The organism is Candidatus Spechtbacterales bacterium (assembly GCA_040879145.1).
Taxonomy (GTDB): Bacteria; Patescibacteriota; Minisyncoccia; order Spechtbacterales; family 2-12-FULL-38-22; genus JAWVZY01.
In genome coordinates this window covers 1-57,671 of record JBBDKX010000038.1, presented here as the reverse complement: position 1 = coordinate 57,671, position 57,671 = coordinate 1, and the positions used below count along the sequence as shown (strand labels likewise).

Annotated in this window: 55 protein-coding genes and 2 tRNA genes (1 of these 57 running past the window's edge); 19 read left to right on the top strand and 38 right to left on the bottom strand. The window is 39.3% G+C overall.

Features of this window, described 5'->3' with window-relative positions; all coding sequences use genetic code 11:
* From WDZ40_04555 to tsaE, 7 genes are all read right to left on the bottom strand, one after another.
* Positions 1-773 carry the 5' portion of a DUF3048 domain-containing protein gene (locus tag WDZ40_04555; GenBank protein MEX0878090.1) on the bottom strand. The gene continues 271 nt to the left of window position 1, outside the view, so only the first 773 of its 1,044 coding nucleotides appear in the window; the start codon lies at positions 771-773; the stop codon falls past the left edge of the window.
* On the bottom strand, positions 770-1,741 hold the full coding sequence (locus tag WDZ40_04550; GenBank protein MEX0878089.1) for a hypothetical protein: 972 nt from the start codon (positions 1,739-1,741) through the stop codon (positions 770-772). The genes WDZ40_04555 and WDZ40_04550 overlap by 4 nt, the downstream gene beginning before the upstream one ends.
* A 32-nt stretch (positions 1,742-1,773) precedes the next feature.
* Positions 1,774-1,956: a hypothetical protein gene (locus tag WDZ40_04545; protein ID MEX0878088.1), complete on the bottom strand. Its 183-nt coding sequence runs from the start codon at positions 1,954-1,956 to the stop codon at positions 1,774-1,776.
* Between the two features lie 6 nt (positions 1,957-1,962).
* The gene (locus tag WDZ40_04540; GenBank protein ID MEX0878087.1) at positions 1,963-2,775 is read right to left on the bottom strand and encodes a response regulator; all 813 of its coding nucleotides are present in this window, start codon (positions 2,773-2,775) and stop codon (positions 1,963-1,965) included.
* 67 nt (positions 2,776-2,842) lie between these two features.
* Positions 2,843-3,985, bottom strand: a complete 1,143-nt coding sequence (locus tag WDZ40_04535) for a HAMP domain-containing sensor histidine kinase (GenBank protein MEX0878086.1) — start codon at positions 3,983-3,985, stop codon at positions 2,843-2,845.
* 7 nt (positions 3,986-3,992) lie between these two features.
* Complete coding sequence (locus WDZ40_04530) at positions 3,993-6,200, bottom strand: DNA polymerase (protein MEX0878085.1); 2,208 nt, start codon at positions 6,198-6,200, stop codon at positions 3,993-3,995.
* Between the two features lie 91 nt (positions 6,201-6,291).
* Positions 6,292-6,765: a tRNA (adenosine(37)-N6)-threonylcarbamoyltransferase complex ATPase subunit type 1 TsaE gene (gene tsaE, locus WDZ40_04525; protein ID MEX0878084.1), complete on the bottom strand. Its 474-nt coding sequence runs from the start codon at positions 6,763-6,765 to the stop codon at positions 6,292-6,294.
* Positions 6,766-6,847: 82 nt separating this feature from the next.
* Here tsaE and WDZ40_04520 point away from each other — a divergent pair, with 82 nt between their 5' ends.
* The 7 genes from WDZ40_04520 (at position 6,848) to WDZ40_04490 (ending at position 14,104) form a co-directional block, all read left to right on the top strand.
* Positions 6,848-7,786 (top strand): hypothetical protein, encoded by a 939-nt coding sequence (locus tag WDZ40_04520; GenBank protein ID MEX0878083.1) that lies wholly within the window; start codon positions 6,848-6,850, stop codon positions 7,784-7,786.
* A gap of 52 nt (positions 7,787-7,838) precedes the next feature.
* On the top strand, positions 7,839-9,503 hold the full coding sequence (locus tag WDZ40_04515) for a GspE/PulE family protein (protein ID MEX0878082.1): 1,665 nt from the start codon (positions 7,839-7,841) through the stop codon (positions 9,501-9,503).
* Between the two features lie 270 nt (positions 9,504-9,773).
* Positions 9,774-10,820, top strand: a complete 1,047-nt coding sequence (gene ruvB / locus WDZ40_04510) for a Holliday junction branch migration DNA helicase RuvB (GenBank protein ID MEX0878081.1) — start codon at positions 9,774-9,776, stop codon at positions 10,818-10,820.
* Positions 10,821-10,836: 16 nt separating this feature from the next.
* Positions 10,837-11,559 carry a YebC/PmpR family DNA-binding transcriptional regulator gene (locus WDZ40_04505; protein MEX0878080.1) on the top strand — a complete coding sequence of 241 codons (723 nt, stop codon included), beginning with the start codon at positions 10,837-10,839 and terminating at the stop codon, positions 11,557-11,559.
* Between the two features lie 2 nt (positions 11,560-11,561).
* Complete coding sequence (gene ruvC, locus WDZ40_04500) at positions 11,562-12,071, top strand: crossover junction endodeoxyribonuclease RuvC (GenBank protein ID MEX0878079.1); 510 nt, start codon at positions 11,562-11,564, stop codon at positions 12,069-12,071.
* A gap of 19 nt (positions 12,072-12,090) precedes the next feature.
* A complete protein-coding gene (locus WDZ40_04495; GenBank protein MEX0878078.1) occupies positions 12,091-12,753 on the top strand; it encodes a hypothetical protein in 663 nt (220 codons plus the stop codon).
* A complete protein-coding gene (locus WDZ40_04490; GenBank protein ID MEX0878077.1) occupies positions 12,689-14,104 on the top strand; it encodes a GNAT family N-acetyltransferase in 1,416 nt (471 codons plus the stop codon). The genes WDZ40_04495 and WDZ40_04490 overlap by 65 nt, the downstream gene beginning before the upstream one ends.
* Positions 14,105-14,124: 20 nt before the next feature.
* On the opposite strand, the gene tyrS is transcribed toward WDZ40_04490, so the two are convergent.
* Positions 14,125-15,315: a tyrosine--tRNA ligase gene (gene tyrS, locus WDZ40_04485; protein ID MEX0878076.1), complete on the bottom strand. Its 1,191-nt coding sequence runs from the start codon at positions 15,313-15,315 to the stop codon at positions 14,125-14,127.
* Between the two features lie 102 nt (positions 15,316-15,417).
* On the opposite strand from tyrS, the gene WDZ40_04480 reads away from it, so the two are divergent.
* Positions 15,418-17,910, top strand: a complete 2,493-nt coding sequence (locus WDZ40_04480) for a PBP1A family penicillin-binding protein (protein ID MEX0878075.1) — start codon at positions 15,418-15,420, stop codon at positions 17,908-17,910.
* A gap of 2 nt (positions 17,911-17,912) precedes the next feature.
* Here WDZ40_04480 and WDZ40_04475 read toward each other — a convergent pair whose 3' ends face one another.
* The 3 genes from WDZ40_04475 to dnaA all read right to left on the bottom strand — a co-directional run bounded on the left by WDZ40_04475 (position 17,913) and on the right by dnaA (position 20,887).
* Complete coding sequence (locus WDZ40_04475; GenBank protein MEX0878074.1) at positions 17,913-18,194, bottom strand: DciA family protein; 282 nt, start codon at positions 18,192-18,194, stop codon at positions 17,913-17,915.
* 1 nt (position 18,195) lies between these two features.
* On the bottom strand, positions 18,196-19,308 hold the full coding sequence (gene dnaN, locus WDZ40_04470; GenBank protein ID MEX0878073.1) for a DNA polymerase III subunit beta: 1,113 nt from the start codon (positions 19,306-19,308) through the stop codon (positions 18,196-18,198).
* 220 nt (positions 19,309-19,528) lie between these two features.
* Positions 19,529-20,887 (bottom strand): chromosomal replication initiator protein DnaA, encoded by a 1,359-nt coding sequence (gene dnaA, locus WDZ40_04465; protein ID MEX0878072.1) that lies wholly within the window; start codon positions 20,885-20,887, stop codon positions 19,529-19,531.
* Positions 20,888-21,166: 279 nt separating this feature from the next.
* Here dnaA and rpmH point away from each other — a divergent pair, with 279 nt between their 5' ends.
* The 5 genes from rpmH (at position 21,167) to WDZ40_04440 (ending at position 24,914) form a co-directional block, all read left to right on the top strand.
* Complete coding sequence (gene rpmH / locus WDZ40_04460) at positions 21,167-21,313, top strand: 50S ribosomal protein L34 (GenBank protein MEX0878071.1); 147 nt, start codon at positions 21,167-21,169, stop codon at positions 21,311-21,313.
* 26 nt (positions 21,314-21,339) lie between these two features.
* Positions 21,340-21,681: a ribonuclease P protein component gene (gene rnpA / locus WDZ40_04455; GenBank protein MEX0878070.1), complete on the top strand. Its 342-nt coding sequence runs from the start codon at positions 21,340-21,342 to the stop codon at positions 21,679-21,681.
* Positions 21,682-22,016: 335 nt separating this feature from the next.
* Positions 22,017-22,769 (top strand): YidC/Oxa1 family membrane protein insertase, encoded by a 753-nt coding sequence (locus WDZ40_04450; protein MEX0878069.1) that lies wholly within the window; start codon positions 22,017-22,019, stop codon positions 22,767-22,769.
* Positions 22,770-23,031: 262 nt separating this feature from the next.
* Positions 23,032-23,484 carry a R3H domain-containing nucleic acid-binding protein gene (locus tag WDZ40_04445; GenBank protein ID MEX0878068.1) on the top strand — a complete coding sequence of 151 codons (453 nt, stop codon included), beginning with the start codon at positions 23,032-23,034 and terminating at the stop codon, positions 23,482-23,484.
* An 8-nt stretch (positions 23,485-23,492) separates the two neighbouring features.
* A complete protein-coding gene (locus WDZ40_04440; GenBank protein ID MEX0878067.1) occupies positions 23,493-24,914 on the top strand; it encodes a flippase in 1,422 nt (473 codons plus the stop codon).
* On the opposite strand, the gene WDZ40_04435 is transcribed toward WDZ40_04440, so the two are convergent.
* The 16 genes from WDZ40_04435 to WDZ40_04360 all read right to left on the bottom strand — a co-directional run bounded on the left by WDZ40_04435 (position 24,911) and on the right by WDZ40_04360 (position 40,504).
* Positions 24,911-25,072, bottom strand: a complete 162-nt coding sequence (locus WDZ40_04435; protein MEX0878066.1) for a hypothetical protein — start codon at positions 25,070-25,072, stop codon at positions 24,911-24,913. The genes WDZ40_04440 and WDZ40_04435 overlap by 4 nt on opposite strands.
* A 1-nt stretch (position 25,073) precedes the next feature.
* On the bottom strand, positions 25,074-26,057 hold the full coding sequence (locus WDZ40_04430) for a hypothetical protein (protein MEX0878065.1): 984 nt from the start codon (positions 26,055-26,057) through the stop codon (positions 25,074-25,076).
* Positions 26,042-27,637: a pilin gene (locus WDZ40_04425; GenBank protein ID MEX0878064.1), complete on the bottom strand. Its 1,596-nt coding sequence runs from the start codon at positions 27,635-27,637 to the stop codon at positions 26,042-26,044. Before WDZ40_04425 ends, WDZ40_04430 begins: the two co-directional genes overlap by 16 nt.
* Before the next feature lie 3 nt (positions 27,638-27,640).
* A complete protein-coding gene (locus WDZ40_04420) occupies positions 27,641-28,150 on the bottom strand; it encodes a hypothetical protein (GenBank protein ID MEX0878063.1) in 510 nt (169 codons plus the stop codon).
* Positions 28,151-28,171: 21 nt separating this feature from the next.
* Entirely contained in the window at positions 28,172-29,146 is a 975-nt protein-coding gene (locus WDZ40_04415; GenBank protein MEX0878062.1) for a hypothetical protein, read from the bottom strand.
* 12 nt (positions 29,147-29,158) lie between these two features.
* Complete coding sequence (locus tag WDZ40_04410) at positions 29,159-29,908, bottom strand: hypothetical protein (protein ID MEX0878061.1); 750 nt, start codon at positions 29,906-29,908, stop codon at positions 29,159-29,161.
* A gap of 31 nt (positions 29,909-29,939) precedes the next feature.
* Positions 29,940-31,037, bottom strand: a complete 1,098-nt coding sequence (locus tag WDZ40_04405; GenBank protein ID MEX0878060.1) for a peptidoglycan DD-metalloendopeptidase family protein — start codon at positions 31,035-31,037, stop codon at positions 29,940-29,942.
* Positions 31,037-31,441 (bottom strand): hypothetical protein, encoded by a 405-nt coding sequence (locus WDZ40_04400; protein MEX0878059.1) that lies wholly within the window; start codon positions 31,439-31,441, stop codon positions 31,037-31,039. Before WDZ40_04400 ends, WDZ40_04405 begins: the two co-directional genes overlap by 1 nt.
* 1 nt (position 31,442) lies before the next feature.
* On the bottom strand, positions 31,443-33,272 hold the full coding sequence (locus WDZ40_04395) for an ATP-binding protein (protein MEX0878058.1): 1,830 nt from the start codon (positions 33,270-33,272) through the stop codon (positions 31,443-31,445).
* Positions 33,273-33,297: 25 nt separating this feature from the next.
* On the bottom strand, positions 33,298-33,660 hold the full coding sequence (locus WDZ40_04390; GenBank protein MEX0878057.1) for a four helix bundle protein: 363 nt from the start codon (positions 33,658-33,660) through the stop codon (positions 33,298-33,300).
* 37 nt (positions 33,661-33,697) lie between these two features.
* The gene (locus WDZ40_04385) at positions 33,698-34,348 is read right to left on the bottom strand and encodes a hypothetical protein (protein MEX0878056.1); all 651 of its coding nucleotides are present in this window, start codon (positions 34,346-34,348) and stop codon (positions 33,698-33,700) included.
* 138 nt (positions 34,349-34,486) lie between these two features.
* Positions 34,487-34,927 (bottom strand): PrgI family protein, encoded by a 441-nt coding sequence (locus WDZ40_04380; GenBank protein ID MEX0878055.1) that lies wholly within the window; start codon positions 34,925-34,927, stop codon positions 34,487-34,489.
* 174 nt (positions 34,928-35,101) lie between these two features.
* On the bottom strand, positions 35,102-35,626 hold the full coding sequence (locus tag WDZ40_04375) for a hypothetical protein (protein MEX0878054.1): 525 nt from the start codon (positions 35,624-35,626) through the stop codon (positions 35,102-35,104).
* Position 35,627: 1 nt separating this feature from the next.
* Positions 35,628-37,586, bottom strand: a complete 1,959-nt coding sequence (locus WDZ40_04370; GenBank protein MEX0878053.1) for a hypothetical protein — start codon at positions 37,584-37,586, stop codon at positions 35,628-35,630.
* 84 nt (positions 37,587-37,670) lie between these two features.
* Positions 37,671-38,591, bottom strand: a complete 921-nt coding sequence (gene rsmA, locus WDZ40_04365) for a 16S rRNA (adenine(1518)-N(6)/adenine(1519)-N(6))-dimethyltransferase RsmA (GenBank protein ID MEX0878052.1) — start codon at positions 38,589-38,591, stop codon at positions 37,671-37,673.
* A 26-nt stretch (positions 38,592-38,617) separates the two neighbouring features.
* Positions 38,618-40,504 carry a UvrD-helicase domain-containing protein gene (locus tag WDZ40_04360; protein MEX0878051.1) on the bottom strand — a complete coding sequence of 629 codons (1,887 nt, stop codon included), beginning with the start codon at positions 40,502-40,504 and terminating at the stop codon, positions 38,618-38,620.
* 157 nt (positions 40,505-40,661) lie between these two features.
* On the opposite strand from WDZ40_04360, the gene WDZ40_04355 reads away from it, so the two are divergent.
* A complete protein-coding gene (locus WDZ40_04355) occupies positions 40,662-41,867 on the top strand; it encodes a peptidoglycan DD-metalloendopeptidase family protein (protein ID MEX0878050.1) in 1,206 nt (401 codons plus the stop codon).
* A 105-nt stretch (positions 41,868-41,972) separates the two neighbouring features.
* Here WDZ40_04355 and WDZ40_04350 read toward each other — a convergent pair whose 3' ends face one another.
* From WDZ40_04350 to WDZ40_04300, 11 genes are all read right to left on the bottom strand, one after another.
* Entirely contained in the window at positions 41,973-43,517 is a 1,545-nt protein-coding gene (locus tag WDZ40_04350; GenBank protein MEX0878049.1) for a YifB family Mg chelatase-like AAA ATPase, read from the bottom strand.
* A gap of 146 nt (positions 43,518-43,663) precedes the next feature.
* Entirely contained in the window at positions 43,664-44,038 is a 375-nt protein-coding gene (locus WDZ40_04345) for a TraR/DksA C4-type zinc finger protein (GenBank protein ID MEX0878048.1), read from the bottom strand.
* 437 nt (positions 44,039-44,475) lie between these two features.
* Positions 44,476-45,402, bottom strand: a complete 927-nt coding sequence (locus tag WDZ40_04340; protein MEX0878047.1) for a nucleotidyltransferase domain-containing protein — start codon at positions 45,400-45,402, stop codon at positions 44,476-44,478.
* Between the two features lies 1 nt (position 45,403).
* Complete coding sequence (locus WDZ40_04335; protein MEX0878046.1) at positions 45,404-46,963, bottom strand: hypothetical protein; 1,560 nt, start codon at positions 46,961-46,963, stop codon at positions 45,404-45,406.
* Positions 46,964-47,044: 81 nt separating this feature from the next.
* The gene (locus tag WDZ40_04330; GenBank protein ID MEX0878045.1) at positions 47,045-49,177 is read right to left on the bottom strand and encodes a polyribonucleotide nucleotidyltransferase; all 2,133 of its coding nucleotides are present in this window, start codon (positions 49,175-49,177) and stop codon (positions 47,045-47,047) included.
* 124 nt (positions 49,178-49,301) lie between these two features.
* A complete protein-coding gene (locus WDZ40_04325; GenBank protein MEX0878044.1) occupies positions 49,302-49,823 on the bottom strand; it encodes an NYN domain-containing protein in 522 nt (173 codons plus the stop codon).
* Between the two features lie 4 nt (positions 49,824-49,827).
* The gene (gene rpsO, locus WDZ40_04320; GenBank protein ID MEX0878043.1) at positions 49,828-50,097 is read right to left on the bottom strand and encodes a 30S ribosomal protein S15; all 270 of its coding nucleotides are present in this window, start codon (positions 50,095-50,097) and stop codon (positions 49,828-49,830) included.
* Between the two features lie 96 nt (positions 50,098-50,193).
* A tRNA-Lys gene (locus WDZ40_04315) sits at positions 50,194-50,266 on the bottom strand.
* Positions 50,267-50,587: 321 nt separating this feature from the next.
* Positions 50,588-51,898 carry a pilin gene (locus WDZ40_04310; protein MEX0878042.1) on the bottom strand — a complete coding sequence of 437 codons (1,311 nt, stop codon included), beginning with the start codon at positions 51,896-51,898 and terminating at the stop codon, positions 50,588-50,590.
* Positions 51,899-52,089: 191 nt separating this feature from the next.
* Positions 52,090-52,163 (bottom strand) — tRNA-Arg (locus WDZ40_04305).
* Positions 52,154-52,417 carry a GIY-YIG nuclease family protein gene (locus WDZ40_04300; protein MEX0878041.1) on the bottom strand — a complete coding sequence of 88 codons (264 nt, stop codon included), beginning with the start codon at positions 52,415-52,417 and terminating at the stop codon, positions 52,154-52,156. Before WDZ40_04300 ends, WDZ40_04305 begins: the two co-directional genes overlap by 10 nt.
* A gap of 174 nt (positions 52,418-52,591) precedes the next feature.
* Here WDZ40_04300 and WDZ40_04295 point away from each other — a divergent pair, with 174 nt between their 5' ends.
* The 5 genes from WDZ40_04295 to WDZ40_04275 all read left to right on the top strand — a co-directional run.
* Entirely contained in the window at positions 52,592-54,046 is a 1,455-nt protein-coding gene (locus WDZ40_04295) for a CCA tRNA nucleotidyltransferase (GenBank protein ID MEX0878040.1), read from the top strand.
* Positions 54,047-54,173: 127 nt separating this feature from the next.
* On the top strand, positions 54,174-55,322 hold the full coding sequence (locus WDZ40_04290; GenBank protein ID MEX0878039.1) for a cysteine desulfurase family protein: 1,149 nt from the start codon (positions 54,174-54,176) through the stop codon (positions 55,320-55,322).
* A gap of 31 nt (positions 55,323-55,353) precedes the next feature.
* A complete protein-coding gene (locus WDZ40_04285; GenBank protein MEX0878038.1) occupies positions 55,354-55,863 on the top strand; it encodes a GNAT family N-acetyltransferase in 510 nt (169 codons plus the stop codon).
* A 4-nt stretch (positions 55,864-55,867) separates the two neighbouring features.
* A complete protein-coding gene (locus WDZ40_04280; protein ID MEX0878037.1) occupies positions 55,868-57,475 on the top strand; it encodes a glycosyltransferase family 39 protein in 1,608 nt (535 codons plus the stop codon).
* A gap of 9 nt (positions 57,476-57,484) precedes the next feature.
* Positions 57,485-57,671: hypothetical protein (locus WDZ40_04275; protein ID MEX0878036.1), on the top strand; the 187-nt coding region annotated here is incomplete at its 3' end.

Sequence of the window (57,671 nt, the reverse complement as noted above, 5' to 3'; positions counted from 1 at the left end):
ACCTGCGAGCCGTCCAGTGCATCAATCTCAGGCTTAGAACCACGCCATCTTAAGTATTCATTTTTATCTTTACTGTAAATATAACTAACATCAAAAGGTTTCGGATACGATATAAAAATTGTGGAAGGAGTATCTATCTCTGGGCTGGACTCTTCTAAATCCGGATATCCCTCAAAATCAGTTTTTAAGCGGTAGTCTAAAAAAATAGAGGTTTCTAAAAGGCGGGCGTAAGACGTAAAACCGTTATCCGGCGCTAAAATACCGCTCTTTCTATAAAAAACGTTGTTTGGATTTATTAAGGCATCCAAATTATCTAAAATATCCTTATTCAATTCTTTCAAGGCAAAAGAAGAACCTCCCCAGTGGGCATATATGGCGTCAAATCCCGCGGCGAGAGGAATAAAATCATCCCGAGCTGACCTGACAGAACCTATGGCTTCCGGCTCTTCACACGCGTAAAGCGCCATTATTCGCGTAATTGAGTCCTTTACGACCGGCATTTCCACCACAAGATCTGCCTTTGCTATGCCGGAAAGAGGACGTGTTGAGGTGTCTTCAGCCAACATAACAGCAAAAGGTCTTGTGGTACTGTTCTCGCACCTTTTACCGGAAAGTGGGTGTGGATCATTTTTTATCTCTTCCTTAACCACTGTTTGCGGCAAAACATCTACTGTGCGAGGTTTATTGAGGTCAAAATAAAAGACTCCCGAGACTACAACCAGGAGTAATGTGGACAATATTATTAATACTGTGTCTTTACGTGAAATAGTCATGCAAAAAGCTTTGATGCTGATTTTTCAGCTGCTGGTTTAAGTAGGTATGCCAAAGCAATCAGACCCATATATATCGCAAAAAGATAGTTTAAGTCAAGATACACTCTCGTAAAATCTAAAAATGTAATTGTAACCCAGGAAACTATGGAAACTGATCCTGATATTCTTACTATTTCTTCCAATGCCTCGCTCGGTTTGTTTACTTTTGTTTTTTTGATTAACGACGTAAAAGCATCATTAAGATACACAGAAAGCAAAGCTCCGTTCATTATAATTATAGCTATAACTATCTGGTTAAACACAAACTGTGTATTATGTATGGGGTCAAAGTTATTAAAAAGACCGGAGCTTATAAAGTCCATTCCAAGACCAATCCATATAAAAGCGCTCATCACAGGATAGGCGGGATATAAAACTCTCTTAAGTGAGTCCTTGTGGAGGGTGTATAAAAACAGAAAATCAACAACAACAACTGTTCCAAGAGTAATGATGGAATGCCAGTTGTGCAAAATATAAGACAACTGGAGCCTACCGACAGTTCCTGTATACGAAGAGAGCGCGAGAATTACACTCAAAAGTATAAATTGAACCGCAAAAAATTTATGAGCTATGCCTTTAAAGTATTCTGCCTTTTTGATAAAAGCAAGTATACCGGCGAACCCTGTTATTGTTGCCAAAACAACAATGGGTAAGCCAGCCTGAAATCCCGCGCGTATGAAATCCTGGGTTGTATGCACCACGCCTTCATGTCCATAAATAAGTGTCGGGTAAACAAACAACGCCATAAACCACCACCCAACAACAAAAAAGGAGAAACTCCCCGCAAAAAGAAAAAATAATCCTGCTGAAAGATCCCAATATTTTTTCTTATTTTTATCCCCAGTGGCAGCTTTTCTGGAAAAGACATACCCCCAAAGGCACGCTGCTCCGGCAACCGCCAGGCTGGCCTGGGTTAAAAATCTTAGCATGTTTGATATTTCGCCGGATATCTCCATTTTTACTATTTTTTAGATGTGAAAAGATTAAAAATAAAAGCCGCAAGACCCGCAAAATAAAATACCTTAGCAATCCTCCATACAAATAGTCCGGTTTTTGTATCCAAAAACCAAACAGCGCTCAGTACACTTAGTCCTGTTATAAAGAAAAACACCATACTCAACTGAGTTTTTGAAACCTTTGACATCTTAAATTATGCAAGTGGTCCCGCACTTCCACCCTGTATTTTTTTTAGTACTTCGTTTATTTTAGCGATAATATCTTCGGGAACGCAATGAGCTTTAATAAGAAACTCTGCAGCGCCAAGTTTTTTTGATCTTTGAATATCTTCTTCTTGTCCAAAGTTTGAAAGTATTACAACCGGAATATCTTTCCATTCCGGCGTGCTTTTAATTTTAACCAGAAGGTCAAAACCGCTCATCCCAGGCAATAAGAGATCCAATAAAATAAGATTCGGGGTTACTCCTTGTAGCTTTTGTAGTGCCGTTTCAGCATCCATACAACTTATAACCTCGAGGTTAGGATTTTCCTGAAGCTGTTCCGTCATTATCTTATGTAAAAATGGGTCATCATCAACAAACATTATTATATCCTTGTCGGAAGCGGTACTCGCCACACCTTGAGTTGGCACGACAGATTCGCCTGTTTGTGCCTGAATTTTCTGAAGCACAGCCCCTTGCTCTACATCTGCACGAGTTATAACCTCGTTAGCGCCGGACTGCTTAACCGCATCGGCTTGACCTTCTTGTCCAGCCCCCAAAACAGCTATAACGGGTATTGCCGATAGTGATGAAGCTTGTTTCATTTGTTGTATAAAGCTTACACCATCAATGTTTGGAACCGATATATCCACAACAACAAAACCTGGTTTATTTAGTTTCATTTTCATTAAACCTTCTTCAATACTGGCGGCGCTATCTACACTATATCCAGCCACACCAAATTGCTGAGTTAAAGCTTGAACTAAATTATTTTCGCTTGTAATTATCAGTACTTTTGTTTCCATGTTTTTTAGTATACCACAATTACTATTTTCCACTCCCTAAGCACTATTTATATATCTTGTACACATTTTATAAGTCTTCCAGAAACTCTGTGAACTCTTTCTCGTCCACCACCTCCCCCTTTTTTTCTTTATGAATAGGCAGACTAAAATAAAATATAGAACCCTTATTTTGTTCTGATTCAGCCCAAAGCTTTCCTCCGTGCTGTTCAACTATGTTTTTTGTTATATAAAGCCCTAAGCCACTACCCGATGTCTGAAGACGCAAGGCGTTTTCCGCACGAAAAAACTTAGAAAAAAGACGGGGTATATCTTTTTCGGGAATACCGATACCGTGGTCTCTTATGGCTACTATTATCTGACTATTACGCACACCCACGCCTATGTCCACGCTCTTTCCGGGAAGGCTGTACTTAATAGCATTGTCTATAATATTACTTAGTGCTATTCTCATTTTTTCAGTATCAAGCAGTATATCCGGGAGTTTCTGTTTTGGCTTACGAAACACAAGTTTTACATCATTTTCCTCGGCTTTTATGTTCTCCTCTTTTATGAGTTCCTCTACAACCTCTACAATAGAGGCCTGTTTAAAATCATATCCAAAACGCCCCTCTTCAATGCGCGAAACATTCAAAAGATCATTAACAAGACGTATCATGTGCTCGGAAACCTCTGTGCCCTGACGCAAAGCATCTTTCTGTTTCTCCGTAAGCGGACCCATACTCCCGTTTCCAATAATACTTAGTGTCCAGCGAATAGCGGACAACGGAGTTCTCATTTGGTGTGCTGCTATAGAAATAAACTCAGATTTCATATCAGAGATATACTTTTCACGCGCATACATCTGTGTAACCTTCTCCGCCATCTCGTTAAAGGTTTCCGCCAATTTTCCAAGCTCATCATGCGTTTCCGCGCTTATACGAAAATCAAAATTACCCTTTTCATACTGCTCTGCGGCTTTGCGTAGGTCCTCAATTGGTTTAACAATGCTCCTTGATGCAATACTGCTAAAAAATACCGCGAACAAAATAGATACAACAAAAAGTGCTCCGACAAAAAACAGTGCATTGTCATCCGCAAGAATATAGGGCCACCACTCCATAATGCTAATAATAACAACCAAAGGCAAAAGTGAGCTCCCCGCGAACAAAAACGTAAACCGCGTACGCAATTTGCTTTGTTTTTTAACTCGTCTCTTTTCTTTTTTTACCATAAATACCTTACTTCATCTCTCCCCAAGACTCGCCTATTTTATATTCCACTTTTAAGGGAACGGATAACTCCACCGCGTTTTCAAGTATATCTTTTGCGTGTTCTGCTGTCTTTTTTATTGTATCACTGTCCCCTTCCCACAACAATTCATCATGTATCTGCAAAAGTATGTCTATGTTTTTAAGGTCTTTGTAGGCCTTTATCATGGCAATTTTTACAATATCGGCCGCTGTGCCTTGCACGGGCATATTTATTGCGGCGCGCTCCGCCATTGAGCGGTGCATGGGGTTTGGAGATTTAAGATCAGGAAGAAACCTTTTCCTGCCAAACATTGTCTCCACGTACCCTAATTTATAGGCCTTTTCTTTTGTCTCTTCCATGTATGCAGCAACACCATCAAAAACTTTCAAATATTTATCAATAAACTCCTGGGCCTCGTCAAAAGTTATGCCAGCGCTTTGAGCAAACGCGCGAGGACCAATTCCATAAATTATGCCAAAATTTAAAGCTTTAGCATCGTAGCGCATTTTTTTTGTTACCTCTTTTTTGGGTACGCCAAAAACAAGGGCGGCCGTATTTATATGAATATCTTCATCGTTTTTAAAGACATTTATCATATTTTTATCTTTTGCAAGATGTGCCGCAACCCTTAACTCCATTTGAGAATAATCGCATGCCAACAAAAGATTGCCCTTATCCGCAACAAAGGTGTTTCTAATTTTTTTCGCAAACTCACCCCTTATTGGAATATTTTGCATATTAGGATTCTTGCTTGAAAGCCTCCCTGTTGTAGTGCCCATTGGTTGAAAAGTTGTATGTATGCGGCTATTCTCATCAGCAAGCTCCGGAAGAGGGTGTATATAAGTGGAAAGCATTTTTTGCAACTCCCTCTGCTCTAAAACCATATCCACCACCGGATGTGTATTTTTTATTTTTTCTAACTCGCTTGCTGCAGTTGAAATCTTTTTTCCTGGAGTTTTTTTAATGCCTTTGGTGCTTATTTCAAGTTTTTCAAAAAGAATATCCGACAACTGCTGAGGTGAATTTATATTAAATTCTTGCCCCGCTTCTCTGTATATTTTTTTCTCAAGAGCGCCAAGTTGATTTTCCAGCTCTACCCGCAGCTTATTAAGTGATTTTTTATCTATTTTTATTCCATTTTCTTCCATTTTTAAAATAACCGACACTAACTCTTTCTCAATCTTATACAAATAGTCAGATAAAAGCCCCGCTTCGTTGGCATCTTCAATTTCACGCACAAGCTGCGCTTCTCTTCCACCCTCTTTTTTATCCCCCGAATCTGCATCTTTTGCCTCAAAGCCCTCTAACTCACCCAACCTGCTTATCAACCTGTTAAATCCCAGCTCTTTAAGCAACTCTTCAACTTTTACAGGGTTAAAACCACCCCACTTTGCGTGTTCAACACTCAAATTTATAGGAACATCCAGACGGATTTGAGCCAACATTCGTGAGAAAAAGGCCTGTTCTTTATGCTCTACGAGAAGTTTTTTTATCCTATCGCTAACACCTATCTCTTTATTTTTTTCAACAGCATCATATAATTTTTCCAGATTCTCATGTTTTTGAAGAAGAATTGAAGCGGTTTTTTCACCTATCCCCGGTACTCCGGGTATGTTGTCTGAAGTATCTCCGCGAAGCCCCTTATAATCTGCAAGCTGTTTTGGGTCTAACCCAAACCTTTCCTTCACGGCCCTTACATTATAAACAACCGTTTCGGTAACACTTTTTTTCATTGTATAAACACTGGTACTTTTGGAAACCAGCTGAAGTGTGTCCAAATCACCGCTTACTATAATTGTGTGTATGTCCGAATGTTCTTTTTCTAATTTTGCGGCAATTGTCCCAATAACATCGTCTGCCTCAAAACCCTCCTTTTCATAGACAGGAACATTAAAGGCCTCTAACATCTCTTTAATCCGGGGTATTTGCGCATAAAGTTCGTCAGGCGCTTTATCTCGCGTGGCTTTATACGCATCGAATTCATTGTCACGAAATGTGGGTCCGGAAACATCAAAAGCTGCCGCCAAATAGTCCGGTTTAAAATCTTTTAGAGCTTTTATTAAAATTGTACTAAACCCATAAACAGCGTTTACTAACTCACCTTTTTGGGTCATTAACCTGGGTAGTGCATGATAAGCGCGGTGAAAAAGGGAGTTAGAGTCTACAACTAAAAATATTTTTTTGTTGTTCGGCATATATTTACTTTATTTTACCACACTTACTTAGAACTTTTCGGACAAATAAAAGACATGTCCAATATTGAACGTGTCTTTTGAGAATACTGCCTTAAAAACTTACAGTAAGCACCCTACTGTCCTCGCTTGTGTTTTCTATAGATATATATATGGAATTATCCGGCATAATAGTTTTAATTCTTTCAGCCCACTCAACCAAAACTATATTGTCGAGATTAGATACTATCTCATCCCAACCGATATCCTGTACTTCTTTTGACAAACCAACACGATAACAGTCAAAATGATACAAGTAGTTAACATCAGAGAATTTTTTGGTGTTAAAATTCTCTTTCTTAACACCATACTTCTTCATTATAACAAATGTTGGGCTTGTTATATTTCGCTTAAGGCCTAAATGTTCTGCAACCCCTTGCGCAAAATGTGTCTTCCCTGCCCCAAGCTCGCCTGTTAAGCCGACAACTAAAGCATTGCTTCTTTTTTTATCCCAAAAAACATCTAAAACATGTGCTGCTATTTTTTTAGTTTCTTCTACGGATACTGATTTAAATATTTTTTGTTTCATAAATTTTATTTAAGTAAAAAGCTTTGACACGCCCGACAATATCCTGTATTTTAGATTATTAACCAAAAACAACAACATTACAATGAATAATTTTTCACTATCATTAAAAAACTTTATAGATGCCTGCAAAAATATACTCATTGTTGCGGGCAATGATAAAAAAATAGACAACCTTGTATCTTCTTATGCCTTGGCGCTGGTCGCAAAAAAAGAGGGGAAAAATGTTTCTATATATTTTACAGGTCAAAACCTGCCTGAACAGCTTCGTTTTTTAAATATCCAAAAATTTACCGAAGGGCAGTACAAAGAGTTCCCCAAACACGACGGCACTGTCTTTGTGGGTGTAACAAACGAAGAGCGTTATCGCATGTTTATGCCTGAACACACAACTGCTAACAATGTTTTAAATATACATTCAGGAAACCCCCCGGACACGGCTTCAGAAAAACTAACTCGCGCCTTAAAAGAACTAGATGCAAATTATATAACAGATGTTGTTGCAACAGCGCTTCTGTCTGGGATTGTTTCTTCAACACAAAATTTTCAAAACCCGAATGTTCAACCACAAACCCTTTTTATTTCAGCCTATCTTACATCAAAAAAAGCAAAAAACGAGTTAATAGTACAGCACTTATACAAAACAAAGCCCATGGAAACTATAAAATTGTGGGGTTCTGTAATAGCTAATTTTTCCTACGTTGAAGACAAAAAAATAGGCTGGAGTTTTATTGAATACAGCGATATTAAAAAAAATAGCTTTAATAAAAGTCTTGGAGCCTCCTTAATAAACGAACTAAAAAATAATTTTAATCAGGCAAATATTATTATACTGGGAATAGAACATGCGCCCGGGAAAAACATTGCTCTTATACACGCGCTAAGTCCTGATTTTTTAAAAAACTTTTCTAAAACAAGAGGTGTGGCGCTAAAAAACTCCTCATGTATTATGCAGCTCCGCTCCGGACACGCCATAAAAACCGCGACACATAAAGCTGCAAAAGAGATTTCTGCAACACTTTAATGTGGGGGTCAATATTGTATTAAGCTCAAAATCAATATAGTATGTAAATAATATGTCTGATGAGCTCTACCCTAAAAACAATTTAAACAACATTCAGAGAGAAGATGAGGAGAGAGTCGCCCAACAAAGGGCGGAGGCTTACAGAATGACTTATGCTAATCTTTCTATGACACCGATACAAGAGGAGGCCATGATGCTGTTTAAAGAAGAAAAAGCTCGTGAAGCAAATATTGCTATAATTTATAAAAAGGGAGAGTCTATAAAAGTTGCTCTTCAGGATCCCAAAGACCCCAAAACAAAAGAGGCGCTCGATGAACTTAAAAAAACTTATCGCAATATAAGTCTTGTTGTTGTGTCACACAGTAGCCTTGAAGAGGTTTGGGAGAAATACCCAAAAAACACATCCGGGAAAGCGGCAGACATAACCGGATCTGTAAGTATAGACCCAAGCACACTTGAAAGATTTAAAAGCAAACTAAAAGAGATAAACGACATTAATATCCTTCTAAGCGACATAGAAGATATAAACGCGTCTCATGCGTTTGAGGTCTTAATAAGCGCGGCTCTTGCTTTTGATGCAACAGATATACACATAGAACCCCAGCGTGGAAAAACAGACATCCGGCTTAAAATAGATGGAATGCTGTACGAGGTAGCGACAATAAACGAGCACTTATACAAATTAATCCTTTCGCGCATTAAGCTTCTTTCCAGCTTAAAACTAAATGTTCATGACGAACCCCAGGAAGGAAGGTTCTCAATACTATTTGAAGAAAGAGAAATAGAAGCCAGAATATCAATAATTCCAAGTGAATACAATGAAGATATTGCCTTAAGAGTTTTAGACCCTAAATTTTTATTATCCCTCTCAGAACTTGGATTACGCCCTGATTTAGAAAAAGAATTAAAAAATCAGTTACAACAACCCCAGGGTTTTCTGCTCATCACAGGAGCAACAGGTTCCGGTAAGACAACCACCCTGTATGCAGGTTTGCGTTTTTTACAAGAGAGAGAGTTAAAAGTAATTACAATAGAAGACCCTATAGAGTATCATCTTCCCGGAATAACTCAGACACAGGTAAACCCACATAAGGAGTACACTTTTGAAACCGGTCTGCGTGCTATTTTACGGCAAGACCCTGACATTGTGCTCTTAAGCGAGCTAAGGACCCTTGAATCAGCCGATGCTGCGATGCAGGCGGCTCTGGCAGGAAGACTTGTCATGAGTACTTTACACACAATAGACGCAGCGGGAACTGCTCCGCGTTTAACAGACCTTGGTGGCGACCCGTCTACCATTGCCTCTGCACTTTCTGCTTCTGTTGCACAACGACTTGTAAGAAGGCTATGTGGTGAATGTAAGCAAGGGAAAACCATAACAGATGAAGAATATGAGCTATTTCAAAAAATATTAAAAGATTTACCGGAAAAAATTCCTCACTCTCCCTTAACACCCGACGCGACCATACACACCCCGTCACCAGGCGGATGCGTAGAGTGCAGACACACAGGATATAAAGGCAGAATAGCTATTGTTGAAATAGTAGTTGCAACAAAAAAGATAAAGGAAAAAATAATGGAAAACCCTTCCGAAGAAGAAATACGGCAATTGGCCAAAGAGGAGGGAATGACAAATTTAAAACAAGATGCAGTTATAAGAATATTAGAGGGCACAACTTCTTACAAAGAGGTTGAAAGGGTTCTGGGTACATTGTAAAAATCGCAAAAACAAAAACACCCTGAAAATGTAGGCATTCACCACAAATCTTGGCTTGGGAACCTATAATATGGAATACATCTGAGGAATGGACCAGCCATGCAGCCGGGCCATCCATTAACTGAGAAATATCCCTTATCCCGATCAAACAATCGGGACGAGTGAATGCCTACATTTTTAGGGTGTTTTCTGGTACAATTACTAAAGGTAGGTTTTTTATTTTATTAGTAAACTACTACAGATACACTATATTATCAGATTATCTAAAATATGTCAAGTAATTTTTCTAAAAATACGGTGTCCGAATCGTCAAAAACACAGCCGGAAGAGCAAAAAGGTGACAAATATCTGGACATGGCACTGAGGCCCGCAGCATGGGACGAGTACATAGGACAGGAAAAGACCAAAGAAAGGTTGCAGATATTCATAGCGGCCGCAAAACAAAGAAAGGAAACATTAGATCATACCTTATTATACGGCCCTCCCGGTCTTGGAAAAACAACCCTTTCACATCTTATAGCCAAAGAGTTGGGTGTTAATATGAGAGTAACCTCCGGTCCGGCCATAGAAAAGGTTGGCGATTTAGCTTCCATATTAACCAATCTTGCACCGCATGATGTTTTGTTTATAGATGAGGCACATCGTCTAAATAAAATGGTTGAAGAAGTGTTATATCCGGCAATGGAACAAAGAACGCTGGATATAATTTTAGGAAAAGGCCCTTCAGCCCGCACAATACAGTTAGACCTTCCCCCATTCACACTAATAGCGGCTACAACGCGCGCGGGACTTATGTCAGCTCCTCTGCGTTCCAGGTTTGGTATAACCAGTCGTTTAGATTTCTATGAACACGAAGACTTGGAAAAAATACTCACGCGTTCCGCAAAAATATTAAATATACAAGCCGATTCTGAAGCTTTATTGTATATTGCAAGATGCTCAAGAAGTACCCCGAGGGTGGCAAACAGATTGTTAAAACGAATTAGAGATTACGCGGAGGTAAAAAATAAGGGTGGCATATCTCTTGACGCGGCAAAAAGCGCTTTAAAGATGCTTGAAATAGACGAATTAGGGCTTGAACCAACAGACAGAAGAATGCTTGAAATGATGATTACAAAATTTAACGGCGGTCCCGTTGGTCTTCAAACTCTTGCCGCCGGAACATTTGAAGAAACTGACACCATAGAAGAGGTCTATGAACCCTACCTTATGCAAATAGGATTTATAGAAAGAACTCAGAGAGGAAGGATGGCAACAAGGTCAGCTTATGAACACCTTGGATTTTCTATGGATAACCTACAAGACCCTTTATTGTAGGCAATCAACCCAAAACATGAGCGGACACTCTAAATGGTCAACAATTAAACATAAAAAGGCTGCTACCGACAAAAAAAGGTCGGCTGTTTTTGCAAAGCTGGCAAAAGCAATAACAATTGCCGCGAACCAGGGTGGCGGAGACCCTGAAACCAACTATGCGCTTCGCAGTGAAATTGATAGGGCAAAATCTTTCAATTTGCCCAAGGACAAAATAGAGCAGGCCGTAAAACGCGGAACAGGAGAGTCAAAAGAAGGTGTTCAACTTGTAGAACTTTTAATAGAGGGTCTCGGTCCCGGAGGTTCAGCAATATTAATTGAAGCTATAACCGACAATCGCAACCGCACGACAGCAGAGGTACGCCACATATTAAACCAAAACCACGGAAAAATGGCCGGTGAAGGTAGCGTACAGTGGCAATTTGCAAGATATGGTGTGTTGCGCATACAAGAGGTCTTAACAAAAAACAAGGAGGAATTTGAACTTTTAGCCATAGAAGAGGGGGCAGAAGATATCAAAAATATGGGTGGTAGTTTTTATATCTATACAAACGTTGACAATACACAAAAAATGTTGGAATATATGCAAAAACAGGGTTATGATGAGTTGGAGGCAAGTTTAGAGTGGATACCGAAAAACACTGTAGAGATTAGTGAAAAAGAAAACTCCCAATTAGAAAAGCTTTTTGAAGCGCTGGATGAACAAGATGATGTTCAGGATATTTATACAAACACAGAATAAACATGCACAACACTGAAGAAAAAGTTGTCTTGGGAATAGATCCTGGAACAGCAAGAATGGGTTATGGGGTCATAAATTATAAAAATCCTGATATTTCATGTGTAGAGTACGGTGTTTTAGAAACAGAAACAAAAACAGAAGAAGCTCTTAGGTTAAAGGATCTTTACAAGGGGTTAAACAATCTTATACACAAGCACAATCCGGATGTTGTAGCGATAGAAGATATTTTTTATTTTAAAAACCAAAAAACATTGGTGCAGGTAAGCCAGGCGAGGGGTATAGCCCTTCTTGCCGCAACAAACAACGGGAAAAAATGTTACTCTTTTACACCCCTACAGGTAAAACAGGCTGTTGTGGGCTACGGGCAAGCCGAAAAACACCAGGTCCAGGAAATGGTTAAAGCGATTTTACATTTAGAGGATACCCCAAAGCCCGATGATGCCGCAGATGCCCTGGCTGTAGCTATAAGTTGCGCCCACTCTTTAAAGATGTTGCAATTTTCTGAAAAATAAGCTATACCATAACCTGTCCATGATAAAGCACGAAAATATTAAACTAATAAAAGGAAGCGGACCGGTCTTGCTTTCGGCACCCCATGCTGCACCAATCAGGAAAACAGTACAAGAGAGATCGTATGTGCGAATGGCTGAAAAACGGGCTGATGAGCTCGTTAAAACGCTCTGTGAAAAAAATGGCGCATGGGGAATATTCACTGCCTCAGAAGAAGGCCCTTTAGATGGCTGGCAAGAAAGCATTTACGGAAAATACAAAAAAACAGTAAAAAACCTCATACAAAATGAGGGTATTAATTTAGTTATAGACATACATGGAGCGAAAAAAACAAGACCTTTTTATATTGATTATGATTTTATGATTCCAAACAAACACCCCCACGACCAGTATGTAGAAAAGTTGCTTTGTAACACTTTTGCTTCACACTTCCCTGCTGAAGAGCTGAGTAACGGTTTTTATAGAAAAATTAAAGGGTCTGGTAAAAAAACCCTAACCTACTATGTGCGCAAATATTTCGGGATACCAGCAATACAGCTTGAAATTAACAAAACAATAAAAGAAAGTGAACAAAAATTTGATAAACTTATACATGTGTTGTACTCTTTTATAACAGAATATGAAAATACTTTTACTGGGGTTCAACCAAAAGAAGAGGTCCTACACAGTAAAGAGGCTCGTTAGCGAACTTAAAAAGCGCGGGCATACTGTTACATACATGTCTTGGAGGGGGCTTGTTTTTTCTTTTGGAAAAAAGGGGGTATCAATACAGCGTGTTAACGGCACAGACTTGAAATACTATGATTATATAATACCGAAATCACCCATAACCAAAGCGGCGAAGGAAAGTGAAGTGAGGTTAAGCCATTTGTACAGGCACTATTTTTTAGTTGTAAAGTATATAAACCACTTCCACAAACACGCGCTTAATGAACATACAACAAAAAAACTGGCTTTTTATGATAAATTATTCCAGCATTTTCTTTTAAGCACCCACGATGTCCCCGTTGTGCCGTCTCTTTTGTATACAGGAAAACAAACACCTAAATCCGTATATGACAAATTTAAAAAACCCTACATAATAAAAAGCATAGAGGGTCTTGGGGGAAAACAGGTCTTTTTAATAACGCAGCGCAAAGCTGCAAGAAAACTACTGGAAAAATTCGGGCTTGGACAGCTTTTGGTGCAAAAATATGTGCCTATAACCCAGGACTACAGGGTTTTGGTTTTAGGCAACAAAGCAATCGGCGCTATGAAGCGAGTGGCACCCGGAAGCGACTTCAGAACAAATATATCTATCGGCGGAAAGGCTGAAAAAAGCAGTATGTCTAAAGAAATGCAGGAGGTTGCTGTAAAAGCGACAAAGGTTTTTAACGCTGAATTCGCGGGCGTAGATATTATAAAACACAAAGGAATATACTATGTTCTTGAGGTAAATATTTTCCCAGGATTTGAGGGTTTTGAACAAGCAACGGGCATAAACGTGGCGCGGGAACTGGTAATGTACATAGAAAAGAAATATCTTTGGAGCGTGGAGTCTGAATTTGCCAAAGAAGATAAAAAAAGTATTTTTGAAAACCTTTATAAAATTGAAAAAGAAAATCTTGAAAAACCGCTGTTAACACCTAAAAAATTCTTAAAAACAGTGCTTGAAAGAGAGTTGGTTGTAATTAACAAAGAAAGAAAACCTATTGCCTATCTTACACACTATAAAAAAGATGATGTGAGGCGTATAACAAGGTATGGAATACTTCCCAAGTATCGAGGGCAACGCATGGGCAGGAGAATGCTTAGAGCTCTAATTAAAATATCAAAAACAGAGCGGGATTTAAAAATAAACGCTGTGATTCCTTTGTCTAACAAAAAAAGACAAACAACATTTAAACGTGCCGGATTCAAAAAAACGGACACCATATTAAAAGACCACTTTGGAGAAAGTGGTGACGGGGTGGTTTATGAATATATAATTAATCCCGAAAAAAGGGTCAAGGGACCGGGTCTTACAAAACAAAAAGGGCGCAACCGTAAAAAATAGGATAATCTTCACCCTATTTTTTACTTAACAACGACTTTTATTATTTTTCTTCTCCCAACCCTTAAAATAGATCTTTTTAAAGGAATTTTTTTTGCATAATCCCCTATTTTTATATCGTCCAGATAAACTCCGCCCTGGTCAACAAGGCGACGAGCTTCTGTTTTTGATGATGCAAAACCCGCTTTAACAAGAACATCTACAACACTGCTATTTTTACCTGCCTCTATCTCAGAAATATCTTTGGGGTTTTTTTGTTCTCTAAAAACTTTTAGAAAATTATCTCTTGCTTTTTTGGCCTCATTTTTACCCCAATAAACAGAGACTACAAGCTCTGCAAGCTGAAGTTTTAAATCGCGGGCCCTTTTGCCCGTGATTTTTTCTTTTTTTATCTTTTCAAGCTCATCAAGTGGTAGGGGTGTAACACACTCAAAGTATTCTACTATCTCACCGTCTGTTATTGTCATGGTTTTTCCAAACATCTCACCCGGTTCGTCTAAAAGAGCTATGTAGTTATCCATGGACTTACTCATCTTTTTAACACCATCTGTGCCCTTAAGTAGCAGCAACATAAAAATATCTTGTTCTTTTTGCCCATATCTTTTCTGTACCTGCCTACCCATTAATAAATTAAATTTTTGGTCTATGCCGCCAACTTCTACATCTGCGCGCACCCTAACAGAGTCATAAGCTTGCAGTAATGGGTACAAGAGCTCAATAGCGCTAATACCGCTCTTTTTTGCAATTCTCTCAGTAAAATCAGCACGCTCAGTAAGCTGTTGAACAGTTGCGGTTCTTGCAAGCTGAAGCATAGCCTCCAACCCCTCTTTTTTGTGCCACTCGCTGTTGTGTAGAATTTCTATTTTTTTTATGTCTAATATTTTACCCACCTGTTCCACGTATCTTTTTTTATTCTCTTTAACCTCTTTAACCGATAAAACTTTTCTTTCTTCACTGCGTCCGCTTGGGTCACCTATGGTTGCTGTAAAATCACCTATTACCAAAACAATTTTATGTCCTAAATCTTGAAACTGTCTAAGCTTCCAGAGGGGCACTGTGTGTCCTAGATGAATATTGGGTCCAGTTGGGTCAATGCCAAACTTAATGCGGAGTTTTTTTCCGGATTTTAAGCGCTTGTTAAAGCTTTCTTCTTCTATTATTTCTGCAACACCTCTGGTCAACAGGTCTCTTTTTGTGAATTTGACATTTGCCATAAGTTTCTATATAAATCTATGGTATCATTTATTAAGAGAATAGCATATTAAGTATTTATGCGCCACATATCAAGTTTCTTTGATTTTTTTTGGAGAAATAAAATGAAAATATTAGAATGGTTTGGATTAGCTCTTTTTTTGGGGTGTGTTTTTGTCGCGTTTCTCTTTATTTACTACTCTAAAGACCTACCCTCTCCCGAGGCTTTGAGTGATCTTTTTGTACCTGAGTCCACAAAAATACTGGACAGAACAGAAACTGTTGTCTTGTATGATATCCACGGTGAACAAAAAAGAACTGTTGTTTCCTACGAAGACATGGCAGATTATGTGCGTTGGGCAACGATTGTAGCCGAGGATGATCAGTTCTATCATCATATGGGCTTGGACATACGTGGAATAGCAAGAGCTGTTGTAACAAACCTAAAAGGTGGTGGCATAAGCCAGGGCGGAAGCACTCTTACACAACAATTTATAAAAAATGCGTTTTTAACTTCCGAAAGAACTTTTCCAAGAAAAATAAAGGAGGCAATATTGGCTATAGAGTTAGAACTAAAATACTCAAAAGATGAAATATTAATGCTCTATTTAAACCAGGTACCTTACGGCAACAGCGCATATGGCACAGAGGCTGCAGCCCAGACATATTTTGACAAAAGCGCGAAAGACATAACTATTGCCGAATCAGCAATACTTGCCGCCCTACCCAACGCTCCCTCTTACTACAACGCTAACAGAGAAGACCTGTTGGTGCGTCAAAAAAATATTTTAAACAAAATGCTTTCTTTGGGGTACATAACGGAAGAGGAGCACACAGAAGCTATAAACGAGGAGATAGAGTTCCAACCTATCGCAAGCTTCATACAAGCTCCTCATTTTGTTATTGAGGTAAAACAATATCTTGAAAACAAGTACGGACCGTCTTACGTGCAGCAAGCCGGTCTTAGGGTTGTTACAACCTTAGACAAAACTGTTCAAGAAGCCGCTGAAGAAGCTGTTGATGAGCGTGCAAATTATAATATTAGAAACTTCAATGCTCATAACGCATCTCTGGTGGCAATAGATCCTTATACAGGACATATCTTGGCGATGGTGGGTTCTAGGGATTATTTTGGTAAATCAGAGCCCGAAGGATGCACATCAGGACGAGCGTGTTTATTTGATCCGCAGGTTAATATATCTACATCTCCTCAACAACCCGGGTCATCTTTTAAGCCTTTTGCTTATGCTCAGGCTTTTAAGAAGGGCTATACTCCGGACACTTTAGTTTTTGATGTTCTTACGGAATTTAATCCAAACTGTTCTTCTTCTGCAAATCAGGAAAAAGAAGATTCCGGTTTAAATTGTTACCATCCAAGAAATTATGACCTTCAATACTTCGGGAAAATCACTCTCAAGGAGGCTTTGGCACAATCAAGAAATGTCCCCGCTGTAAAAGTATTATATTTAGCTGGTATAAATGACACCATAAAGTTAGCTAATGAAATGGGAATAGAGAGTCTTCAAGAAAGCTCTCGTTACGGTCTTTCTTTGGTACTGGGAGGAGGTGATGTTACCCTTCTTGAGGAAACATCTGCTTTTGGTGTTTTTGCCGCACGCGGAGAACGCAACCCCGCAACAATGATTTTGCGTGTCCAGGACAAAAACGGGAAAATATTAGAAGAGCATACTAAAAACAGTCAGCAGGTTTTAGAAAAAAATATCGCAGACCAAATCAATCATATTCTAAGCATAAATGATTATCGTTCCAGGGTTTTTGGCGAACAAAACAGTTTAGTTATTCCGGGCTTAAGTGTTGCAGTGAAAACCGGCACAACACAGGACTACAGAGATGCTTGGACTGTTGGATATACCCCAAGCATTGCTGCCGGTGTTTGGGTTGGAAATAACAACAACGCAACAATGTATCAAGCTCCCGGGTCACAAGCGGCAGCTCCTATATGGAATAGTTTTATGCGCAAAGTTTATCAAAAAAAATCTGTGGAGTCATCCGAATTTAAAGGAAGAGGTTCTTACTTTTCTCTCCCCTCTATAAACAACGAGAGGTCTTTTATACGTCCAATGGTAGAGAAAACAAACAAACCGGTATTGGATGGTGTTATGACAGGATACCACAACATATTGCACTATATATCTTTGAATAATCCTTTAGGTGATAATCCAAACAATCCAAACTCAAACCCCCAATATAAAAACTGGGAGGACGCTGTAAGAAATTGGGCAATATTAAATAATTTAGATTCAGACACCGAAACAGATGAGAGAGATTTTACAGACGAAGAAATACCAACAGAAATTGTAGGGCCTTTTATTGTTTCATACTTAAGCCCATCCAAACGTTCTTTTTCTGAAGAAGAAACGATGTTTCTTGATATACAGATAAACTCTAATAATCCTCTTGAAAAATCTTTTGTGTACTTAAACGGAGAAGAGATATTAAGAAATACGTATTCCAATACAGGAATATATTCGGTAAAGATAACAAAAAACATATCCTTACAGGACCTTCAAAAAAATAACTCCCACCAAATTTTAGTGGAAGTTTTTGACACTCTTACCAATACAGGTAAAAGTAGTTTTATATTTAAAATAGAGTAATTTTATATTGTAAATCTTATAAGACTAATAGGTTTTTCTATTTTTTTATTTATTTCATACCTTATATCCTCTTTGCGCGCCTCTAATTCACTTAATAAAAAACTGTCTTTTACTTGAATATAAAGTGTGTCTTTTTTTATTTCTTTATACTGAGTAAAAGAAGCGAGTTCCGGATGAACGTTTTTTATTGTCTCGCTCCAAACTACAGGCAACTGGGCATCATTTTTATTGTCCTCATAATGACTTTCTCTTTTTTTTATTAAATAAGAAAGGTCTATCCACATTTTAGTTTCCTCTTATAGGCATTAACACGTAAAAGTAATCTTTGTGTTTAGAAGATTCTAAAAGAGTCGGTCCTTCATTATTGTTTACTTTAAATAATATTTCATCTCCCTCTATATTATTTAAACCATCCAGAAGATACTGGCAATTAAAAGAAACCTCTTTGTTTTCTCCTTCTATTGCCGCATTCACAGAAGAATGAAATTTTCCTATATCATTGTTCTCAGACTCTATTTCTATTTTTTTTCCGGAAATATTTAGTTTTACATCGTTTATCCTACTTGTGAAAATATTCGCCGCTTTTACTTGTTGTATAAAATCTTTTTTAGCTACTATGCTTCTGGTTTTAAACTCCTTGGGTATTATTTGTGTATATTCCGGGTAATCTCCCTCAATAAGTTTGGATATCAGTTGAATATTTATTTTTTGATCACTCTTGTTTTGAATAACTACTTGGTTTTTATCCACAAAAAGTAAAAGCTGTCCTTCATTGTCTTGAAAACTTCTAATAATTTCCTGTACTGTTTTAGCGGGTAAGATAAATTTAAAATCTCCCTGCATACTTGTTTCATGATTAATTGTTTTTTCAGCCAATCGGAAGGAGTCTGTTGCAGCAAGTTTAATTCCATTTTTTGTAATACTAAAAAATACACCTGTGAGTTCCGGTTTAAGTTCGGAGGAAGCTACTGAGTTTATTACCTGACCAAGAGATTTTATGAAGTCTTGCGTATTTATTTCTATAGTATTTATTTTATTTACTTTGGGTAATATAGGAAACTCTTTATCGTCTTCTCCATTTAGTTTTATTTTATAATCTCCTTGCTCTATAAAAAGAGTGTTTTTTTCTGTTTTAATATGTAAATTTTCATCAGATAGGTTGTTTAAAAATCCGCTTAAAACTCTCGGTTGAACAGTAATAGAACCTTCTTTTTCTATTTTTGCCGGCATATTAACAGAGACTGCCATTTCAAGATCAGTAGAAATAATTTTTAAACTATTTTTTTCTGTTTTTATTAAAACATTATTTAATACCGGTAGAGATAAGTTTCTCCCAATATTTTTTTCTGTAAGATTAATTCCTTTTAAAAATAAATCTTTTTTAATTAATAACTCCATATTTATTGTATTTAGAAGTTTAGTTTTTTGTGGAAACAGTTGTTTTACTCTTTAAACTAAACAAATTAGGAGAGTAAAAAGGGTGGGAAACAGGAACGTTGTCTTGTGGATTTGTGGGGGATAAAAAGTATTTTTAAAAATAGATGTTTTAAAAATACTTTTTATCCACAGTTTTCCACACTACTGTATACATAGTATTCAACAACTTATTCTTTTTGGTTTACTCAACGTATAGCTGTTGTTTTAGAAAATTAAATTCCTCCTCAAAAGTAGTATTATCTTTTAGTTGGTACTCTATTTTATCACATGCATGTATGACTGTTGTATGGTCCTTACCTCCAAACCTGTCCCCTATTGTTGGGTAAGAAGTTTTAAGTTCTGTACGCATTAAATACATCGCCACCTGTCTTGGTAACACTATGTCTCTTTTTCTGTTTTTTCCTAAAAGCTCTTCTTCTTCTACTTCATAAAAATTACAAACTGCTTTTAATATTTTTTTATAGCTTATGGGTTTACTTGGTTTATGAGTGATGTGAGACAGTATTTTTTTGGCGCGTTCTAAATCCACTTCGTTGTTGTATAAACGCGAAGAAGCAACAACTAAGTTTAAAGCTCCTTCCAGCTCCCGTATGTTTCTTTGTATATTACTTGCTATATAGTGAATAACCTCATCTGTTAAAGATATGTTTCTATCTTTTATTTTTGTTTTTAGTATAGCTACCCTTGTTTCATAATCGGGATAACCTATATCAACAAGCATGCCCCCTTCAAAACGGCTTCTTAAACGCTCCTCCAGTGTGGGTATTGCTTTTGGAGGCCTATCAGAGCTAAGTATTATCTGCTTGTTTTGTTCATGGAGCGCGTTGAATGTGTGGAAAAATTCTTCCTGAGTCTGTTCTTTGCCTGCTAGGAACTGTATGTCATCTATAATAAGTACATCCTTCTTTCTATACTTATTTTTAAAACCATCTATGTCTTGGTTTTGTATGGAAGATATAAACTCACTCGTAAATCTCTCCGATGTTAAGTACACAACAGATATACCCTTAGAGGAAAACTTATTACCCAATGCCTGTAAAAGATGTGTTTTGCCCAAACCAACACCGCCATAAACAAAAAGCGGATTGTAGGTTAGCCCGGGTTTTTTGAAAATAGAAAAAGCGGCGGCATGCGCTAATTCATTAGATGGACCTACAACAAAAGATTCAAAGGTGTATTTGGGGTTAAGGTTTGTGTTTTTATCTATTTTAAATTCTTCAAATTGTAACTGAGACTCTTCTATGTCAGGAATACCATCTTTCCTTTTTGTATCCGTGAGGATGTTTTGAGGTTTTTTGTTTTCTATAATATACCTTATCTCTTTTATTTCGTTTTCTTGCGCGCGCAAAAATTTAAGTATTTGTTTTCCGTATTTATTTTCCAACCACTCCTTGCTAAACCCGTTAGGCGCAGCCACAGTAACAACGCCATTTTTTTTGTTTGCAATATAAGTATTCTTAAACCACGTAATAAAGTTGGCCTTTGATGTTTGTAGTTCTATTTCGTTTAGCACAGATTGCCAGAGTTCTTGTTCATCCATAAGGTTCCCAAGCCCCGTGTGAAATAAGCTATAAAATTCCACAGGAGATGAAAGTTGTTATAATATTTTTTAAGTTATACTAATGATACCTAAACAAGGTTGATAAAGTAAAGTCTTGATTTGTGGGGAAAATTGTGTGGAAGCTGTGGAATAGGTGTGGATAAGAATAACGTATAAAAAAGAAGAATAAAGCTTGAAATGTAACAAAAATACTGGTAAAGTATCATAGGTATAAGTTGGAACGGGTTTATAAATCATTTTAAATAATAATTTTAATTTATGGGAAAAGCAAAAGCACAAACCTACAACCCCAAAAAGAAAAAAAGGAAAAGAAAGTACGGTTTTTTGAAGAGAATGTCTTCAAAAACAGGACAACAAACTATTAAGAGAAGAAGGGCTAAGGGGCGTAAAAAACTCACTGTTTAATAAAAAACCAAAAAACTGGTTAATTTATGATTCCTCAAAAACACAGGCTGGACTCTAAGTCTTTTGAAGACACATTTCGTAAAGGAAAGAGTTTTAAAAGCACATCATTTTTTGTTAAAGTTGTAAAAAACAGCACAAAGAACACAAGAGTGGGTGTTGGGATTACGAAAAAACTAACAAAAAAGGCCGTTAAAAGAAATTACTATAAAAGAGTTTTAAGGCACCTTATAAAAAGTGTTTTAGAAAGTACAACACCGGGATATGATGTAGTAATTATCGCAAACGAGAACATGCGAGGACAAAAATTTGATAAGTTACAAAAAGAAATGTATGAACTATTTCGCAAAACAGGCATTATTAACAACTAAAGACCAACCTATTTTTTTAAGCAAACTGGGCAAAATACCCGGTTTTTTGGTTGTTGTGTTGATTACAGTATATCAGTGGACACTCTCTCCGGACCACGGAATTTTTAGCATGTATAACACGGGCGTCTGTAAGCACAGGCCCACCTGTTCTGAGTATACAAAGAACGCTGTAAAAAGACTGGGCGCCGCAAAAGGCTTGGTTGTTGGTTTTAGGCAAATTAAAAAATGCTATTAGCTCGCTTCACTCGCAGGTATTAGGTTTTAGCTTTTAGGTATTAGACTAACACCTAACTCCTAGTACCTAGAACCTTTTTGTGAACGAAGTGAACAAAACTATGAACTTTATTATTACAATTTTTAACGAAACAATATTTAAACCAATATTAAATTTTTTGTTGGTTATTGTTGATTTTATTCCGGGTAACGATCTGTGGATAGGAATAATATTAGTAACAATTATTATTCGTCTTTTCTTGTACCCGTTATCGTATAAAGCTTTAAAATCTCAAAGAGAGCTTACAAAACTTCAGCCTGAAATAAAAAAAATACAAAAAGAAAATAAAGACGATAAACAAAAACAGTCTATGGCTGTAATGGCTTTGTATAAAGAGAAGGGTATAAACCCCTTTGCCGGATGTTTGCCGTTTATTATTCAAATACCAGTTATAATAGGTATGTATAGAGTATTTCTGGTAGAGCTTAGAGGAGGAGATGCACTGCAGGGCTTAATTTACCCTTTTGTAACTGTTTCAGATAACATAAATGCGAGTTTTTTTAACATAGGTGTTATTACAGAGATAGGCCCCCTTTCCTTGGTATTCGGAATTTTAGCAGGTTTTGCGCAGTTTGTGTTAAGCAAACTTACGCTTGCTCAAAAAGATAAAACAGGACTTCCTGTTAGAACTAAGAGCAAAAAAAGCGGTGCGCCTGACTTTCAAAACATGATGGGTAAACAAATGACTTATGTTTTACCGTTCGTTACTATATTTATAGCACAAAGTTTTCCGGCAGGATTGGCGCTGTATTGGTTTGTTACGACCCTCTTTTCAATCGGACAGCAGTATGTTATTAACAAGAGTGTAGGATAAACTCGCCCCGTTAGAGTCGTAGGCACGCTACGTGCCCTCGCAGTCTCTAACGGGGCTCGCTTGGAACTCGCGCTTCCTACCTGCGCCGCCTGTCTGCGAGCGTCCTCGCTCAGGCAGGCTGCGCTATCGCGGCAGGCAGGCACGCTCGTTCAAGTATATAGTATATAGTATAGAGTATTCAGCAAAGCTAATTACAAAGCACCCCTGTATACTGAATACTCTATACTTTATACTTTTTATAAGGCGGAGCCGAAATAAAACTATGAGTACAGAGGCACAATTGAAAAAAGACATAAAAGAGTTCGTGGACAAAATGACATTCAATTTGTTGCACGATCCGGAAGTTAAAAGAACAGACGAAAGGTTTCTGGTGCATGTTTTTGTAGATGAACCCCGTGCGTTTATAGGAGAACGGGGCGCCAATCTGCGCGATGTACAATCTCTGTTTAGAATGGTGGTGAATAAAAAATACGGACCTGAAGTACAAGTAGACTTAGATGTAAATGGATACAAACAAAGAAGGGCAGAGTTTTTAAAAGAGTTTGCTCTAACCGCACGAAGAAGGGTTTTGGATGGTGAAAACCTTTTAGAAATGGAGCCTATGAACGGGTTTGACAGGAGAATTATTCACACAACACTTGCTGATTTTGACGATGTTGAAACAGAGAGTGTTGGGGAGCATCCTTACAGAAAAGTTGTTGTGCGTTCGGTATAAAACTACGAATGGGAGTTCTTGGAAAAATAACATTTAACACAATAGCGTCATCGTTGGGACGCGTTATTGGAGGCATTTTAGCCCTTGCGTCTGTCGGGTTTATTACCCGCGGGCTTGGCAAAGGAGGGTTTGGTGAGTATTCAACAGTGGTTGCGTATCTTTCAACATTTCAAATACTTGCAGATTTAGGTCTCTATTCTTTATTAACAAAAGAAATATCTCAAAAACCGGACAAAGAAAAAGAGCTTGTCGGTCACTATTTTACATTGCGCCTGTTTACTGCAGCGCTTTTTTTGTTTTTAGCGTCCATCCTTGTTTTTGCGTTCCCCTACTCTTTAGAGGTTAAAATGGGTGTAGTTATTACCTCCTCAGCTTTTTTGTTTCTTTCTTTGAGCCAGATATTTCTTGGAGTTTTTCAAAAACACACACAAGTATATAAGGCGGCGATAGCAGAGGTTCTCGGAAGAACCGCGCAGCTGGGGTTTGTGTGGTATTTTTTTACAAAAGAGGGTGTACTTGTATCGTATTTAAGTGCTCTGATAGTGGGCGCGTTTGTTATTTTTGCGCTCAACCTGTTTTTTACCAGAAAATTGGTGCGTTTTCGGTTGTTGGTATCTTTTAAAGAGTGGAGGCGCATAACCAAAGAGACTTTACCCATAGCTGCCTCTTTGCTTTTTACGCTTCTTTATTTTAAGGCGGATACAATTCTTCTTTCAATAATGAAGACACAAGAAGATGTCGGTATTTACAGCGCAGCTTATAAGGTCTTGGAAACATTGATATTTTTCCCCGCGGCCTTTATGGGCTTAATGTTGCCTGTATTAAGCAGATATGCCAAAAACAACAAAGAAAAACTGTCTCTTGTAATGTCGCAACTTTTAAAACTTATAACAGTTGGGGCGTTTCCTGTTGTTGTTGGCGGAGCACTTACAGCAACGACGGTGGTTTACTTTATTGGTGGCGCTGATTTTTTGGCTTCTGCTCTTCCGCTTCAAATATTATTTTTAGCTACGGGAGTAATATTTTTTGGAACTCTTTTTGGGAACACAGTCATAGCTTTAGGGCTTCAACGCAAGGCCATGTGGGCATACTTTGCGGGTTTTGTGTTTAATTTTGCGGCAAACATTGTTGTTATTCCCCAGTACTCATATATAGGCACAGCTTGGACCACTGTGTTTACAGAAATCTTAGTCACCACGTATCTCGTGTTTATAGTAAGAAAAGAGGTTGGGTTTAATGTGCCACTGGGTGCTCTAACAAAAATAGCCGCTGTAACGGCTGTTATGGGCTTGGGCGTATTTTATCTGACAACTCCCCTACAAACACCCCTCTCTGTGTTTAAATTTATTTTTGTTACCCTAAGCGCTGTTTCTATATATACGCTCTTTTCCTGGAAAGCGGGACTGTTTTCCCGCATAAGTATTGATTAGAAAAAACGTACTTGTGTTTCTTCATAAAGCCCGCTTTCGTTCTGCGGGTTGTTTTTATTCTCTATTTTTGATGCAAGTTTAAGGTTTAAATAAAAAAGCGCGATTAGTAAAATAAAACCTAAAATAAGCCCTAACCCTATTTTTATATGTGTGTTCATATTAGTTTACTAAGTAACCGCAATACAGCCTGGCCTCATTATTTGAATCTAAAACACCGCTTTCATGTCCTGAGAAATCATTCAAGCATTTGTTGCGCCAGCTGGTCGCAAACGTGTCTGTTAAAATCCCTGTATCGCAGTAGAAATAGCTGTTTCCAGCTACATCTTCTGTGTCATATCTTGCTCCTATAGAATAATTAGTACAATCTTGTCTTAAGACGCCCTCTTCAGTAGAGTCTATACCATCAGCACCGGGGGGTGGTTCGGGCTCACCAGATCCTTCGGAGGAAGAAATATCTGAGGCTTCTTTTACGCAAACGAACGCTTGTCCATTGTCTTGTGCTTCTGTGCAAAAATCAGAATAACTGGCGCTGTCGTGGTTGGTGCCAAAATGGCAGTCTGGACTGAAGCCCTCGTTGCAGTTATTAATATTCGCGACACAGTCAGCGCCTGTCCATTGGCAAGTAAAGGTCCCGGCCTCCTCTGCCGTTAAGGCCTGGCTTTTAGGCAGAGCAAAAGCAATATCTGTATCAAAATTGTAGTCTGTGCCGCCACCTGTGGTAGATAGAAAAACGTAAAGGTCCAAATTTGTTATGCCGGGATTTAAAATATTTAAAAAGAAAAAGGAGAATAAAAGCACCGCAACTCCTATCCAGACGTTTTTAAACTTTTGAAATGCCTCTTTTCTTTTCGCCGGCTTACCTCCGGATATTATGTAAACAAGTCCAGTGTAGATAAGTAGTACAAAAGCTAAAATCCCTGAAGACCAAAGAGTAAGTACATAAAAGAGAATTATTACTTGTCTTAATCCGACTTTTCCCGACTCATAAGCGTCGTTTAAATCAAAAATCCCTCCCGGCACCCTAAGCGGCGGGTAGTCAAGATTTAGTGTTTGGGCGTTTGATATGTTTAAAACAAAAAATAACCCAATGAAAATAAGGATGTTTAAAAAAAACAGTTTTTTAATCTTTAACTTGTTGGGCATGATCCATTAAACCTGTCACAGCAACCGCCCGACGTGTTGCCTATATAATTGTTACAGGAAGTAATATCTCCACCGTTATCAGAGCAAGAACTACACCAGGTATTGTTGTCCCACGAAGCTGTGCTTGGTGCGTCACATAAAACTTGGTTACGCTCTGAGTTTATACTGAAAGGCACAAGGCTTGAGTTTGTAATTCCTAGTATGGTAGCGCATGAGACAAACATATTATCTTCTTCTGTGGTGCTGAATGTCCCTCCTTCCCCAGTGCCTCCACTTGACCCCGTGCCTGCGCAAATGGATTCCGCATCTGTTCTTGTTGCATCGTTATACCACCCCGTGCTTATTAGTTCGTTTGTACACTGATCCACACAAGTACTAGTAGCTGTTCCGGAGGATTCACATTTGCTCATTATCCAATTCGCAGCTCCTATTGAACAGCTTAGGATGGAATCATCCCCACTCCCTTCTATGCAGGTATCAAGACAATAATCTGTTGTGTTGCCCGCATTTAAGCACGCCGCCATGTCGAAATCTCCCTCCTGGCTAAATAAGGGCAATTGAAACTCTTTGTCACTACCATCTACACCCAAAAGATTGGGGTCGCGCAAAAGAGCGCTTGTGGGGTTTATGTAGTTCATTATCACAGGCACCAAAAGAACCACCAACAGTCCCCACAAAACATCGGTAAATTGTTTTTTGGCTTTAACTCTTTTGCCTGGATTTCCGCCCGATAGTATAAATATAAAGCCAGCGTAAATGAGAGCCACAAAAGCAAGAATTCCCGCGACCCATATGGAGGCCGCGTATGCAAACAAGACAATGGTCGCCATTGTAACATTACCCCCTGTGTATAGGCTGTTTATGTCTAAGGGACCGTTCGGTGTTTGTACAATTGGATAATTTACATTCAATCTGTCAAAGTTGCAACGTCGGTCAAAGTCATTTCCGGACTGACACCCCGCTGGAGTATATATAACAGTTATATTCTCATTTAAAGAGTTCGGAGCCGTGCATCCATTTTCATCAATATCTATCCACACTGCCCAACATCCCGGATAGTTAAGGCTACAGCGACCGCATGCAGGCCCTTCCGCACACCTTCTGTCTATAGGCTCTCCGGTTGTGCATCCTGTGGGGGTGTATTCTACAGAGCTTATTTCATCTGTTGTTGTGGGAGCTACACAGTCGCTATCATCAATATTGTCCCACGTAGACCAGCATCCCGGATAGTTAAGGCTACACCGTTGGCACGTGTCGCTGGGTGTTGATGTGGATGAAGAACAGTCAGAAGGGCAGTTGGTTGAGGTTTCAAAGTTGAATCCATCGTTTTCACAAGCCCCATTACCACAGTTATGTCCCGTACAAGAATTATCCTGAGTGTAGGTAACAGGTTCGCCTCCGTAGGGGTCGCACGCAGTAACTGCCGTCCATTCTGCGTAAGAAAAACTATAATTATTACTACAACGTGTACAGGAAGTTTGGGCTGAAGCGGGGCTGGTATTTAAAATTACAAAGAATCCTGTTAAGAACAGAGAGAGCAGCAGTATAAAAGTTGTTTTTTTAGAAATACTCATTCTCATGGTTTAAAAATCTGCATCACAGTGCTCAAAAACGGGGTTAAAAATTATTGTTTGCTCATTTTGTTGATAGTAATTTTTCACCGCACCACTTAAGTAGAATAGTATTTTCATACTACACACGTCGCTTCTTGAAAACCCTTGAGCTAAAAACCATCCAAAAACTGAGTCCTGGGCATTTTTAAAGTCTGCAGCAAGTATTTCTACCATAAATGTGTCCGGATGAGGTATGTAGTCTATACGATATTCAGTTGTTTGGTGTATGGTTCCCGAATTTCCCTGCAGGGGGGATATAAGATTTTGCTTTAAAATTTTAGCATCTTGTGACTCGTTTCCTTTTTCATTAAACTTTTGCACAGTCTCCCCAGGTATTTGTATTGGTGAGCCAGTTGTATTTGTTATACTCGCAGGCTCATTATCAATAATATCCCTTGTTTTGTAGGCCCCCCAAAACACAAGAGCAAGCGATGTTGTCACAAATAGTAAGAACAGTATTATTTTGGTTTTTTGTGGCATGTTGTGTGATTGTTTTAAGGTCTAACAGGTCCACCTTGTTTTTGCGCATTCCCAGTACTCCCAACCCGAGCACCCTGGTCTGTTGTTTCTTATTTCAAAAAACCTATCTACAGCATGTGATGTTTCGCATTGCCAGTGGTGCCACCTGTGATACTCTGCCCTACAAGCCTGTTTTCCATACCTGTTATCCTCTAACTGGTACAACCCGACTGCCATACAATTTGTTCCCCCTTCGTTTTCTGCGTGAGGAACCCAGGTGCTTTCACAAGGTATAACTGTGGTGAAGAAGTAGTTTGCGTAATCTTCTACTTGTGCTGTTGATAATCCACCAGCTGAAAGCTCTGCCCGTAGTTGTTGGGATACTGTGTTTTGTATCTCTGCGGTTGAGGACCCTTCATGGTTGTAGGTTTCATTTGTGCCATTTTCCACAACTTCTGCACTACTACAGGATGAGGGTGTACCGCCTCCTCCACCCCCACCTCCACTTGTTCCTCCTGTACCGCTTGAGCCCCCTCTTATTAACAACCCTTCGCTTGTAAAGTATATCTCTTCATACTCTGTAGACCCTGAAGATGCTGTCGGAAACAAAGGGTCTTCAAACCCGGTTATTAGTTGTGGGTTTACTGTATATATTATAGCATTTGCAAGGAGTAAAATGGAAAGTCCCCACAGAACATTTATAAATCTTTCATTAGCGCGTGCGCGCGCGCCGGGGCTGGCCCCGCTTATAATATAGGACATTCCTGCAAAAATTAAAGCCAAAAAAGCCAGTATACCTGCTATCCACACACTTGCTCCATAAAAGACAACAAGCAACAGCGCGATACTAAGGTCGCAAAGCCCTATTTCCAGACAGTTTAAGTCTATAGACCCTGTGGGCGTTGGAATCTCCGGATAGTTTAATTCCAAGGTTAACGCATCTGCGTGAGGCGTGATAATGCTAAAAAGTATAACAAAAAAAAGTATACCAACTGTGTTTGAACGAAATTTGTTCAAAATATTCATAGCCTATTTTAGTATGTTAAACCCTTGCATAGCTTCTTCGCAAAGAGGAACTAGTGTGTTTACATTGTTATATATAGTGCAAATTAAAACATAAACCGAGTCTATTTTAGGATCTTTTATTATGTACTTAGAGGATAGCGTGTCTTCTATTTGAGCATCTACTATCTTGCCATCTATGAACCGGTCTTCTGTTAGGGGCCTTTCGGTTTTATAAATTTTGTATAAATCACTTGGCACTTCCCTAAGTTCGGCTCCAAACAGAAAACTTCCATGATTGTCTGATCGGGCCAGCCAGTCTATTAGGTTAAACCCTTCTTCATTTTCAAAAACAACAACACTAAGAACGAGACCGTCGTGTATGTGTTGTTCTGTTTCGTATTCGTTTATATCTTCTTCATGCTGTCCGTAAAGTAAATTTAAACCACCCAGCCCCCCCCTTACTTCTTCTACAATTTCCCAATCACTTGATACATCAATGCGGTATCCGTCATAAAAATTTGTTACGGTTTGCATACCATCTTCTTTTTGTATCTCTACCTTCCTTTGCCAACTTGTTTTTGGTAGTTCCGGATTCTCTATTAAATACTCCTCATTACCAATTGTTCCAGGAGGCACAGTTCTTTCTTCGTCACGCGGATCTGTTGTGCCCTGGTTTGTTAATAGTTGTATGAAAAACAACAACATAACAAGCACTAAAGATACTATAAGTAAAAACACTATCTTTTTCTTTGTTGTGGAGTTTGTTGGCTGCATAAGTAAGTATGGGTCTTAAATTATAAACCTATTATGTAAACGGACACCCAGCTTGTTTAAAAAGAGGAGCTCCGTCCATTGTTGGTCCGCCATAATTTCCACTGAGGGGTGGTGGACTACATTCTTCACTTCCGCTGGGCTTAACAATTGTTAAGTGTAAGTGTGCAACAGTACCATCTGCACGTCCATTGTATGTTGTGCCCACATATCCCAGTGTTTGCCCTGCAACAACAGTTGCCCCCTCCCTTATTCCAGAACCGAATGCATCAGAACAATCTAATGTAGTACCCATGTGTAAATGTGCATAAGCTCTTCCAGATTGAGTGCCAATTATCCACAAACGACACCCTCCGGAATCTATCCACCCCACCCTGTCCAGTGTTCCCGCCTCCATTGCGTATATAGGAGTTCCTTCGTTGGCCATAACATCGTGCCCGTTGTGGCGCGCGCTTCCCCTGTCGTAACAGTACGCAGTAAAAGAGCTTGTAACCCGCAGAACTGGACATGCTAACTCAGGACAAGGGGGAAGTTTAAAACACTCTGTTTCGCAAGCCGGCATGCCACCACATTTAGCCAAACACTGTTCTTGGCAAGATATGACAGGCTCCTCACCATCTCCAGTGCCACCGCCTCCACTACCATTGTCAACAAAAAATCCTTCAAACTTAAACCCTTCAAACTCTACCTCCTGATATGTTTTATCGTTAGGCGCAACAGCTACAACAAGAGAGTCTTCTAAGTTTAAAATTTCAGGATTTACCACATTTAAAAGTGCTGTAACGAATAATAATATAACCAGTCCCCACAGCACATTTTTTAATCTGCGGAGGGCCTTTCCGCGCCCCACCATGCCTGAGCCGGAAAGTATGTAAACAAACCCCACGTACACAAGAGAAATAAAAGCAAGTATTCCGGCAATCCAAATAGCGGCTCCATAAATAAACACAATAAGACCAGCTACGGTAAACCCCCCCTCGTCTGTTATGGTGTCTAAGTCTAGAGGCCCTATTGGTGTTGGAATTGTCGGGTAGTCAAGCTCAAGGGCTAATGCGAAAGAAGGAGCACTAAATAGTAAAAATATCAGTAAAAACAAGAACCCTATAACTGATTTTTTGATGTAGAGTTTCATTATGCTTTTCCTTTGCTAAATTCCATAAAAAGATAAATGGTCCATGAAAACGCTATGTCACCAAGTACGGGTACAGCTTCAATTGCGGACACCAAACCCGTTCTTTTTGCCGCACGCGCCACTCTTTTCCCTGTAGGCATGTGTTTTGTTTTAAAGTACATATATACGCCTATTGTGCCCATTGCTAAAATATCAACAGCAATAGAGATTGCGAGACCCACACCAAACACAAGTATTAATATGGCGCTTAATACCCCCATCATATCAAGTATAAAGGCCCACATAAGCCACAAAAATGCCTCAGGACTGCCCAAGCCTGGTACATTTTCGTAAGGGTCTTTTTCCTCCTGCTCAGCTTTTTTTGCTGCCGCCTCTTTTATTCTTTTGTTTATTTTCTCAGTCATATTATAACCGATCCTTAGACTCTTCTATTTGTAAGAGTTGTTCGGGATCCGAAGTTATTATCTGGTCTTCTATGTAAGAGGCTATAACTTTTATTGCGACATGTTTTGTTCCCGCAAAGAAAAGTCCTTCCCCTACATTATCTTCTAATAGAAGATATTTTTCTTCATCTGTAAGGTTAAATATTCTTTGGAGTTGGTCTATTGTTGCCGGAGACTGTTTCATTAATATCTGCAGGGATGAGTTTGTGATAATCGCTCTTCCATAGTCGCTCGTAGAAAAGTCTTCTATGTCCTGGGTTATTGTTGTAACCCCGAGGTAGTATTTTCTTGCTCTTTTGGCGATACCAAAAAGAAATGCCGCGCTTTCATGATGTTGAAGCATCCACCACGCCTCGTCAATTACGAGCATTCTTTTCTTTAGTGTGCGCCTTATAGCATTCCATACATAGTTAATTATAAGGTACATAGCTACGGGACGAAGTTCATCTTCCATATCCCGAATATTAAACACAACAAGCTGTCCTTCAAGGCTTACATTTGTTTGCTTATTTAAAAATCCTGAGTATACGCCATCCGTGTATTTAAGAAGGCGTTGCGCTAAACTTGCGCCTCCCTCCATATTTTGCAGTACGGTTTGCAGGTCCTGCATTAACGGTGGTGTTTTTTCCCAATATCTGGGTGTTTCCGGAGATATATCACGCGAGTCATATGTTTGGATTATAGCCTCGTTTAAAACACTCTCTTCTTCCGGCGTCATGTCTCCCAACATTATCTTTAAAAGCCCGATAAGGGTTATTATGTTTGCGCGAAAAAGCTCTTCAGGTTTTTCATCCTCCTGGGGCTCCCGCAGATCAAAGGGGTTTATCTCGTCTCCGCTGGTTAAAGATACACGGAAAAAACTTCCGCCCGTGGTTTCTGCCAAGTATTGGTACTCGTTTTCGGGGTCTATTACTATAACGTCCACTCCAAACATCATAGAGCGGAGCACCTCCAGTTTTACGGTGTAACTCTTACCTCCGCCTGATTTTCCGAGTATTACAGTGTTGGCGTTCTCAAGAGAGAACCTGTCAAACAGAATAAGACTTGAATTGTGCCGGTTTATTCCATAAAGAATTCCCTCATCCATTGTTAGGTCAAACGAAACAAAAGGAAAGGTGGAAGATAGGGGCGAAGTGTTCATGCTGTTTGTCAGGTTAAGATAATTAAGCCCCAGCGGTAGGCCGGAGTTAAAACCCTCTCTTTGCTGATACACGGCCGGTTTTACATATACAAGACGGCTTTCTAAAATAGAGCGAAGCTCATTTTCTATCTCGTTTACCTCCTTCTCGCTTTTTGCGTAGATTATAATATAGAGCCCAAACTTGAACATTTTTTCTTCGGATGTCTGCATTTTGTCCCGCAAATCTTCAATGTTCTCATAAGCCGCTTCAAGCAGCGGGTCGCGCACAAGGCCTTTTTCTTCTCTTTCCATCATTTCCGCCTCAACACTGGTTAACTGGTTTTGAAGCTGTTTCATAATGGTAGCTGTATCAGCCGGCTCTATAAATATAGAAACATCTACTGTTCTATCTATGTTTATAATAGGACTTAACCAGTTTTCTGCCAGATATCTGGGGTAAGAGAAAGCAAAAAGAGTACGGACGAATGTATTCCCCAACTTTACATTGTTTGCTGTAACCTCAAGTGCGGGCGGAGCTATTATATCAAGAAGTCGCTTGCGCTTGTCCACTTGTTCAGACTGCTGCACCACCTGGTACGCCTGCTGGAAGGGTTGAGGACCCTTTTGAGGTTGGTTATTCGGTTGTTGGTCACTTAGTGGGTTTTCAGGCATGTGTTTAGCTTATAGCTTATAGCTATTAGCTACTAGCTTTTAACTTTTTTATCATTATGTTTAACATTTTCATAACTTCTTCCAAAAGATTATCAACTTTTACATAGTTTAATTGTTTGGTTTTTGGTAATCGTTTTGCTATTTCTATTTGTGTTTCTAATTCTGCGCCAGATGCATAAGCTATTATCAAAAAGTTTATAAAATCTTTTCTTGTGGACCTGTGCCTACCTTCAGCTATATTTGAAGGTATAGAAATTACCGATCTTCTTGTTTGTGCCGTTAATCCATAAGTTTCTTCTTTTGCGTATTTTTCGGTTAGTTCATATACAGCAACAACTAATTCCATTGCGCGTTGCCAAACCTTTAGTTCTTTATAAGAATTTATCATAAGCTAATAAGCTGAAAGCCAGAAGCTAAAAGCTGTTTTAAAACATTGGTTTTATCGCACCGCGTTTTCTGAGGTCTCCCCCGTTATATATACTCCAAAAAAGAGAAACCAACTCCTCCGTTGTCATCATGCTTGCAGATATACCCATTCTATGAAGACCACTCGCAACAAAGTCTACCCTCTGCATCAACTGTCCTTTGAAGTACAAGAATTTTTCGGCCTCCATCGTTCCCAGTTGACTTTGTTTTCCTATAAGACTTTTCATTCTTTCATTTGCTCCCCCCTGTGTTGTTGCCACGTCTATTAAACTGAAAGGCACTATAAGATAAAAGTCTGTGGAGACTATGTTTGCCTCCTGCACAAAACGCTGTATAAATTTTACATATTCTTGTGTCTGCATTTTTAGAAGGTCGGAACGTTGCTTGGCTTCCATCGCCTGTATTGTTCCTACATACTCATCAACATTCATCATGCGGGAGTTTACCAGTATTTGTATGGGAAAATCCAAAGAGTTAAGAAAGTTTTGGTATTGGTATATGGTAGCTTCCTGCTCGTCATGGCTTTTTAGGGCAAAGTTGACACTTGATACCTGGAGTATGGCTCTAAGTTCTCCGCCCTTAACAACAACGACATCGTTTCGGATGTTGTCTATTGGTATAAAACTTTGTGTTGTTGCTGTTGAAGGCATAAATTTTTCTTTGAAAAATTTCAGATTTCACAGATAATAACTGATTACACTAATTATTTTAACAGGCTTCTTTAGGTTTTATTGTTCATCTGTGGTATCAGCTATTATCAGCGTAATCTTGAAGCTCGCGAAGCGAGCTTACTCATCGAGCAATTTCGCTACGTCTTTTATTTCACTAACACTCGGCTCTTTGGATGCCTCTTCGGGCACTTCGTAAGACTGTGCCGTTTTTTTTTCTGTTCCCGCTCCCACTATTTTATCAAATAGTCCGCCCTTCGGTTTTTTTTGAACAACATCTTCTTGTTTTCCCCATAAATACAGCCTCGGTTGTAGAAAGTAGTTTAGAAGAGAGAATACAATAGTTGTTAGTGGTTGTCCGTTTATCTTTATAAACGCAAGTATTATGGCGGCACTTGTGAGTACTATGGCGGCAAAAATAAATGTAATTTTATTTAAAACAAACCAAAGCACAAATAAAACCGCGGCATCTATGCCGAATATTATCATCTGCCGAACTGTTAGCGGGCCTACAAGTCTTGTTTCCCTGTCTATAAATTGTGGTACGGGATATTGTGCCATAGTCGCTACGCTCTAATTTTAAATTTAAAATTTTAATTTAATGCCTTAATGTTCCAATGTTTTAACCTGCCTGCATACCAATCGGCATGTAAACCGGCAGGCAGGAATTCAGTCATTTAAAATTGTTTTAAAATTGGAAATTTAAAATTTGAAATTACGAAGACGAAGTCTGAGTTAGAATCTTTCATCTTTCTCCTCCTCTTTGTTTTGGGATTTTTCCAAACCGTCATCAAATTTTTTTTCGTTTACCTCAGGTGCCGGAAAAACTTCTCTTACAACACCTTCGTCAGGTGTCGGTAGTTTCTCATTCTCTTGTTCAAAGTTTGTATTTTGAGGATTGCTTGTTTCTTGCGAAGCATGTAATTCCTGCCAGTTTTTTATCGCCTGCTCCTGCATGGCTGCCAACTCCCTGGCTACGGGAGCAAAAATTTCCGCACGCACGTCATGCGCAATGTTTTTCGCGGTGCTTTCATCAAGACCCGCATCTTCTTGAAGCGCCTGAATAAAACGTTTTATAGGAATAAGACCAACAAGTACGTGGCCAACAATCTGTGTACAGGATATTTTCTGGTTTGTAATTCCGTACCTTGAATAAATTATACCAAGAATATTCCCAACACCCCCCGAATCTATTAGCTCGAGAATTTTTTCAGGTGCCTTATTTTTAGTAGAAATATATGTTGCGTATTCTATTTTCATTTTATAGTATTCCTGCAAAATCAGGATCATTTTCTAAAGCATTTTTAAGCTCCTTCCATCTTCCCCCAGCATTGTCAAGCTCAGTTAATATGTTCTGAGTGGATGAATTTGGTCCAAGGGTATTGAAACTGCCTATTATAGCATTTTTTAGGTTTGTTTTTAGGTTGGTACTCATAGCAGTATTATTTGTTTTAGAAACTTTGTTGATAACATGTCTTAATTGCTTCACTTTTGCGTCATCATTTTTTATTACACCTTCAACAACATGCCGTTCATTGATTGCTGAAAGCGTTAGATTGTATAAATCATTTGCCGAAAGTCTTTCTGTTTTTGTTCTTACGTCTGTATCCGTTTTTCCTAAATGCTTTTTAAGATGATGGGGATTATTTTTTATCCATGCATCTTGTAGATTCTCACCTTTTTCCGTTGTTCTAAATTGGGCCATATTTAGATAAGATTTGATTTTCTTGTCATCTATTGTATTGTTTCGAATAGCGGAATCAAGATCGTCGGCGTGATTTCTACCTGCCAGATTCATAATAGCAGCCAATTTATCAGGGTCCTTCTCTGTTTTTATGTGAGCCTGTAATTGATCCCACGTCATTCCGGTATAATCTTTTTCATGTTTTCTCCACTCTGTTCTTTGTTTTCCTTCAAATCCCTGCAACCTCCTTCCCGCACTTCTGAAGGCACCGCCCATAACGGGAACCTTTGCGGCTTTTGATCCTGCTATTCTTGTGCCAGCTGCCCCCACTGTTCTCGCGCTTTCTCTTTTTACAACTCTTCCCGCTGCTCTTCCGGGGGCTGTGGCGGCCTGCCTTACTTTGCTTGTGCCCCATTTTTGGAATCGCTGTGCTCTGCTTATAATCATTTTGCTTCCGGCCGCGCTTGTTTTAAAACTCATAACAACCCCTGTAATCAACGCGCCTATTGCGAGGAAGGATTGCATAGACCTACACACAAACCCACCCTCGCTATCCAGTACACCTAATCCTATAGCTTCTTCTATTGGCTCCGCTCCGCTTGGAAGACTCGCTGTACAGTAACCCGCTCCTTCATTAAGGAATATACCGGCAAGCCACAGAAAAAAGAGCATCGGTACCGCGATAAGCGCCCACTGTAAAAATGTATCCCACCACTTGTTCCAAAGCTGTCGCATCTTTCCACTGCTCCATATAAGTCCGAGAAATGCCACGGGCGAGAGTATAACTAAAAGCATTAGCGCCAATATTCTTCCTATAAAGAGCGCCGTTAAGAGCATGAATACAAAAAATAGAATAATTCCAAGTACGCTTGTTATAAGAGGACCGGCTATCAACCCTATCATTCCGCTGGCAAATTCCTCCGCGCTTCCCAGGGTTTCCAGGGTTTGTGCCGTTTCTCTTCCAGCTTGCAGGGCGACATCAAAGGGCGACACTCCTATGAGGGCGCTCAGGCTGTTTTGCGCGGCATTAAAGAAAACACTTCCAATAATATTGCTAAAGTCTATAACTATCCCCGTAATTACATTTGTGAAGTTTATTAGCAGTGCAACCAGGAAAAACATCGCGAGGCGGTCTTTGTTTAGCTTAAGGTTAAGCATTGTGCCGACGCCTATGCCGACAAGTATTAGTATAAGACCCATGTTTGCCAGGTCTCGCATAACGGGCCACCCCGCATTAAAGACATCTCCGCTTGTGTATGGCATTGAAAGGGAGAGGCTTATTGCCATTTCAGCAATATATCTTGCAAGCCACACAGCGGTATAGATTACAGAGTTTATTATAAAGAAGAGTATGCTTACAGCTCCACCTATAAGAAAGAACCCCATCTCTAAAACAGCCCTCTCTATGGCGTCAAGGAAAAAGTTTGCATGAGCAAATTTAGGAGTTGCTAAAAAGAGGAGTAACACCAAATAATACCCCTTTTTGAGAGAAGGTCTTTTTAGATTATTTTTTAGAGGGTTTAATAAGCCCATCATTACTTACTATTATACAGTACTTTAAAGGGTTTGTGTTTGTGTATAACTTATGGTCATAAAACACAAAACACAAAACACGGAACATTAAAACTTAAGTGTTAATTTTTTCCAGTCATCAACGCTTAACGTTTCGGCGCGTTGTTCGGGCTTTATGCCACACTCTTTAAGTATTTTTTCTACTTTATCACGTTCAATACTTAGGACGCGTGAAAGATTTCCCGCAAGCTGTTTCCTTGGAGCAGAAAAACCCGCTTGCAGTACTTTAAAGAATTTAGTTTCATCAACACCAGGTTTTTTGATATTTTGTACAGTCAAAATAGCTGAGTCCACTTTTGGGCGAGGCCAAAAAAACTCTTTCGGAACCTTTTCTATAATTTTAGCCTCCCCATACAGTTGCACGGAGACAGCAAGAAGGTTCATTCGGGGTGGCTTTGCACATATTTTTTCCGCAACTTCTTTTTGGATAATAACAGTAATTGAAACAGGTTTTAGATTAGCCTGTTCTAAAAAGGTCCTAAATAAGCGCGCCGTTAAATAATAAGGAGGAGCGCCAACCAGCTTGTAGGTATCAAGCTTTAGATCGTAGCCTTTTGGGTTTTCCTTTGCTTGGTTATTGTGATTTGAGATTTGTTTGTTTCTTGCCTGCCCGCCTCGACTTCGTCTCGCGATGTCGGGCTGGGTTTCTTGTATCTTGGTTATTTCAAATTTCAAAATATCACCCTCCACTATCTGTATGTTTTCAAATCCCCTTATCTCATGTTTAAGAATTTCTACCATATTCTCGTCTTTTTCCACCGCAATAACCTGACCCGCTTTTTTCGCCAGCTCTTTTGTTATAGCTCCGGTTCCGGGACCAACCTCAATAACTGTGTCTTCTTTCGACACCTCCGCCGTTTTAATAAGGGCATGAACCGCATTCGGCTCATTTAAAAAATTTTGACCCAGGACCTTGTTCGGCTCTACATTGTATTTCTCAAGCAGTTTTTTAATTGTTTCATGTCCCATACTCTGTATCATTGGTTATTTGTCAGTTAATACCAGTCAATTAAATCTTCTGTTTCCCCGCCTTCTTCAAGAGGTTTAAAAAATATATGCTCTTCTGGTATTTCAAAGAGAAAACTGCTTGGTGGGTTGCTTTGTATGCTTCCCCATATCATCCTTCTGCGAGTAAAGAGCAGATACGCCTTTTCCTTGGCGCGTGTTATTCCCACATAAAGAAGCCGTCTCTCTTCCTCGTACTCGCTTTTATTCATCATACTGCTCGAGTGTGGCAAAAGACCCTCTTCACACCCCGCTATAAACACTACGGGAAATTCAAGTCCTTTTGCCATGTGTAATGTCATAAGGTGTACAAGGTTAGAATCCTGCGCGACATTGTCGGCCTCCTGCATAAGCGCTACGTCTTCTAAAAATGCTTCCAAGGCCTCGTTTAAAGGTAGTGGGGCGTAATCCTCTGTTACCGAAAGAAGTTCCTGAATGTTTTGCCACCTCTCCTCCCCTTTTTCAGTTTTGTCTCTTAATATCTTTTCAAAATTAACTTTTTCTATAACAAACCTCAAGAGTTGTGTAAGAGACATATCTTTGTTTTTTGCTTTTTCCTGTATCGCCTGCGATAAAATATTTACAGCTTCTGTTTTGGTTCTTACGGGTTTTTGTATGTTTTCCTTGAGCATGCTAAGTTTTAATTTTTCTAATCTGTCTGTCGCGGCCATATCACCCGGGTTTTGTACAAGACGAAGCCATGCTATTGCATCTTTTACTTCTTGTCTTTGGTAGAACTTTACTCCGCCTACTATTTTGTAGGGAACGCCGTTTCGCAAAAAAACCTCTTCAATAGCTCGGGACTGGGCGTTTGTTCTGTAAAGCACGACGAAGTTGTCCAACCCATAACCTTTTTCTTCAATAAGACTTTCTGTTTCGGCGAGTATAAATTCTGCTTCCGCGTATTCGCTTGCCAATTCGCATATGTGAATAGGTTCTCCGGTTTCATTCTTTGTCCACAGGTTTTTAGCGTATCCCTGTGAGTTTTTCTGTATTAAAAAGGATGCAGCTTCAACTATGTTTTTGGTAGAACGATAGTTTTGTTCAAGTTTTATTATTTTTGCGCCGGGCCATTCACGTTGAAAATTTAAAATGTTCTCTACCTTTGCGTTGCGCCAACTGTATATGGCTTGCGCGTCATCACCAACAGCACAGATATTCTTTGAATTTTTTGCGAGCATGGCAAGAAGAGAACTTTGCGCTGTGTTTGTATCCTGGTACTCATCTACCATTATATATTGAAATCTTTTCTGATATTTTTTTAAAACATCAGACCTGGTTTCAAAAAGCAAGACCGCCTGCATTATGAGGTCGTCAAAATCAAATCCGTTGTTGTCGGCAAGTGCGCTCTGGTAGCGTGAATATATTTCCGCAACCTGTTTTTCAAAAAAGTCGCCTGTTTGAGAGCTGTATTCTTCGGGAAGCAGAAGGTCATCTTTGGCATGTGATATTGCAGACCTGATTTTTTGGGGCGCCAGCTGTTTGGGGTCTATTTCCAGCTCTTTCATTATTTTTTTTATAAGAGACAACTGATCACCATCATCATATATAACAAAAGATGATGTATACCCTATAAGCGGAGCATTCTCTCTTAAGATTCTCACACAAACAGAGTGAAAGGTTCCCATAACAGGCAATACTGCTTGTTGCTGAGCGAGTAACTGTATTACTCGCTCACGCATTTCCAAAGCGGCCTTGTTTGTAAATGTAACAGCCAGAATACTTTTTGGATGTACCCCTTGCGCGATTAAATATGCCACCCTATGCGTCAGTGTTTTGGTTTTGCCGGAGCCCGGACCTGCCAGTATAAGCAACGGTCCCTCCGTTGTTTTGACAGCCTCTTTTTGTTGTGGATTTAAGGATGATAGTAAGTCCATAGAATGTGGATTATATGTATTGACAAAGCATACCCTACTGCTATCATATAAGTATTGGTGCTTAGGCACTATTTTTTATTGCAGTTAGTTACTGTAATAATCAGATTGCATTGTAGTATCATACCTTATAGGTAAAGGTTATCAAAATCTGCACCTAATGAGGTACTATAATCCTATCCAAAACAACCCACAAGACCCTTCTTCTTCGTCTCATTTTTGGGATGCGAAGAGGGATGACATACAGCGCTATAAACGCATGATTATAGCAAAGGTTTTTAAAAGAGGCGGCTCCTCCATTTTTTTGTATTACTTGAGAGGTGTCGCTATTTTTATTTTTGTAGCCGGCTTAATTAGCATGTTTAATACTAAAGAGCTTAATGGTCTTGTTTCTTTACACACATCCGCGCAGGAAGAGGTTGTTATAGATAAAGACGCGCAGAAAGCTAACTTTGCAGGCGTACAACCTTTTATAAGTGCTAAATTACTAAATTCCGCTAATGCTGTATCTTCTAAAGATGAAGACAGTGTTGCTATCGGTGGAGCTTTTGATACAACCTTTCCTACAAATCAGGGCAGTTCACTACTTTCAAACAACTCACCGGTAATAGCTGATACACCCCCTCAGCAACGCAATGAAATAACAGAATACACCGTAAAGCCGGGAGATACGGCAAACGGGATAGCACGCTCATTTGGATTAAAGCTGGAGACACTGCTTTGGAGCAATCACTTTAGAGATTCCAATTATATACAACCTGGGGAAGTATTAAGTATTTTGCCAACGGACGGCGTGCTTTATGAGATAAAGAGCGGAGACACCCTTTCGGTTATCGCAAGAAACCATAAAGCAGAAATTGCAGACATACTCGAAACCAATGGAATAGAGAACGAGACTCATATATTTGCCGGTCAAACTATTATTATTCCAGGAGGAACCAAACCCGCTCCGGCTCGTACCGCACCTTCGGCTCGCGCTCCAAGATATGCCTCTTCACTTCAAAATATAGATGGATATTTCGCGCATCCTACAAACGGTGTGGGGCGCATAAGTCAGTGGCTTCACGGTACCAATGCTGTGGACATAGCCGCACCTCGGTGGACGCCAATATATGCGGCCGCAAGTGGTACCGTAGGCATTTCTATTGGTAATGGACGCTGGAACGGAGGTTTTGGAAATTATGTAACCATTAATCATTACAACGGAACGCGAACTTTGTATGCGCACATGATACAAACAGCTGTTGCTTCAGGCCAATCCGTTACCAAGGGTCAAGTTATAGGGTATATGGGCTCTACGGGGCGCTCTACCGGATCTCATTTGCACTGGGAAGTGCATGGAGCAAGGAACTATCTGGCATATTAACCGCGAATATATGCGGATAAAGCGGATTTTATGTAGATTAAAACCGAGCACAGCTCGGTTTTTTATATCTGCACTCTATCTGCCCCATCTGCATTGATCAGCGGTTTATATCTCGGGTCCTTCCCTTTTTGCGTACTGCAATGCGAGTGATAGATGTTCCCACTTAATATCCTTTTCTCCAGCCAGGTCCGCTATTGTACGGGAAACCTTTAGTGTTGAGTGATAGCCCCGCGCGGATAGTTTATATTTTTCAATTGCCGTTCCGAGCCTTTTGTTTAAATGTTCATCGAGCGCGCAGTATTTTTTTAAATGCCGTAGCTTCATCTCACTGTTTGTAATAATGTTTTCACCTTCAAATCTTTTTGTTTGCACTTTTCGCGCGTGATCTACGCGTGTTTTTATATTCGCGGAGCTTTCCTCCAGCTCTTCGGAAGATAGTTTTTCGTGTTTTTGTCTGGGAACCTGCACATGAAGATCTATCCTATCTGCTATGGGTCCGGAAAGCTTTTTTTGGTATCTAATAATACTGCCTGTCGTGCAAGAGCAGGCGCGGCTACTATCTCCAAAATATCCGCAAGGACAAGGGTTAGCTGCCGCTACAAGCATAAATCGAGCGGGGTATTCTACAACACCTCTGGCGCGGGCCACAAGTATACTTCCCTCTTCAAGTGGTTGTCGCATTGATTCCAGTACATTTCGGTGTAGTTCCGGGAACTCATCCAAGAAGAGTATCCCTCTGTGTGCTCTTGTTATTTCTCCCGGCTGCAATTTACTGCCCCCTCCTATTATAGCGGATTCTGAGGATGAATGGTGAGGTGTTCTGAAGGGTCTTTTTGTAACTAACGGCTCATCTGAAGGGAGTTGGCGACAAACACTTTCTATCTTTGTAACCTCTAAGGATTCACCATAGGACATTTCGGGCATTATGGTTATTGCGGCACGTGCGAGCATTGTCTTTCCTGTACCGGGAGGACCTTGAAATAGTATATTGTGTCCCCCTGCAACCGCAATTTCAAGCGCTTTTTTAGCGCTTTCCTGCCCTTTTATATATGCAAAATCATCCTCTTTTAAGCTACTATCTTTTGAACTGCTCTCTTTTTTGTCAGACAACGTTGTTTGTATTTTTTTTCTACCCTCAAGGTGTTGCACCAACTCTTTTATGTTTTTAGGAGCAACAACTTCCAAACCTTTTACAAGCGCTGCCTCTTTTTCATTTTCTTTAGGTACTAAAATTGTGCTATAACCGGCATCTTTAGCATGCAGCGCGTATAAAAGAGCGCCTTTTATCGGGCGTATTTTACCATCTAATCCAAGTTCCCCTACTATTAAAGTGTTTTCAATGTCTTTTTTGGGCTTCATCTGTTCAGAATCAATCAGAAAACCTAATGCCATGGGTACGTCGTATATCCCGCCCTCTTTTTTTAGATCAGCCGGAGCTAAATTAATAACAACTCTTTTGTTAAAACTTCGAGGAGCTTTAAAGCCATTGTTTTTGAGCGCGGAGGATATTCTTTCTTTTGATTCCTCCACCGCCTTATCCGCAAGACCTACAATACTAAAAGAGTGGAGACCGCTTGCAACATCAACTTCTACTTCAATTGTTTGAGCATTTATTCCGTGTCGCGTAACAGAGTATAGTTTTGCAGGCATAGGTTATTTAAGTTAGAGAGTAAGACTAAAGGTATTTGTAAACGTCTTTAGGGTATCAAAAAAGTTGCTTCAGTGTCAAACATTATTTTAACAAATAAAAAAGCGCTTTACGGCACTTTTAATAACAGACACTTTAATTGTTGTACTTATTTACACTCTTTTTCCTTACAGTTTAGGCAAATTTTAGTTTCGGGAATAACAGCAAGCCTTTCCTGGGGTATCTTTTTTCCACAATTTTCACAAATGCCGTATTTGTCTTGTTCTATCTTCTCAAGCGCGTCTTTGGTTGCTTTTAATTTTAGCTCAAGAGCCTGCTCCAAAGGCAAGCGGTTTATGTATTCTTCTACCTCATCCGCGGCCTCTTCAATATCAAAATCTTCCTGTTCAAAATTTGGAAACTTACTTTCCCAGTCTTCAGAAGAGTTTGGGTTTTGGTTGGCTATCTCTTTTAGTTCCTGCTCCAAAGAATCTTTTTGCTTCAGAAGTTGTTCTTTAAATTTTTCTAATTCTTTTTTTTCCATGAATATAAATTACAGTATTAAAATAATTGTAACTTAGATCAGTTTAAGGCGCAATATGTCGGGTGCGTTTATTGTATTGAAAAAGCCGCAATAAAGCGACTTGAAAAGTTAAGGTGGGTGGCTCTCAGGATGTGTGATGTTACCCCGAAGATCTAAGTTACTTAGAGGGTGTCTAACACGCCCTGAGAGCCGGGATTGCAATCCCTTAAGAGAGAATCTTATAAACACCCTCTTAAGGGATTGCAATCTAAGGATGTAAGAGTCTACATCCTATAAGATTATATCCGTCTGCCGGCTATGATTGGCCCCGCGAAACAGTATGTGTATTTAATCAACTTATTCTGTCAGACAGATGCAATCTTTCAATGTACTACACTTATTATCCCGTACGAGACACATCTGGTCAATAGGATAAACTGTGGAAAACTTCCGCAGTGTTAAACATGTGTCCGAATCGTGTCCGGATTGCGCAAAGAACTTAATATCTCTTTATATTTTTTTTCTGTAATTTTAACTCTGGGGTAATAAAATATGAGATTGGCTGAGTTAAGACTCGGCTGTTCCAACTCTTTGGGGTAGTCTGTCGGATTATTTTGAATTTTAGCTATTTGTAATTTTGCTATAAAGGTTTCAAATAACTTGTCCAGACGAAGCGTCTTTAAAATTTTTTCCACAGTGTTTTTGAGGAGTATTAAAATTTTTGAGGGTTGCAAAGAAAGTAGTGCTTCGTTATTTGCTGGTATTTTGTTGTCCCAGACCTTTATTTTTATACTATTTACCGTATCATCCACTGTTTCGGGACCTAAGTTTATCGCGTCTTGTGTTAAGTATTGGTTAAAACAGAGCCTATTTTCTATTTTTTTTGCGTATCTACGCCTTTTAAGCAAGAGAGAGACTGTTGTTACGAGAAAGCGCGTACTCCATATTGCTCCGCCTTTGCTCGTTATTAAGACGTCAATATCACTTTTTTCTTTTGCGTTGCTTAAGGCCGTAGATCCTGTTACAGCCACGGACCGAATAAACGGTATATAGGGTAAAAATCTGCCTGTTTTTGCAAACTTTTTCCACTTCAAGGCCGCATATTTTGAGTTTGTTATTCGGTTTTCAAAAACACTTAAACCAGGCTCATTCGTCACAGAAACAGAAAGAACCCAAAAGCCGTTTTGTTCTGTGACTAAACCGTATTCTTCTAACTTGTTTAATTCTTTTTGTATTTCAAAAAGGGAATAAGCATGGCTTACCCCCTTTTCTTTGCGCAGGTATTTTTGAATTTCTAAAACAGTTAGGGAGAGTTTACTCAGGGCTTGATAGTATGCAAGAGTTTTTAATATAGTCTTTTGCGCCTGAGGTAATGGTGTTGTCATTTTATTGCTGCTGTAAAATTTTATCTATCATAGAGAGCATAGATCTTTTTGATGTGGATATAACCATGTATTCATTTACGACCGCTATGTCTATCGCGGTTGTTGATAGGGCCAGGTTGTTATAAGAGGGCATTGGTAGGTTCACATACTGCACATTTACCACAGGAGCATTTTCAACTGCTGTGCTTTGATATTCTTCATTTGAAAATTCCAAGTCTGTCGGCATGACAGACAGGCTGTTAAGCACTAAAGAATCTATACCGGAAGAAGATATTTGATTTATCCACTCTGTAACCAGAGTGTTTAGGTCTGCCTCTCTCCCCTCTTTTGCTTTTATAACCAGACCAAGGCGAACTCCGTAACAATCCGATTCGGATATTAAATTGTTTTGGCACATTATTCTTTCTTCCTCCCCGGGACTATAGGCATAAAACATTAAATCATTTTCTACAGCATCATAAAATCCTCCGGGAGTAGAAATATTGAGTCCTTCCAAAAGTTGGCGAAGATTTACGAATTCAGCCTCTCCTCCTTGTGGCACACTGCCAAGCTGTATGGGAAGATAGGTTATGGACTCGGATGGCGCGCTAAAGTCGCTCTTTATACGCCCTATAACGCCTTTTAATGCGTTTTGTTCTGTGTTTGCGGTCACCAACCCCTCTTGTTCAAAGTCAGGCCGTATAAGAGGAGATGGATAGTCTATCTGTGTTAATGGTGGGGGCGGGTTTGTCGGCCCGGAGTCAGGTGTTTGGTATGGTTCCTCTTGTTCGGGCTCTTCTGTGTTAAATATCAACTCTCTTCCACCGAAGAAGAAAAAGTATATTAGCGCACCTGCCAAGACCAGGCCAAGAACAGCAAGAGATCCAAAAATAAGCATCTTGGTGGTGTTTTTTGAACCTGTCTTTTTGCCATGAGGAAGACCTCCGGGTTTCCCCATAGAAAGCTCGAAAGACTTAGGCTCAGGAGAAAGAGTTTTATACTCCTTTTTCTCTTCAGGGCTTTTTATGGTTGAATCAGGTTCGGGCTTGGGTGGCGGAGGTACAGACTCAGTAGTACCCTCTTTTTTGTTGAGTCCTAATAATTCTTCAGGAGTTTCCGATGGAACCTCCTCGTCGCCCAAAGAGAGAGGTGAGGAACTTTCCGCCTCTGTTTTTGCATCAGGGGAATCCAGATTTGGGTCCGGAAATATCTCGCTTTCAAGGTTTGTTGAAGTTTTTTCACCCATTGTTTCTTGAGGTGCAGGGCTTGGTGGCCTGGGCGGCTCTGGCGGTGTGATTTTTTGTGCTTGGTCCGTAGGCAAATTTTCAGGTATAGGCATGTTTTGTGCAGGAGTTGGTGTTTGAGGTTTAGAGTTAACATCACTCTCTTCAAGAGGTAAAAGGTCATCTAAAGATTCCACAATAGTGTCATCTTGTGGTTTGGGAGCCAAGGGTTCTGTGTTTTTTGGTTCTGCGTTTTCCTCTTTTGTTTCTGCTACCTTTTCTCCTTTGGCTTTTACTAAGTCATCTGCCATAGTTCTTATCTGGCCTTTGGGTGTATTTTGTGTATATTCTTCAGGCATGTTCCTTCACTTCGCTTCACGAAGTATTTTAACTTTTTCAGCTTAAATACATTTTAGCACAGAATGTGAATGCATAGTTATTTACTTTTCCACATCACCTCTGTCCTCACTTTTTTCGGAAGGTGTTTGTGAAGCCTGTTTTGCTGAAGCACTCAACTTTCCACTGTCATCTGCTTTTATAATTTTGACAGTTATTTTGTCCCCGATTTTTACTACATCTTCAACCTTGCTTACAAAACCTTCTTTAAGTTCGGATATATGTACAAGGGCTTCTTTGCTTGGAACAAGCTCTACAAACGCGCCAAAGTCTGCTATTTTTACGACTGTGGCCTCAAATATTTCTCCTACCTTTATTTCTCTTGTTATGTTGCTTGCAATTTCCGCCGCGCGTACCACCTCTTCATTCGTTGAGCCTGTGATAGACACGCTTCCATCGTCTTCAACGTTTATTTCTGTATTTGTTTCCGCCATTATCTCTTTTATTATCCTCCCCCCGGGACCTATAAGCATTCCTATTTTCTCAGGATCTATTTTAAGGAATTTTATCTTTGGGGCATAAGGAGAAAGCTCTGTGTTTGGCTCTGGTATTGCTTTTTCCAGAACATCCAGTATGTTTTCCCGAGCCTTTTTACCCTGTTCTAATGTATCTTCAATCATTTTAAGAGTCACACCGTCAACTTTTACATCCATTTGAACTGCAGTAACCCCATCACGCGTTCCGGCAACTTTAAAATCCATGTCTCCATAGTGATCTTCAGGTCCCTGTATGTCCGTAAGCACCTTATAATCATCTCCAGAAGCTATGAGCCCCATGGCTATTCCCGCTACATGTTTTTTCATGGGTACACCGGCATCCATAAGCGCTAAAGACGCACTACAAACCGACGCCATAGAAGTTGAGCCATTTGATGATAATATTTCAGTTACTACTCGTATAACATAGGGAAATTCTTCCTTATCCGGAATCATTGCCTCCACAGCCTTTTCTGCTAAAGCTCCATGTCCTATTTCTCGCCTTCCCGGTCCGCGGAAAAATCCTGTTTCTCCGGTTGAAAATGGAGGGAAATTATAGTGCAACATGAATCGTTTCCGGGTCTCCCCTTCCATTGCATCGCTGAGCTCTTCTTCTCCCGGAGAGTCAAGCGTGGCTATAGAAAGGCCGTGCGTTAGGCCTCGCATAAACAGTCCGGACCCGTGTGTTCTTGGTAAGACTCCTGTATAGCCTGAAAGATTGCGCAACTCATCGAGAGCCCGCCCATCAACTCTGCGTTCGTCTTTAAGGATTGCCTCGTGAATGAGTTCATCTGTCAATTTTTCAATGTATGCAGAGGCATTTTCAATGTATGCGGGGTCTTTTTCGCCATATTTTTCTTCTAAGTATTTTTTTATTTCATCACCCGCGGCGTCTAATTCAGCACCGCCCTCTTTAGCCTCTTTTGCATAAATGGCTTCTTTTAACTTCTTTTCTCCAAATTCTCGTATCTCTTTCTGGAGTTCTTCGCCGGGTTCTTTTAGTTCAACTACAGCTTTTTCTTTACCTATATCTTTTTGTATTTTCTTTTGAATATCTATGATGTCCTGCATGAGTTTTTCTCCAAACCTCATTGCTTCCAAAATATCTTTTTCAGAGGCCTCTTTAGCATCTGTTTCCACCATATTTATCCTGCCTTCAGGGCCTGCTACAGTTACATTTAAATCACTTTCCTCCTGCTGTTTTAGTGATGGGTTTATTACCCAATCACCATTTATCCTGCCTATGCGCAGGGCGCTTATAGGACCACTCCAGGGTATGTCTGAGACAACAAGTGCTGTAGAGGAAGCTATCAGTGCTACAATGTCCGGGCTATGTTCTGGATCGTAGGATAAAATAGTGTTTACAATTTGCACCTCTCTGCGCATGGAGTGTTTAAATAAAGGCCTTAAGGTTCTGTCTATAAGACGTGCTTTGAGGGTAGATTCATCACTTGGCCTCCCCTCTCTTTTTTGGAATCTACCACCGCCTATAAATCCGGCGGCATAGTATTTTTCTCGGTATTCCAGAGTAAGAGGAAAGTAGTGCAACTTAACATCATGCCCGCTCATTACAGCAGTTGTAAGCACAACAGTATCGCCGTAACGGGCAAGAACAGAAGCATTTGTTTGCTCTGCCCAGTTTGTAAATGTTAAAACAAGCGGTTTCCCACCCATGTCAACGGAGTATTCTTTTTTCTCCATGTATTTTTACTGATACGAAACTTTGTCGGAGAGTAAAGACAAGAGAAAACTAATAAGAGTATTTTAGTAAGCTTTCTTTTGCCTTCCTCCTCTCATGTTGAACAAAAATCCGCAGCAGCTTTAATTATTTTACTTTATATCTAAGAAGGTATTTTTCAGGACTTTCACATAAATCAACAAAAGCGTCCGCGCTTTCCCGAAGTTTGCTGGAGGCGCTTTTACCAAACGCCATTACCTCAACCTGTGTTCCTTCATTCTGCAAGTAACCAACCAAAGGTATGAAATCCCCATCTCCGCTCATTATTATTATGACATCCACAGAGCCCGAAAGGCGTACCGCATCAATTGCAAGACCTACATCCCAGTCTGCTTTTTTTAATCCTCCATAATATATTTGGAGCTCTTTAACACGAATTTCAATCCCCATTTTTTGTAACACCTCAAAAAAAACGCTTTCCTCCCCGCCTTCTGTGCTTACAACATAAGCAAACGCACGAATCAGCTGCCTGTTACCTACGGCAGTTTTTAATATTTCCTTAAAGTTTACCCTTTTCTGATATAAGTTTTTTGCCGAGTGATAGAAGTTTTGTACATCTATCAGCACAGCTACTCTTTGTGCGGGATGCCTGATTATCTGCTGTTCCATTATACTATTTTTTAAGACCAAGCTTCTTTATGAGATCGTTGTATCGCTTAGTGCTTTCACGCATTAAGTAGTCAAGAAGTTTTTTTCTTTTAGACACCATCATAAGCAAACCCCTGCGTGAGTGGTTGTCTTTTGGATGCTTTTTAAGATGTCGCACTAAACGCTTTATTTCCTCAGTTAAAACAGCGGCCTGAACTTCCGCTGAGCCAGTGTCCTTCTCGTGCAGCTTGTATTTTTCAATTATTTTTTGCTTGTCGCTTGTTTCTATTGCCATATAGAGATAATGATAACATATAATAATATTTTAGGCAATATCTTTCACATGAAAATCCGGCAAAAGTCTGATTTGTGCCCCCAACCCAATTCCCAGTCCGCCCACCAGGACTTGAACCTGGAACCAATTGCTTAAGAGGCAACTGCTCTGCCAATTGAGCTATGGGCGGACTGGAAACTGGGTTTTAAAAGGGCGGGTTTATTTTGCCAATCTTTAGTGTTCTTTGTCGCTAACGATGTTTCAACATCGCGTCACTCCAAACGCCTAGAATATTTGCAAAATAAATCCCGTCAAATGCACCCCAGTTTTTAATTAGAGGGCCCGACCAATTGCTTAAGAGGCAACTGCTCTGCCAATTGAGCTATGGGCGGACCGGAAATTTGATATTTATAGTGAAGACACTCCTTTTTATATCACGTGTTTTGCCTTAAATCAATAAGTCCTCCGATATCGGAGGACTTATTGATTTGTGTACTTTGTTTAATAATCTTTAACAGTTTGGGTCCCACCAATCCCCTGCGCCAACCCATGTGGCCAGATCTAATACAGTAAGTATGCTGTTTACAATTACCCATGCTGTTAGCATTAATAAATATCCAAGAATGGCCCACTTTATAAATTCCTTACCTTTTCGTAATTGCCCGGCACCGCGTGATGTCATAACAAAGAATCCACCCACTATAACCATTATAGATACAAGTATGGGCGCTATTGTAAAGAGAAGCAAATCTACCACTCTGTTTATTACAATAAATACATCGCAAAGCTGGCAGGGGCATCCTGTTCCTCCACAGGGCAATAATCCTCCGGCATTACAAATCTTATCAGGCTCAAATTGGCATATACCCATTCCTGTGACATCGTTTGGAATACACTTCCAACCCTCCCCTATTAAAAACTTACAATCCCCGTCTGTATCGCATCGTTTGAAATTTGTTTTACACTTAGCATTGCATATGTCGTTTGCCCCTGGTCGTACAGGGTCTGCGGTGGTATTATTGGGATCTTCTATGCAACGCGCGAAACAGTCTTCTCCACCGAACTCAGCTATTAAATCACAGCTTGTGTTAGGTACTGCCGTACACTCTTCTTCGGTGGGATACGCACTACATTCAGCAAAAGTGTAACCCTCATACCCCGCCCTGCATGTACCTGTAGGTACACACCTTCCATAAAGCGTATCCCATATGCATGTCTTTTCATTTACTCCAAGCGGGGCCTTTGAACCTCCCGGGCGACATGTTCCACTAAGGCATTCATATCCTCCATGGCACTGTGCCGTAGATTCACAAGGATTTGGCTGGCAAATTCCAACCGTACCGGAATCATCATAAGCTATGCATGAGTGTTCTCCTGTTCCGTCGTAGCATGGGTCAGGGAAGGTTACCATGCAGTCCTCACCAGGGGGAATTCCTACTACGCATGTGCCAAAAGCGTTTTCACATCCTGCGGGGTCATTATTCCAGTTGGAACAATTATCTGATTTACCTGTGTCACACGTGCTGTTGTTACTGTCTATATTGCATGTACTTCTTCCGAAATCGTAATTACAGGAAAATTGATTGCCTGCTATTTCACAAGTGTGTGGATTATTAAAACAAGAGGAAAGCGTTGTGAATTGACCGCAGTCATATGTATATCCCTGTTGACAGGTTGGAGATATTCCCGGGTCTAATACACACCCCGCAGTACTCATTTGGCAATAATACTGCCCTTGAGCAGAGACATCTTCTACAACAAAAAAACCGGCAACAGATACCAACACTGCAAAAATTAAGAAAAATTTAATGCCCAATTTCATTAAGTTAATAGTAGCACAAAATCAATATTTTTTATTGGGGAAAACTAAAAACCCCATTCAAAGGGTTTTTAAAAACTTATGTATACTCAACGGTTCCCCGCCTGCCCGCCTCTGGCGGGACCCCTCCGCGGGTTCGAATCCCGCGTACTAATAATTAAAACACCTACTGAAATAGGTGTTTTAATTATTAGTACGCCCGGAGGGATTCGAACCCCCAACCTTCTGGTCCGAAGCCAGACACTCTATCCAGTTGAGCTACGGGCGCATGTTTATAGTTCCATCCTGAACTATCTTTTCTATAATTGTGCGGTTTTTTAGTCTTTTTAGTTTATATTCTATTTGCCTTGCTTCTTTTATTGTTGTGCAGGGATGAAACAGGAGTAGTTTAACAGGTAAAATATTTTTTGTATATATAACCTGTCCATTTTTATGTTCTTCTATTCTTCTATCAATGTTATTTGTGCTACCTATGTAAAATCTACCGTTAGAGCATTTTAGAATATAAATCCCTGTTTTCATGATAAGTATTAAAACTCCACCACCTGTCCGATGAACATCGGACCACTCTATCCGGTTGAGCTACGGGCGCTTTTTGTGGCCACTTTTCACATGAAATATACCATAATTCACACCAATAGACAATAGAGATGTTTTGGGGTAGTCTAAATGTGTAAGACTTATTTTAAAACAACAATGAAGTTACCTAAAGAAGTAAAAAATATTATAAAAACCCTTGAAGAAGCGGGATTTGAAGCTTATGTCGTAGGCGGATGCGTGCGCGATATTTTATTAGATAGAACTCCGAAAGATTGGGACCTAACAACAAGCGCAAAGCCCGAAAAAATACAAAAATTATTTCCTGATAGTGTGTATGAGAATGATTTCGGAACTGTTGCCGTAAAGACAGATTCGAAAGACGAAAGTTTAAAAATAGTAGAGGTTACCACTTTTAGGTCTGAGGCAAAATACTCTGATAAGCGCCATCCCGATAGTGTTGATTTTACAGAATCCTTAGAAGAAGACCTAAAAAGACGCGATTTTACAATAAACGCCTTAGCTCTTAGGCCAAAAAAGAAAGCATATGATATTGTAGATCTTTTCGAAGGTCAAAAAGATCTTAAGGAAGGGGTTGTGCGTACGGTAGGCAGCCCTAATGAGCGTTTTTCTGAAGATGCCCTGCGCCTTATGCGCGCTTTGCGTTTTGCAACACAGTTAAATTTTACAATAGAGGGTGAAACATTTCAGGCGATAAAAGAGAATGCTCATTGGATAAAAAATGTTGCGGAAGAGAGAATTAAAGACGAATTGATTAAGATGATAGATAATAAATACGCCCATAACGGCATTCTTTTTATGCAGGATTCTGGGCTTTTAGAGCTTGTTTTGCCGGAAATAGCAAAAGGCATAGGTGTGGGACAAAACAAACACCACATATACACTGTTTTTGAGCACAACTTGTATGCTTTAAAGTGGGCGGCAGAGCATGATTATCCGCTTCACGTGAAATTTGCCGCACTTTTACATGATGTAGGGAAGCCACAAACTAAGCGTGGCGAAGGAAAAGACTCTACGTTTTATGGCCATGAGGTTGTTGGTGCCAAGATTGCTGAAAAGCTTTTAAAGCGCCTGAAGTTCTCAAAAAAATTCACAGAAAAAGTGGTACTTTTGGTTCGGTATCACCTCTTTTATTATGAGGTTGGAGAGGTTACCGAAAGCTCTGTTAGGCGCCTGGTAGCTAAAGTTGGATCTGATAATATGGACGATCTGGTAAAGGTGAGGATATGCGACAGAATGGGTTCGGGAGTTCCAAAACCCGAACCATACAGACTGCGTCACTTTAGGTATATGATAGATAGGGTGCAAAAAGACCCTATTTCAGTGGGAATGTTAAAGGTAGATGGAGAGGATGTTATGCGCGCTGCGGATGTTAAGCCTGGTAAGAAAATAGGGCGTATATTAAATATTTTACTTGACGAGGTTTTGGACGAACCAAAAAAGAATGAACGTAAATATCAACTTGAAAAAATTAAAGACTTAAGTGCCAAGACAGACAAAGAGCTTGAAAAATTAGAAAAAAAGGCCAAGGATAAACAGAATAAGTTTGAGCAATCAGTTGATGAGGAGCTAAAGAGGAAATACTATTTGTAAGCTCGCTTCGCTCGCTTAAACCTCGGATTAATACGGATTAAAGCAGATTAATGCGGATAATCTCAGCATAGAATCCGCAAAAAATCAGCATATATCTGCGGTTATTGTGAGGCAGAAGCCGAACAAAATGCGAGAAATATATTTAGATAATTCAGCCAGTACCCCTGTAGCCCCTGAAGTTTTGGAGGCAATGTTACCCTATTTGAACGAATATTATGGTAATCCTTCAAGCAGGCACAAAAAAGGCATTGAAACAGAGCGGGCTATAAAGGAGGGTCGCCAGATAGTAGCGGATGCCTTACACGTGAAAAGTTCTGAAGTTTTTTTTACCTCAGGCGCTACAGAGGCGGATAATTTTGCGATAAAAGGAGCTGCTCATGCCTTAAAGAGGCACGGTATGCATATAGTTACACAAAAAACAGAACACGAAGCGGTTATTGAGAGTTGCCATGCGTTGGAAAAGGATGGTTTTGAGTTAACATATCTGGACACAGATGAATATGGGAATATAAATAAAGAAGAACTTGTAAATGCTGTGCGGGAAGATACTACTTTGGTTGCAATAATGCATGTAAACAATGAGTTGGGTACAGTACATCCTATAAACGAATACGCAGAAGCGGTTAAACTAAAAAATCCAAAAACCCTGTTTTTTTCTGACGGAGTGCAGGCGGTTGGAAAGCTTGATGTTGACCTTGAAAATATTGATATGTATTCTTTTAGTGGGCACAAAATACATGGTCCAAAAGGTATTGGCGCGATTGTTGTAAAAGAGGGTGTAAATATAGAACCTGTTCTACACGGAGGGGGGCAGGAAAGGGGTCTTAGAAGCGGGACTGAGAATGTGCCGGGAATCGTGGGTTTGAGTGAAGCTGTTAAAATTTCGTATGAAAATTTAGAAATAAATAGTAAAAAAATGAAGGAATTACAGGAAGAATTTATTCGGACATTAAAAGAAGTTCCGGATGTCCGAATAAATTCTCCCAAGGATGGTTTGTTAAATATAGTAAATATCGCTTTTAAAGGAATACCTTCTGAAATTTTACTTCACGCAATAGAAGAGCGGGGAATTTTTGCATCCAGTGGTTCAGCTTGTGGCGCGGGCAAGCAGGAGATAAGCCATGTTTTAGAAGCCATTAATATTCCCTATGAATACGCGGTTTCAAGCCTTCGTTTTAGCTTTTCAAGGTATAATACTGAGGAAGAAATTATTTACACGTGTAAAACACTTAAAGAAATTATACCCAATTTAAGGAATGTTGTAGCCAGAATGTAATTTAAAGTTTTGTGGTAGCTGTTGAGTACGTATGAATATAGAGATCAACAAAGCAAAACCGGCAGATGCCGAAGAGATGGTAGCCATAAAAATGTTGGCTTCTTTTGTCGCTTATGTTGGCGATACTCACAAGATAACAGAAGAGGATATGATAGTGCAGTGTGGCCCCGATGCGGTAGACGCGCTTGAAGAGGGGCTGGCTTCAAAAAAAATACGTGGGTGGCTTGTTGTAGATAAAGATAAGGGCGAGACAATAGGTGCATCAACGGCAAAAATAAAAAAAGATAAGTTAATATTTTCTACTATGCATCTTTTGCCCGAGTATAATGGAATGGACTTGGGGCGCATGCTTATAAACGAAATGCTTAAGTGGGCAGATGAAAGAAAAAAAGACATTTTTTTATATGTGGTTGAATATAACAAGGATCGTCATAATTGGTATAAGCGCCTGGGTTTTCAAGAGACAACAAAGAAAGAATGGGTGCTTAAATCTGGAAAAACTATTCCTAGAATAGAAATGGTTAGGAGGGTGAAAAATTAATAATATGAATAAAATTTATATTTCAAATCTTGTAAAAAAGTTAAGCATATCAGAATATTTGTTTATTTTTTTAATAGCCTCTATTTTGGCAATTGGAATTGTTAATTTAGATTATCCCTTAGATTTAAGTGATGGAGATTCAGCTAGAGATTATTTAATAGCAAGAAGTATTAGTAGGGGCGAAAGCTTGCCCTTGGTAGGACCGTGGAATGCTGGATTTGGGACTATGGTTAATAGCCCTTTTTATTATTATTTGTTGGCTTTATTTTTATTTATATACGACAGTTATATTTATTTAAATTTAATCAATTTACTATTCTTTTTAGCTTCAATTATTATTTATTATCTAATTGCAAAAAAATTATTTAATAAGTATGTAGCATTAATATCTTCCTTAGCCTTTGTTTCTGTTCCAGTTATTTATTTGCAGTCTATGTATATTTGGCAGCCACATCTTATGTATCCGTTTTACCTGCTATCTTTTTTATTTTTAATAAAAGCTTACCAAGATAGAAGTAACAAGTTTGTACATTTGGGCATAGTTTCCATCATAATAGCGGGGGCTTTACATAATTCCGCTTATTCTTTTTTGCCTGTATTCTTAGTATTGAGTATGTGGATTATTTATAAGAATAAACCAAAACTTTCACAAGTTTTTAAGCCCGTAATTACAGTAGTAGCCACTTTTTTGGTCTTTTATGCACCCAATATAATTCTTTTCTATAAACAAGAAAACAAAACTCAAGCTTCGTTTTCGGGGTTTTTAAAATTGAATTACGCTTGGGATCAGCTGCTTGCAGTATTCAAGCAATTTTTAAGTTTTTTAAGCTTTTCAAGTATAAAAATTTTTCATCCTTTGCTTTTTTTATACTTTTTATATTTGTTGTTCATAATTATCTACGCTTTTGATAAAAACAAAAAAACAACTAAGACATTAGCAGTAGTTATATTTATTGCAGTTCAACCATTTCTTGCGTTTGTTTTGTTTGGTGTAAAAGAGTTCCATATACACTATTTTTCGGTAGTATTTGCGCCACTTTATATTTTTGCAGTAGGTTTAATTTTTTCCTTAGATAAAATTAAACTATTAAAAATCAACAAAGGATTATTAAGGGTGATTCAATTTATTTTTATTGCGTACGTGTTGTTTTTTTCAAGCTCTGCATTTGCACTATTTAATGATGTAGATAAATTTGAACGACCCAATTCATACTACATAAATCAAGCCACCGATAAAATAAAAGACACTGCTATTGAAATAAAAAAAACTAATAATTATGAAGACTTAAATTTCTTTGACATTATAGTATATAAAAAAGGACCTTATGGGGTAAGAAACTATATTTTTTATTTAGCTCTTGAAGATAAACTTAATACAGATTTTATAGATATTTCTAAAAGTGGCTTAATTACAGATAGTCAAAAAAAGAATTACGTATTTTTAGTTTGCATTAATAAAAAATCAGCAGTATTTCCAACCTCTGATTGCAAGGAACACTTGAGATATAGGCTAAACTACCTTAAGGTTAATGGGGGTAATTTGGACAGCTTATTATTTGAGGATATATATAAAGACGGTCCGTTAAATATATTTTTAACAAAGACAATTTAAACCTTGAAGATGGATAAAGTAATTTTAATAAAATTAGGCGAGCTTTGGCTCAAGGGTAAAAACAGGGATGATTTTATAGATCGTCTTGTTTTAAATATTGCCAAAACAACAGGCGTTGAGAGAAAAAATATAAGCGCAAAAGAGGGGAGGATATATGTACAGAAAACAGATAACAGAAAACAGATAACAGAAAAAC

Bases quoted from the DNA above. Each gene is read 5' to 3' on its own strand.
- WDZ40_04550 (MEX0878089.1), bottom strand. From the start codon at position 1,741: ATGCTAAGATTTTTAACCCAGGCCAGCCTGGCGGTTGCCGGAGCAGCG.
- WDZ40_04545 (MEX0878088.1), bottom strand. From the start codon at position 1,956: ATGTCAAAGGTTTCAAAAACTCAGTTGAGTATGGTGTTTTTCTTTATA.
- WDZ40_04540 (MEX0878087.1), bottom strand. From the start codon at position 2,775: ATGGAAACAAAAGTACTGATAATTACAAGCGAAAATAATTTAGTTCAA.
- WDZ40_04535 (MEX0878086.1), bottom strand. From the start codon at position 3,985: ATGGTAAAAAAAGAAAAGAGACGAGTTAAAAAACAAAGCAAATTGCGT.
- WDZ40_04530 (MEX0878085.1), bottom strand. From the start codon at position 6,200: ATGCCGAACAACAAAAAAATATTTTTAGTTGTAGACTCTAACTCCCTT.
- tsaE (MEX0878084.1), bottom strand. From the start codon at position 6,765: ATGAAACAAAAAATATTTAAATCAGTATCCGTAGAAGAAACTAAAAAA.
- WDZ40_04520 (MEX0878083.1), top strand. From the start codon at position 6,848: ATGAATAATTTTTCACTATCATTAAAAAACTTTATAGATGCCTGCAAA.
- WDZ40_04515 (MEX0878082.1), top strand. From the start codon at position 7,839: ATGTCTGATGAGCTCTACCCTAAAAACAATTTAAACAACATTCAGAGA.
- ruvB (MEX0878081.1), top strand. From the start codon at position 9,774: ATGTCAAGTAATTTTTCTAAAAATACGGTGTCCGAATCGTCAAAAACA.
- WDZ40_04505 (MEX0878080.1), top strand. From the start codon at position 10,837: ATGAGCGGACACTCTAAATGGTCAACAATTAAACATAAAAAGGCTGCT.
- ruvC (MEX0878079.1), top strand. From the start codon at position 11,562: ATGCACAACACTGAAGAAAAAGTTGTCTTGGGAATAGATCCTGGAACA.
- WDZ40_04495 (MEX0878078.1), top strand. From the start codon at position 12,091: ATGATAAAGCACGAAAATATTAAACTAATAAAAGGAAGCGGACCGGTC.
- WDZ40_04490 (MEX0878077.1), top strand. From the start codon at position 12,689: ATGAAAATACTTTTACTGGGGTTCAACCAAAAGAAGAGGTCCTACACA.
- tyrS (MEX0878076.1), bottom strand. From the start codon at position 15,315: ATGGCAAATGTCAAATTCACAAAAAGAGACCTGTTGACCAGAGGTGTT.
- WDZ40_04480 (MEX0878075.1), top strand. From the start codon at position 15,418: ATGAAAATATTAGAATGGTTTGGATTAGCTCTTTTTTTGGGGTGTGTT.
- WDZ40_04475 (MEX0878074.1), bottom strand. From the start codon at position 18,194: ATGTGGATAGACCTTTCTTATTTAATAAAAAAAAGAGAAAGTCATTAT.
- dnaN (MEX0878073.1), bottom strand. From the start codon at position 19,308: ATGGAGTTATTAATTAAAAAAGATTTATTTTTAAAAGGAATTAATCTT.
- dnaA (MEX0878072.1), bottom strand. From the start codon at position 20,887: ATGGATGAACAAGAACTCTGGCAATCTGTGCTAAACGAAATAGAACTA.
- rpmH (MEX0878071.1), top strand. From the start codon at position 21,167: ATGGGAAAAGCAAAAGCACAAACCTACAACCCCAAAAAGAAAAAAAGG.
- rnpA (MEX0878070.1), top strand. From the start codon at position 21,340: ATGATTCCTCAAAAACACAGGCTGGACTCTAAGTCTTTTGAAGACACA.
- WDZ40_04450 (MEX0878069.1), top strand. From the start codon at position 22,017: ATGAACTTTATTATTACAATTTTTAACGAAACAATATTTAAACCAATA.
- WDZ40_04445 (MEX0878068.1), top strand. From the start codon at position 23,032: ATGAGTACAGAGGCACAATTGAAAAAAGACATAAAAGAGTTCGTGGAC.
- WDZ40_04440 (MEX0878067.1), top strand. From the start codon at position 23,493: ATGGGAGTTCTTGGAAAAATAACATTTAACACAATAGCGTCATCGTTG.
- WDZ40_04435 (MEX0878066.1), bottom strand. From the start codon at position 25,072: ATGAACACACATATAAAAATAGGGTTAGGGCTTATTTTAGGTTTTATT.
- WDZ40_04430 (MEX0878065.1), bottom strand. From the start codon at position 26,057: ATGCCCAACAAGTTAAAGATTAAAAAACTGTTTTTTTTAAACATCCTT.
- WDZ40_04425 (MEX0878064.1), bottom strand. From the start codon at position 27,637: ATGAGAATGAGTATTTCTAAAAAAACAACTTTTATACTGCTGCTCTCT.
- WDZ40_04420 (MEX0878063.1), bottom strand. From the start codon at position 28,150: ATGCCACAAAAAACCAAAATAATACTGTTCTTACTATTTGTGACAACA.
- WDZ40_04410 (MEX0878061.1), bottom strand. From the start codon at position 29,908: ATGCAGCCAACAAACTCCACAACAAAGAAAAAGATAGTGTTTTTACTT.
- WDZ40_04405 (MEX0878060.1), bottom strand. From the start codon at position 31,037: ATGAAACTCTACATCAAAAAATCAGTTATAGGGTTCTTGTTTTTACTG.
- WDZ40_04400 (MEX0878059.1), bottom strand. From the start codon at position 31,441: ATGACTGAGAAAATAAACAAAAGAATAAAAGAGGCGGCAGCAAAAAAA.
- WDZ40_04395 (MEX0878058.1), bottom strand. From the start codon at position 33,272: ATGCCTGAAAACCCACTAAGTGACCAACAACCGAATAACCAACCTCAA.
- WDZ40_04390 (MEX0878057.1), bottom strand. From the start codon at position 33,660: ATGATAAATTCTTATAAAGAACTAAAGGTTTGGCAACGCGCAATGGAA.
- WDZ40_04385 (MEX0878056.1), bottom strand. From the start codon at position 34,348: ATGCCTTCAACAGCAACAACACAAAGTTTTATACCAATAGACAACATC.
- WDZ40_04380 (MEX0878055.1), bottom strand. From the start codon at position 34,927: ATGGCACAATATCCCGTACCACAATTTATAGACAGGGAAACAAGACTT.
- WDZ40_04375 (MEX0878054.1), bottom strand. From the start codon at position 35,626: ATGAAAATAGAATACGCAACATATATTTCTACTAAAAATAAGGCACCT.
- WDZ40_04370 (MEX0878053.1), bottom strand. From the start codon at position 37,586: ATGATGGGCTTATTAAACCCTCTAAAAAATAATCTAAAAAGACCTTCT.
- rsmA (MEX0878052.1), bottom strand. From the start codon at position 38,591: ATGGGACATGAAACAATTAAAAAACTGCTTGAGAAATACAATGTAGAG.
- WDZ40_04360 (MEX0878051.1), bottom strand. From the start codon at position 40,504: ATGGACTTACTATCATCCTTAAATCCACAACAAAAAGAGGCTGTCAAA.
- WDZ40_04355 (MEX0878050.1), top strand. From the start codon at position 40,662: ATGAGGTACTATAATCCTATCCAAAACAACCCACAAGACCCTTCTTCT.
- WDZ40_04350 (MEX0878049.1), bottom strand. From the start codon at position 43,517: ATGCCTGCAAAACTATACTCTGTTACGCGACACGGAATAAATGCTCAA.
- WDZ40_04345 (MEX0878048.1), bottom strand. From the start codon at position 44,038: ATGGAAAAAAAAGAATTAGAAAAATTTAAAGAACAACTTCTGAAGCAA.
- WDZ40_04340 (MEX0878047.1), bottom strand. From the start codon at position 45,402: ATGACAACACCATTACCTCAGGCGCAAAAGACTATATTAAAAACTCTT.
- WDZ40_04335 (MEX0878046.1), bottom strand. From the start codon at position 46,963: ATGCCTGAAGAATATACACAAAATACACCCAAAGGCCAGATAAGAACT.
- WDZ40_04330 (MEX0878045.1), bottom strand. From the start codon at position 49,177: ATGGAGAAAAAAGAATACTCCGTTGACATGGGTGGGAAACCGCTTGTT.
- WDZ40_04325 (MEX0878044.1), bottom strand. From the start codon at position 49,823: ATGGAACAGCAGATAATCAGGCATCCCGCACAAAGAGTAGCTGTGCTG.
- rpsO (MEX0878043.1), bottom strand. From the start codon at position 50,097: ATGGCAATAGAAACAAGCGACAAGCAAAAAATAATTGAAAAATACAAG.
- WDZ40_04310 (MEX0878042.1), bottom strand. From the start codon at position 51,898: ATGAAATTGGGCATTAAATTTTTCTTAATTTTTGCAGTGTTGGTATCT.
- WDZ40_04300 (MEX0878041.1), bottom strand. From the start codon at position 52,417: ATGAAAACAGGGATTTATATTCTAAAATGCTCTAACGGTAGATTTTAC.
- WDZ40_04295 (MEX0878040.1), top strand. From the start codon at position 52,592: ATGAAGTTACCTAAAGAAGTAAAAAATATTATAAAAACCCTTGAAGAA.
- WDZ40_04290 (MEX0878039.1), top strand. From the start codon at position 54,174: ATGCGAGAAATATATTTAGATAATTCAGCCAGTACCCCTGTAGCCCCT.
- WDZ40_04285 (MEX0878038.1), top strand. From the start codon at position 55,354: ATGAATATAGAGATCAACAAAGCAAAACCGGCAGATGCCGAAGAGATG.
- WDZ40_04280 (MEX0878037.1), top strand. From the start codon at position 55,868: ATGAATAAAATTTATATTTCAAATCTTGTAAAAAAGTTAAGCATATCA.